At 48.8% G+C, this 57671-nt stretch carries 49 protein-coding genes and 1 pseudogene (1 of these 50 running past the window's edge); 28 read left to right on the top strand and 22 right to left on the bottom strand.

All coding sequences use genetic code 11. From position 1 onward, the window contains the following. Positions 1-128, top strand: the 3' portion of a protein-coding gene (locus NT073_RS22100; protein WP_297377779.1) for an amino acid permease. 1561 nt of this gene lie to the left of the window's left edge; only the last 128 of its 1689 coding nucleotides appear in the window; the start codon falls outside the window, past its left edge; it ends in the stop codon at positions 126-128. A gap of 44 nt (positions 129-172) precedes the next feature. On the opposite strand, the gene NT073_RS22095 is transcribed toward NT073_RS22100, so the two are convergent. Then, on the bottom strand, positions 173-904 hold the full coding sequence (locus NT073_RS22095; RefSeq protein ID WP_297377777.1) for a class I SAM-dependent methyltransferase: 732 nt from the start codon (positions 902-904) through the stop codon (positions 173-175). Positions 905-977: 73 nt separating this feature from the next. Here NT073_RS22095 and NT073_RS22090 point away from each other — a divergent pair, with 73 nt between their 5' ends. Further along, positions 978-1376, top strand: coding sequence for a phage holin family protein (locus tag NT073_RS22090; RefSeq protein WP_297377775.1), 399 nt, complete (start codon positions 978-980; stop codon positions 1374-1376). Positions 1377-1454: 78 nt separating this feature from the next. Here the strand turns inward: NT073_RS22090 and NT073_RS22085 are convergent, their stop codons facing one another. The 5 genes from NT073_RS22085 to moeB form a co-directional block, all read right to left on the bottom strand. Beyond that, positions 1455-2135, bottom strand: a complete 681-nt coding sequence (locus NT073_RS22085) for a zinc metallopeptidase (protein ID WP_297377774.1) — start codon at positions 2133-2135, stop codon at positions 1455-1457. Positions 2136-2310: 175 nt separating this feature from the next. Then, complete coding sequence (rfaE2, locus tag NT073_RS22080) at positions 2311-2790, bottom strand: D-glycero-beta-D-manno-heptose 1-phosphate adenylyltransferase (protein WP_297377772.1); 480 nt, start codon at positions 2788-2790, stop codon at positions 2311-2313. Positions 2791-2805: 15 nt separating this feature from the next. After that, positions 2806-3858 carry a lysylphosphatidylglycerol synthase transmembrane domain-containing protein gene (locus NT073_RS22075; RefSeq protein WP_297377770.1) on the bottom strand — a complete coding sequence of 351 codons (1053 nt, stop codon included), beginning with the start codon at positions 3856-3858 and terminating at the stop codon, positions 2806-2808. Positions 3859-3988: 130 nt separating this feature from the next. Beyond that, entirely contained in the window at positions 3989-4342 is a 354-nt protein-coding gene (gene panD / locus NT073_RS22070; protein ID WP_297377768.1) for an aspartate 1-decarboxylase, read from the bottom strand. Positions 4343-4535: 193 nt separating this feature from the next. Beyond that, positions 4536-5675, bottom strand: coding sequence for a molybdopterin-synthase adenylyltransferase MoeB (gene moeB, locus NT073_RS22065; protein ID WP_297377766.1), 1140 nt, complete (start codon positions 5673-5675; stop codon positions 4536-4538). Positions 5676-5840: 165 nt separating this feature from the next. On the opposite strand from moeB, the gene NT073_RS22060 reads away from it, so the two are divergent. Beyond that, complete coding sequence (locus tag NT073_RS22060) at positions 5841-6626, top strand: DUF1080 domain-containing protein (RefSeq protein ID WP_297377764.1); 786 nt, start codon at positions 5841-5843, stop codon at positions 6624-6626. A 77-nt stretch (positions 6627-6703) separates the two neighbouring features. Next, the gene (locus NT073_RS22055) at positions 6704-7585 is read left to right on the top strand and encodes a TIM barrel protein (RefSeq protein ID WP_297377762.1); all 882 of its coding nucleotides are present in this window, start codon (positions 6704-6706) and stop codon (positions 7583-7585) included. 107 nt (positions 7586-7692) lie between these two features. Here the strand turns inward: NT073_RS22055 and NT073_RS22050 are convergent, their stop codons facing one another. After that, complete coding sequence (locus NT073_RS22050; protein WP_297377760.1) at positions 7693-8469, bottom strand: Fic family protein; 777 nt, start codon at positions 8467-8469, stop codon at positions 7693-7695. Between the two features lie 86 nt (positions 8470-8555). Beyond that, entirely contained in the window at positions 8556-10193 is a 1638-nt protein-coding gene (locus NT073_RS22045) for a CotH kinase family protein (RefSeq protein WP_297377758.1), read from the bottom strand. A gap of 478 nt (positions 10194-10671) precedes the next feature. Between NT073_RS22045 and NT073_RS22040 the strand changes: the two genes are divergently transcribed. Then, positions 10672-11283 (top strand): TetR/AcrR family transcriptional regulator, encoded by a 612-nt coding sequence (locus NT073_RS22040; RefSeq protein ID WP_041617249.1) that lies wholly within the window; start codon positions 10672-10674, stop codon positions 11281-11283. A 45-nt stretch (positions 11284-11328) separates the two neighbouring features. Here NT073_RS22040 and NT073_RS22035 read toward each other — a convergent pair whose 3' ends face one another. Beyond that, positions 11329-12621, bottom strand: coding sequence for an aminopeptidase P family protein (locus tag NT073_RS22035; protein WP_297377755.1), 1293 nt, complete (start codon positions 12619-12621; stop codon positions 11329-11331). 138 nt (positions 12622-12759) lie between these two features. Between NT073_RS22035 and NT073_RS22030 the strand changes: the two genes are divergently transcribed. From NT073_RS22030 to NT073_RS22005, 6 genes are all read left to right on the top strand, one after another. Beyond that, positions 12760-14307, top strand: coding sequence for a S8 family serine peptidase (locus NT073_RS22030; protein WP_297377753.1), 1548 nt, complete (start codon positions 12760-12762; stop codon positions 14305-14307). A gap of 96 nt (positions 14308-14403) precedes the next feature. After that, positions 14404-15216: a hypothetical protein gene (locus NT073_RS22025; protein ID WP_297377752.1), complete on the top strand. Its 813-nt coding sequence runs from the start codon at positions 14404-14406 to the stop codon at positions 15214-15216. A gap of 91 nt (positions 15217-15307) precedes the next feature. Beyond that, the gene (locus tag NT073_RS22020; protein ID WP_297377750.1) at positions 15308-15979 is read left to right on the top strand and encodes a response regulator transcription factor; all 672 of its coding nucleotides are present in this window, start codon (positions 15308-15310) and stop codon (positions 15977-15979) included. Further along, positions 15976-17313, top strand: a complete 1338-nt coding sequence (locus tag NT073_RS22015) for a HAMP domain-containing sensor histidine kinase (RefSeq protein WP_297377748.1) — start codon at positions 15976-15978, stop codon at positions 17311-17313. The genes NT073_RS22020 and NT073_RS22015 overlap by 4 nt, the downstream gene beginning before the upstream one ends. Positions 17314-17327: 14 nt before the next feature. After that, entirely contained in the window at positions 17328-17699 is a 372-nt protein-coding gene (locus NT073_RS22010) for a DMT family protein (RefSeq protein ID WP_297377746.1), read from the top strand. Then, entirely contained in the window at positions 17693-18913 is a 1221-nt protein-coding gene (locus NT073_RS22005; protein ID WP_297377744.1) for an MFS transporter, read from the top strand. Before NT073_RS22010 ends, NT073_RS22005 begins: the two co-directional genes overlap by 7 nt. 72 nt (positions 18914-18985) lie before the next feature. Here NT073_RS22005 and rfaD read toward each other — a convergent pair whose 3' ends face one another. Beyond that, entirely contained in the window at positions 18986-19951 is a 966-nt protein-coding gene (gene rfaD, locus NT073_RS22000; RefSeq protein ID WP_297377742.1) for an ADP-glyceromanno-heptose 6-epimerase, read from the bottom strand. 268 nt (positions 19952-20219) lie between these two features. Between rfaD and NT073_RS21995 the strand changes: the two genes are divergently transcribed. Together NT073_RS21995 and lpxB are read left to right on the top strand one after the other, a co-directional pair. Further along, positions 20220-20636, top strand: coding sequence for a 6-carboxytetrahydropterin synthase (locus NT073_RS21995; protein ID WP_012927979.1), 417 nt, complete (start codon positions 20220-20222; stop codon positions 20634-20636). Positions 20637-20709: 73 nt separating this feature from the next. After that, on the top strand, positions 20710-21840 hold the full coding sequence (lpxB, locus tag NT073_RS21990; protein ID WP_297377739.1) for a lipid-A-disaccharide synthase: 1131 nt from the start codon (positions 20710-20712) through the stop codon (positions 21838-21840). Here the strand turns inward: lpxB and NT073_RS21985 are convergent, their stop codons facing one another. The 3 genes from NT073_RS21985 to hisB form a co-directional block, all read right to left on the bottom strand. After that, positions 21841-22806, bottom strand: a complete 966-nt coding sequence (locus NT073_RS21985; protein ID WP_297377737.1) for a nitrilase family protein — start codon at positions 22804-22806, stop codon at positions 21841-21843. It abuts the gene before it with no gap. Positions 22807-22839: 33 nt separating this feature from the next. Further along, complete coding sequence (locus tag NT073_RS21980; RefSeq protein WP_297377735.1) at positions 22840-23406, bottom strand: 1-acyl-sn-glycerol-3-phosphate acyltransferase; 567 nt, start codon at positions 23404-23406, stop codon at positions 22840-22842. Between the two features lie 286 nt (positions 23407-23692). Beyond that, the gene (hisB, locus tag NT073_RS21975; RefSeq protein WP_297377733.1) at positions 23693-24841 is read right to left on the bottom strand and encodes a bifunctional histidinol-phosphatase/imidazoleglycerol-phosphate dehydratase HisB; all 1149 of its coding nucleotides are present in this window, start codon (positions 24839-24841) and stop codon (positions 23693-23695) included. Positions 24842-25140: 299 nt separating this feature from the next. Between hisB and NT073_RS21970 the strand changes: the two genes are divergently transcribed. The 4 genes from NT073_RS21970 (at position 25141) to NT073_RS21955 (ending at position 31344) form a co-directional block, all read left to right on the top strand. Next, positions 25141-26157, top strand: a complete 1017-nt coding sequence (locus tag NT073_RS21970) for an NYN domain-containing protein (protein ID WP_012927974.1) — start codon at positions 25141-25143, stop codon at positions 26155-26157. Positions 26158-26162: 5 nt separating this feature from the next. Next, complete coding sequence (gene pabB / locus NT073_RS21965; RefSeq protein WP_297377730.1) at positions 26163-27470, top strand: aminodeoxychorismate synthase component I; 1308 nt, start codon at positions 26163-26165, stop codon at positions 27468-27470. Positions 27471-27716: 246 nt separating this feature from the next. Next, the gene (locus NT073_RS21960) at positions 27717-30572 is read left to right on the top strand and encodes an outer membrane beta-barrel protein (RefSeq protein ID WP_297377728.1); all 2856 of its coding nucleotides are present in this window, start codon (positions 27717-27719) and stop codon (positions 30570-30572) included. A gap of 19 nt (positions 30573-30591) precedes the next feature. Then, positions 30592-31344, top strand: a complete 753-nt coding sequence (locus tag NT073_RS21955; protein WP_297377726.1) for a GLPGLI family protein — start codon at positions 30592-30594, stop codon at positions 31342-31344. Between the two features lie 81 nt (positions 31345-31425). On the opposite strand, the gene NT073_RS21950 is transcribed toward NT073_RS21955, so the two are convergent. After that, a complete protein-coding gene (locus tag NT073_RS21950) occupies positions 31426-34857 on the bottom strand; it encodes a ThuA domain-containing protein (RefSeq protein WP_297377724.1) in 3432 nt (1143 codons plus the stop codon). 162 nt (positions 34858-35019) lie between these two features. Further along, on the bottom strand, positions 35020-35796 hold the full coding sequence (locus tag NT073_RS21945) for an META domain-containing protein (RefSeq protein WP_297377722.1): 777 nt from the start codon (positions 35794-35796) through the stop codon (positions 35020-35022). Between the two features lie 145 nt (positions 35797-35941). Between NT073_RS21945 and NT073_RS21940 the strand changes: the two genes are divergently transcribed. Then, positions 35942-36856: an LEA type 2 family protein gene (locus tag NT073_RS21940; protein WP_297377719.1), complete on the top strand. Its 915-nt coding sequence runs from the start codon at positions 35942-35944 to the stop codon at positions 36854-36856. 140 nt (positions 36857-36996) lie between these two features. Here the strand turns inward: NT073_RS21940 and NT073_RS21935 are convergent, their stop codons facing one another. Further along, positions 36997-38247: an MFS transporter gene (locus tag NT073_RS21935; RefSeq protein WP_297377717.1), complete on the bottom strand. Its 1251-nt coding sequence runs from the start codon at positions 38245-38247 to the stop codon at positions 36997-36999. A gap of 337 nt (positions 38248-38584) precedes the next feature. On the opposite strand from NT073_RS21935, the gene NT073_RS21930 reads away from it, so the two are divergent. The 6 genes from NT073_RS21930 (at position 38585) to NT073_RS21905 (ending at position 42989) form a co-directional block, all read left to right on the top strand. Then, positions 38585-39721, top strand: coding sequence for a Gfo/Idh/MocA family oxidoreductase (locus NT073_RS21930; RefSeq protein WP_297378367.1), 1137 nt, complete (start codon positions 38585-38587; stop codon positions 39719-39721). Between the two features lie 123 nt (positions 39722-39844). After that, a complete protein-coding gene (locus NT073_RS21925; protein ID WP_297377715.1) occupies positions 39845-40990 on the top strand; it encodes a Gfo/Idh/MocA family oxidoreductase in 1146 nt (381 codons plus the stop codon). Between the two features lie 44 nt (positions 40991-41034). Continuing rightward, complete coding sequence (locus NT073_RS21920; RefSeq protein ID WP_297377713.1) at positions 41035-41271, top strand: DUF433 domain-containing protein; 237 nt, start codon at positions 41035-41037, stop codon at positions 41269-41271. After that, entirely contained in the window at positions 41271-41639 is a 369-nt protein-coding gene (locus NT073_RS21915; RefSeq protein ID WP_297377711.1) for a DUF5615 family PIN-like protein, read from the top strand. Before NT073_RS21920 ends, NT073_RS21915 begins: the two co-directional genes overlap by 1 nt. Continuing rightward, positions 41636-42688, top strand: coding sequence for a sugar phosphate isomerase/epimerase (locus tag NT073_RS21910; RefSeq protein WP_297377709.1), 1053 nt, complete (start codon positions 41636-41638; stop codon positions 42686-42688). Before NT073_RS21915 ends, NT073_RS21910 begins: the two co-directional genes overlap by 4 nt. 97 nt (positions 42689-42785) lie before the next feature. Further along, positions 42786-42989 carry a hypothetical protein gene (locus NT073_RS21905; protein WP_297377707.1) on the top strand — a complete coding sequence of 68 codons (204 nt, stop codon included), beginning with the start codon at positions 42786-42788 and terminating at the stop codon, positions 42987-42989. A gap of 8 nt (positions 42990-42997) precedes the next feature. Here NT073_RS21905 and NT073_RS21900 read toward each other — a convergent pair whose 3' ends face one another. Both NT073_RS21900 and NT073_RS21895 read right to left on the bottom strand, forming a co-directional pair. Further along, positions 42998-44341, bottom strand: coding sequence for a M56 family metallopeptidase (locus tag NT073_RS21900; RefSeq protein WP_297377705.1), 1344 nt, complete (start codon positions 44339-44341; stop codon positions 42998-43000). Further along, the gene (locus NT073_RS21895; protein WP_297377703.1) at positions 44338-44709 is read right to left on the bottom strand and encodes a BlaI/MecI/CopY family transcriptional regulator; all 372 of its coding nucleotides are present in this window, start codon (positions 44707-44709) and stop codon (positions 44338-44340) included. Before NT073_RS21895 ends, NT073_RS21900 begins: the two co-directional genes overlap by 4 nt. Before the next feature lie 258 nt (positions 44710-44967). Between NT073_RS21895 and NT073_RS21890 the strand changes: the two genes are divergently transcribed. The 4 genes from NT073_RS21890 to NT073_RS21875 all read left to right on the top strand — a co-directional run bounded on the left by NT073_RS21890 (position 44968) and on the right by NT073_RS21875 (position 51168). Then, the gene (locus NT073_RS21890) at positions 44968-47049 is read left to right on the top strand and encodes a tetratricopeptide repeat protein (protein ID WP_297377700.1); all 2082 of its coding nucleotides are present in this window, start codon (positions 44968-44970) and stop codon (positions 47047-47049) included. Between the two features lie 313 nt (positions 47050-47362). Further along, positions 47363-48133, top strand: coding sequence for a response regulator (locus NT073_RS21885; protein WP_297377699.1), 771 nt, complete (start codon positions 47363-47365; stop codon positions 48131-48133). Positions 48134-48604: 471 nt separating this feature from the next. Continuing rightward, positions 48605-50095 (top strand): gliding motility-associated C-terminal domain-containing protein, encoded by a 1491-nt coding sequence (locus NT073_RS21880; RefSeq protein WP_297377698.1) that lies wholly within the window; start codon positions 48605-48607, stop codon positions 50093-50095. A gap of 752 nt (positions 50096-50847) precedes the next feature. Next, positions 50848-51168 carry a multidrug efflux SMR transporter gene (locus tag NT073_RS21875; protein WP_297377696.1) on the top strand — a complete coding sequence of 107 codons (321 nt, stop codon included), beginning with the start codon at positions 50848-50850 and terminating at the stop codon, positions 51166-51168. A gap of 12 nt (positions 51169-51180) precedes the next feature. On the opposite strand, the gene NT073_RS21870 is transcribed toward NT073_RS21875, so the two are convergent. The 4 genes and pseudogenes from NT073_RS21870 to NT073_RS21855 all read right to left on the bottom strand — a co-directional run. Beyond that, positions 51181-52389 (bottom strand): MFS transporter, encoded by a 1209-nt coding sequence (locus tag NT073_RS21870; protein WP_297377694.1) that lies wholly within the window; start codon positions 52387-52389, stop codon positions 51181-51183. An 86-nt stretch (positions 52390-52475) separates the two neighbouring features. Further along, positions 52476-53138, bottom strand: a complete 663-nt coding sequence (gene msrA, locus NT073_RS21865; protein ID WP_297377691.1) for a peptide-methionine (S)-S-oxide reductase MsrA — start codon at positions 53136-53138, stop codon at positions 52476-52478. A gap of 209 nt (positions 53139-53347) precedes the next feature. Then, a complete protein-coding gene (locus NT073_RS21860) occupies positions 53348-54913 on the bottom strand; it encodes a RagB/SusD family nutrient uptake outer membrane protein (RefSeq protein ID WP_297377690.1) in 1566 nt (521 codons plus the stop codon). A 36-nt stretch (positions 54914-54949) separates the two neighbouring features. Then, positions 54950-57671, bottom strand: a pseudogene (locus NT073_RS21855) (SusC/RagA family TonB-linked outer membrane protein); the annotation flags it as partial.

The following is a 57671-nucleotide window of genomic DNA, read 5'->3' as shown; positions in this document are numbered from 1 at the left end:
TGACCGAACTGGGCGCCAGTAACTGGCAGATCTTCGGTATCTGGTTGCTGATCGGGCTGGCTATCTATTTCTCGTACGGGTTCAGAAAGAGCAAGCTAGGACTTAAGGAGAAGGCGATTGAGGGTTAAAAGCGGGGCAAAATACCCGGCGATTTTGTAGACAGCAGGTTGGATCACTTGCCAAAGAACATAATATGCTGCTGGGGTAAGCGGTCGTCGTTTTTAATTAGTTTTAGCCCGGCTGCTTTCATTTCTTTAGTGGCCTGAGCTACGCTGAGTTTGTGAAGTTCTTTGATGGGCACATTTGGGTCTTCGGCCCGGTACTCAACGAGTACAATCCGCCCACCTGGCTTTAAGGCCGACGCAATATGGCCCATCATTTCGCGGGGGTAGGAGAATTCATGATAGGCGTCGATCAAAATGGCCAGATCAATACTGTTGGCCGGTAGCTTCGGGTCCGACTCGGTGCCGAGTAGAGGCTGAACGTTGGTTACCTTACGTTTGGCTTTTCCTTCGTTGAGGTACTCAATCATTTCGGGTTGAATATCAACCGCCAGAACGTTGCCTTTGGACACTTTAGGCGCCATCAGAAAGGTGAAGAACCCCGTTCCGGCACCAATATCAGCCACCACATCGGTTGGTCTTAGGGATAGGGCCTTGAGTAACAAATCGGTACGTTCTTCGCGTTCGCGCTCGGGGCGTTCGAGCCACGACGCGCCGAGGTGGCCCATGACTTGGGCTATTTCGCGCCCCTGATACAGTTTGCCAATGCCGTCGCGGCTGGCGTCCTTAAACTGATAAACAGCGGCTGAATCAGCAATGGAAGTACTGGCAGGCTGCTGCTGAGAAGCACCCCGACAGCAAGCTAGCAGAAACACAAAAAGTAAAACTGATACGTGGCGCATAAAAAACGAGTTCATAGTATCTAAACCATCCTATTCTAAAACAGTTGTTCAAAAAACAAATTACAATCTGATTATGAATCTAATCCTACATTTACTGCTCGATGCGGCCGTCATTTTCGGTCTGGCCTACCTGATGCCCCAGGTCGATGTGAAAAATTTTGGAACGGCCATTTTAATTGCCGTTCTGCTCGGACTCCTCAATTTTTTTCTGGGCTGGATCATCCGATTTCCGCTCAATTTAGTCACGTTTTTCCTGCTGACTGGTATCGTTCGAATTATTGTTACGGCTCTTATACTAAAGCTTATCGACAGCTTTATGGACAGTTTTACCATTGTCGGGTTTTGGCCTGCGCTGGTTATTGCACTGGCTGTAGCCGTAGCCGGAACATTAATCGACCGTTCGGCTCCAACTCAGGAAATGGTTGATTCTGGGTATGTGGTTAGTTTACTCTCCAGCTTACGAATTGGGTAAGCGAGCATATCAAGACTGACTAACTAAAAAAGCCGCTTCAGTACTGAAGCGGCTTTTTTAGTTAGTTTAAGCAGTTGGTTAGTTGCTCCGGCGTCCACCCATCAATAGGCTGGCGTAATAAAGCAATGTTGCCAATGATCCCAGAGCTGCAACGACGTAGGTCATGGCTGCCCACCAGAGTGCGTCTTTGGCAAAGCCATATTCACGCTGGTTGACAACCCCACGGGTTTGAATCCAGGCCAGTGCCCGACGACTGGCATCGAACTCTACCGGCAGGGTTACAAAGCTGAAAAGTGTTGTCAGCGCAAACAGGGCAACACCGATAGCCAGCGGAATGGGTGTGGTACGGAGCAGCAAAACACCACCCAGCAGTATCCACTGCATGTACTGCGAGGAAACTGTCAATACGGGCACCATGGCCGAACGGAACTTCAGAGGAGCATAAGCAACCTGATGCTGAACGGCGTGTCCGCATTCGTGAGCGGCAACGGCGGCTGCGGCCACGCTACGGCCATAATAAACGTCGGCACTCAGGTTAACCGTTTTGTCCTGTGGGTTGTAGTGGTCGGTGAGCATTCCTTCTACAGATACCACCCGAACGTCGTAAATGCCATTTTCACGTAGCATCTGCTGGGCGACTTCTGCCCCACTCAGGCCATTGCTCAAGCCAATTTGTGAGTACTCGTTAAACTTACTTCGTAACCGCCAGCTCACGAATGCGCTTGCGCCGAAGAGTACAATCATAATTAACCAGATCATCTCAGTTAGTCAGGTTTGTGGTTTCAATCAGACGGCCAATGTATAGGGCCGTCGATAGTAAAACAACGAATCAGCGAAAAAAGTATCCCGGCTTACTAACCATTTATCAAGTCAGGAAGCCATTTGACAAGGCGAAGGGGTCGTTTTTAGCCCTGTTTACAGGGCAGGAAAGGGCTTAATAACCTGCTTTTATTCGTTCGATGAGCTTCGTTGTCGAATAGCCGGGCACGAGGGCAACGGTTTCAACGCGTCCACCCCGAGCCAGCACAAAATCGGCTCCCACAATGGTGGCTACCGTATAGTCATCACCTTTTACCAGTACATCGGGCTGTACTGCTTCAATCAGCTCGAGCGGGGTTGGCTCACCGAAGAGTGTGACTGCGTCGACAAATTCGAGTGCGGCCATAAGCCGGGCACGCGCATATTCGTTTACGACGGGACGCAGTGGCCCTTTTATGCAGCTGACAGAGGCATCGGTGTTCAGGCCCAGAATCAAGCGGTCGCCGAGTTGTCGGGCTTTTTCGAGGTAGTCAATGTGGCCCAGGTGCACAATGTCGAAGCAGCCATTTGTGAAAACGATCTGTTTGCCTTCAGCCCGCCATGCATTGGCTTGCTGAATGGCTTGCTGGCGGGTAAGTATTTTGGATTCGGTCATAATAAAAATTGGGAACTAGGGCTCCAGCCTTAAGGCCTTCGGGTCGTCCAGAACATCGACCTCCTGGGTTGCCTTGTTTCGTCGGAGAAGCACAACTAAAAGGGCAAAAATGCCCAGAATGATAATCATAAGCGTCGAAACACCGTGAATAAACGTGGCTAATACCTGTCCATCCTGACTTGTCAGACCATAGAGTAGGGCCACCTGACCCACCAGCAGGTGAAAAGAACCGATCCCACCCGGTGTTGGAGCCGCCATGCCAAGCGTACCTACCATCAAGATAGTCAGGCCAGCCAGTGGTCCCAGATTTTCAGTGGCAGGCATGGCAAAGAAAAGAGTATAGGACATAAGGTAGTACATCGTCCAGATCAGCAAGGTATGAAAGACGAACGCTCCCGGTCGCCGTATTTTACGGACGCTCAACAGACCATCAAGCAGACCCTTGACAAACGCACTAACTTTTTGATACAGTGGATGACGGCCCAGTGCTTCCCGGTAACGGTTGAACAGAAACCAGGCTAGCAACGCCAGACCTGCAATAACTACTGCTGCCAACAGTAATAGTCCCGAACCACTTGACCCTTTAGGTAATTTGCCGCCGAGAAACTCAATGAAAAACTGACTGATTCGGTCAAATTCAAGGACAAACGTGGCAATCAGGAGCAGCACTAGCATCAATAAGTCGAAGAGACGTTCGGCCACTACGGCACCGAAACTAACGTTGACGGGTACGCTCGACAACCGATAGAGCGTGCCGCAGCGAACAAACTCACCTGCTCTGGGCAACGCCAGATTGGCCAGATACCCGGTAAGTACGCTGGCGGTTGTATCGAGTGAGGTAGGGCGCTGGGCAATTACCGGCTCCAGCAAAATGCGCCAGCGTTCGGCCCGGCTCCAGTGCGCTATAATGGTAAACACCGCTGATAGTAACACCCATCGGTAATCGGCCCCTTTTATTTTCTGCCACAAATCGGCGGCATCGAGGTGACTTTGCTGGAATGTGAACCAGAGTAACCCCCCGGCAATAGCCAGTGAGACCAGGTACTTGATGACATTTTTAATGTTCATGTGGCTGTATCGCGGCCGGAAAGCCGAGCTGAAATGGTAATAACCACGACTTTTTGATCGGGTTACAAAAAAACTCCGCTACAAAGTAACGGAGTTTCATTGAAACGGATATGAATGGTACGCAAAAGGGTTACCCAATTACCAGTCGATTGTTATCATTCGGGAAAACTACGGTTGGCTTAAAGTCTTTGGCTTCTTCTGCTGTCATCATGGCATAGGCAATGATGATAATAATGTCGCCAACCTGTGCTTTTCGGGCAGCTGCCCCATTGAGACAGATAATTCCCGAACCACGCTCACCTTTAATAACATAAGTGACGAGCCGTTCGCCGTTGTTATTGTTTACAATATGAACCTGTTCGTTTTCGAGTAAGTTGGCCGCATCCATAAGATCTTCATCAATGGTAATACTTCCAACGTAATTCAGTTCGGCCTGCGTGACTTTGACGCGGTGTAGTTTCGATTTTAAGACGGTAACAAACATGCGAATTGAGTAATGGGATACAGAAGCAGCCAATAGAGGACTACCTCGGACCGACCCCAAAACAGCCGCTTACCGGGGTTGGTTCCTGATTGGCGTGCCCCCAGAGTTTGGTTGTTGGTCAGTAGTTGATAGTTAATCGTTATTGGCTACTAGACGCTTGCTACTACTAACTCAATAACTAACTAAGCAAGAACTAATACACGGCCATCTCCGGTTCGATATCCCGCGCCCAGGCGTTGATACCGCCGTCGAGATTGTATAGGTTTGTTAGCCCACCTTGTGCGTAGAGGTATTGGACAACATTGGCCGACCGAATGCCATGATGACAATAAACAATAACGGGGCGGTCGGTTGGAATTCGTTTGCGGTTGTTGGGAATCATACCAACTGGAATCAGTACGGCACCTTCCAGATGACACAGTTCGTACTCCGGACGTTCGCGAACATCCAGCAGAAACAAATCCTCGCCAAGTGCAATGCGGTCCGACAGCTCCTGTACGGATATTTTTTGCGGTCCCGACGTGCCCGGAGCCGGTCGCGCTCCTGCTGATGCCAGTCCTTCCCGAGCCAGGTCTACGGCATTGGGTAGCCGTCTGGTTTTAATTTTCTGCTGGTTCATTGACAGCAGGTCGATCATGAGTAAATGTTCATTGAGCGACTGTCCGATGCCTGTTATAAGTTTGATTACCTCGTTGGCCTGGTACGTGCCAATGACGCCCGGCAGTACGCCCAATACCCCTGTAATGCTACAGTTCGGTATTTCGATTTCGCTCGGATAGTCCGGGAACAGACACCGGTACGTTGGCCCTCGCTTACCATCGCCCAGATCGGCATTGAGTACCGCCACCTGACCCTCAAACCGGTGAATGGCACCGTATACGAAGGGTTTGCCGAGTATCACACATATGTCGTTGACCAGATAGCGTACTTTGAAGTTGTCGGTGCAGTCGACAACAATATCGTACGCTTCAATGATCGCGCGGGCGTTATTGATGTCCAGCGCCATCGTGTAGGTATCGAATGTAATTTCCGGGTTAAGCCGATTAAGATGGCTTACTGCAACCTTGGCTTTGGGCTTTCCTACTTCGTCGGTTGTGTAGAGCACTTGTCGCTGCAAATTGCTCAGATCGATAACATCGGGGTCAATAACGCCCAGGGTGCCGACGCCCGCTGCCGTCAGGTACAGAAGAACGGGGCAGCCCAGCCCACCCGCGCCTAGTACCAGAACACGGGCATTTTTGAGCAGTAACTGACCTTTGGTACTGATTTCGGGTAAATTCAGGTGTTTTTGATAGCGTTGTTTTTCGGCCGGTACTAAGGTCGTTGCTTCCATAACTTTGAAATAATGTGCATCCTGGGTCCGTGGTGCACTAATCCAACAGATTTAGGCTCCTTAAAATTGCATAGAGACAAAGGCTGACGTAAATATTTTCTTAACGTTAGGGATGTGTGTTTTTTTAGTACTATTGCCCCGACAAAATCCAAATGTTTCTTACCTATGAACTATCTGCGTTTTTCTGCAAATGTTCCTGTCCTTCGGCCAACGTTAGCGATTGGCTTTCTGGCGCTTACACTGACGCTCAACGTCAACCAGGTTAGTGCTGCTTCCGTTCCTGCTCCTCATAAGCCAGCTGCGGTACAGCCCGAAAACCTTCTGAAAAAAGGGAAATGGGAAACCCTCTTCGATGGCAAGACCCTAAAGGGCTGGCATATTTATCTAAAGGAAGGCCAGCCCGTGTCGGATAAGTGGACCATTGATGATGGGGCTATCCATCTGGCTTCGGGTGGTGCCGGTGATCTGGTGACTGATAAAGAGTACGGTAATTTTGAACTCGAAGTTGAATGGAAGATTGCCGAAGGGGGCAACAGCGGCATTATTTTCCACGTTCACGAAGATCCTAAATTCAAAACTACTTACCAGACTGGACCGGAGATGCAGGTGCTTGACAACGAACGGCATCCGGACGCCAAACAAGGGCGTGACGGTAACCGCACGGCGGGTTCGCTCTATGATTTACAGAAGCCCGTTACGCCCGGTGCGGCCAAGCCTGCCGGCGAGTGGAACAAGGCTCGTCTGGTTATTAACAACGGAAAAGCAGAGCAGTACCTGAATGGCAAGAAAACCGCTGAATATCCTACCAGTGGCCCTGAGTGGGATAAAATGGTAGCTGAGAGTAAATTTAAGGGGTGGGAAGGCTTTGGTAAATATGCAACCGGCCATATTGCCCTACAGGATCATGGTAACAAGGTTTGGTATCGCAACATCCGGATACGCGAATTGTAATTTTGGATGAGTGAATGGTTGAATTGATTTGCCAATTCACTATTCAATCATTCACTCAATCACTCATTCAAAACTGTATGAAATCCTATACCCGCCGAACGGCTCTGAAAACCCTGACAGGTACTGCCCTGACATTACCAGTGCTGACCGAATCTTTAGCCAGCTCCATGACTACATCTGAACAAGCCGCTCCGCTGCTTAAGGGGCGCATAAATCACTCGGTTTGCCGGTGGTGTTATAGTAAAATATCGCTTGATGACCTTTGCAAGGCGGCCAAAGAAATGGGGATTACCTCCATCGACCTGACCGGCCCTGAGGAGTGGCCTGTGCTGAAAAAATACGGTCTGACCTGTGCTTTGCCACAAGGCGCTGGTAAGGGTATCAACGATGGTTTCAACGACCCTAAGTTTCATGATGAACTGGTGGCCAGTTACGAGGCTATCTTTCCAAAACTGAAAGCCGCAGGTCTGACTACGGTTATCTGTTTTTCTGGTAACCGGCGGGGCATGAGCGATGAAAAAGGCTTGGAAAACTGTGCTGTCGGGTTAAAACGACTGATGCCAAGTGCTGAAAAATACGGTATCACCATGATTATGGAGCTACTGAACAGCAAGGTAAACCACAAAGATTACATGTGCGATCATACCGCCTGGGGTGTAGATCTTTGCAAAAAAGTTGGCTCAGAAAACTTCAAACTGCTGTATGATATCTACCACATGCAAATCATGGAAGGGGACATCATCCGTACAATCCGGGAATCCAGCAAATACATTGGGCACTACCATACCGGTGGTAACCCCGGTCGGAACGAAATCGACGAAACGCAGGAGCTTTACTATCCGGCTATCATGAAAGCAATTGTCGATACCGGTTTTAAAGGCTATGTGGCGCAGGAGTTCATCCCCGTACGCGACCCACTCAAAAGCCTCAAAGAAGCCGTGTTGATTTGTGATGTATAGTTTTAAGTAATAGGAGTAAGGAGTTAGGAGCGAGGAGGCCTTTACGGCACTCACTTCCAACTAACTCCCTACTCCTTTTTTATTGACGCGTCAGTCCTCCTAACTATTCACTTCTCGCTCCTACTACTAGTTTCCTCCTGTAGAAAACGGCTGAGCTGGCTGTGCATAAAACTGATAATTGGTACGGGTGCTTTCTGTTGCCAGCTCGCATCCAGCGCCTTCAAGTAAGCGGTTCGGCTATCGGCGTAAACCAGGCTGAGCGGCAGTTGATGGTAATGCTGAATATAACTCATTAGTAACCGCGCCATAAGGCCATTGCCCGCTCCGAATGGATGCAGGGTTAGCAGGTCAAAGTGCGCTTTAAACGATAGATCATAGAGCTGACGCGGAGTTTTGAGTAAGGCAATTGCGGTATTGATTTCTCTGAGTAGGGCGTCCAGGGCGGCAGGTAGTTTATGAGCCTCCACCAATTGCCGTCTACCTGCCATAGCGCTATCGATGCGCAACTCACCTTTACTCGTGTCAAAACTGCTCAATAGCGAATGCTTCAGACCGCCCGTTTGGCGCATTAAAGTTGACGCTATTCGTTGGATGAAAAGCCGGTTCATAGGCTCCTGCTGGCTAGCCATCGCTAACACCTCCTCAAAAGCCTTATGGTGATCGATAATCAGAAACTGATCGGCAGCGGGTAGGTCAGGAAGTAACTTGCTATCAGTCAATAGCGCCTGCGTTTGTGGGAACGATACCTGGAAGCCTTCGAGGGCAATGGAATGATATGTATGCAGGCTATGGTTATTGAACGCATAGTTCGTTAGTATCTCCGTTATGGTCCGGTATCGATTGAGAAGTTGGGGCAGCGTTTCGGTCGTAATGTCTGTTTTCATAATGACCTGTTTCCTTAAAAATGTACAGTAATCATTTGATGGCTTTTACTGACATTGCAGTAGCGCTGGCTCACAAGTCTGCTAATTTAATGCCGGAGTATCTTTTTGCTCGTAGACTGTCCATCAACAGTGAGTTGTAGAAAATAAACTCCCCGCCCCGTTGGCAGTAATTGATCAGGTATTGTTTCGAGGTGTTCGCCGGGCGATTGACCCGGTCGGGTAATGCTGTAAATCGTCCGGCCAGTGGCGTCTGTTACCATCAGCCCTATATCGGCCCGTTGCCGTAACTGGTAGGTCAAAATCACATTGCCGCTCGACGGATTTGGGCCGACCGTGAAACCAAAACCAGTCGTTGGCTCCAGAGCCAATATGTCAGTACCGAAAGGCATAATTGCGTTATCCATCCAGTCAAGGCGATTTTTTACCCACGTTTTTAGGTAATCAATTTCCTGCTGGTACGTTTGCCCGACAAAGCCGTTTGGCCATACGTAAACGCCGATAACCGGCCAACGCTGAAAATTACGGGTTCGGGCTTCGGTGAGTTGAGTGGCGACTGAATCCACGTAAGCCTGAATACGTTCTGTCTGCAGTACTGTTTTACGTAAACGCTGGTATTTAAGGCGTACTTGACTGGCAAACGCTTTGTCGCTGAGTAGCCGGTCCCACCAGAAAGGAATTTGGTATGTATCGGTTCTACAAACAGAATTAAAACCATAAGCCCATCCCTCATAGGTGTTTCCCTCACAATAATTAGCGTTGCCATACGTCAGGTTATAGTCCCAAATGGGGCCCATTACCAGTTTGCCGCCTTTGCTTTCCCGATCTTTATAGAAAAAGCTGCTCAGTCTATACCCATCCACATTTTTGCAGACCTCAGTGAGCAATAAATAATCGACAAAGGAGTCGGTGTTAATGTATTTTCGATACCCGGTCGTTGAATCCTGATATTGAGTTGCTTTGAGGATATTTTCGAAATCTGTAATATATTTTTTTGCGTACTGAAACTGTTCTTCCGCTAAATCTTCCGGCTTGGGGCGGTCAATCTGGATTGGTATCAATTGCCCAGTCGACGCCCGATAAGGCGAATTCCAGCTTCGGGAAGGTGAGCCTTCTGTCTTGTCAATTTTGAAAATATAACCGCCCGTTACCGCATCACCCGATACATCAGTTGGTTTCAGACTGGTGATATTTACCCGGTTCTTATTCCGTTTTATTTTCTCGAATAAAAGGTAAATTCCTTCGTAACTACCGTTCAATACGACCTCGCAATACCGGTAGCGTGGCGTATAAAACGCGCTCATCTGCCGGTTTAAATCGTATGTTAATGCTTCCCGGATCAGTGTTTTGTCGTTGTAGGTAGCATTTAAAACCCAGTCAGATTCGGCTGGCATACCTAATATCGATGCATTGACTGAATTTGCTCCTGATGTGTCGCGCAGTTCAAAACCATAAGGTTTCTTGGGGAAAAGCGTTTGCGACGTTGCTCCACGTTTCTCAATGCCAATTTTACTCACATACGAAGGGTTATCGGAAAGATGATTTTGCTTGCCAATTCCATTATCGATGATGCTAAGCGTGGCAATAATTTTGGGCTCATCCGGAATTATCTGACCATTTGTATTTATGATAATGATCGGCAAGTTCGTCGATGTAAATGTTTGTGAGAAAGCTGGAAGCGAAAAAAGTGTAACAAATAGAGTCAAAAGCGTAAAAGAATCACGCATAGGATAAATTTTTTGTTTTTTATTTTATAAAAATAATACTTTTTTTTTGTACTAAGCTAGTGCCCGACAGGAAGAGTGAATTGATAAAGTTATGTAATGATCAGTCAGTGTAACCTCTTAATGTGTGTACTTCAATGGAAAGTATTGATAAATAATGTTATTAACATTGGCACTTTTGTATATTAACAAGCCGCTCTAGGGGCTTGATTAGCAATTATTAATAAGTTTTGGATAGAAAATAAGAGTATATAGTTAGTCAAGAATAGTGTTTATCAATAAGTAAATAGAAACCTCATTTTCTCAATATTTATTAGTTGGTAACTTGAAAACATCATCTGTAACAATCATATTTGCGCCAACAGTAAATTTGCAGACTTTTAAATAATGGTTACTATTTTGCACCCATAAAGTAGTAATTCATTCCTCCTCTTAACAAATCAATCAATTTATGAAAGTAGTCAAGCGAAGAAATCGCCAGATGACCATGGAGCGTATCTTACGGGCTATGGGTGAAGTAATGGCTGAACGTGGCACTGAAAAAGCCGGTATCAATGCCGTTGCTGACCGGGCTGGCGTAAATAAGGTTCTTATCTATCGGTATTTTGGCGGTTGGAACGGCTTGCTGGAAGCCTACGTGCATCGCGGTTTCTTCCTCTCCATGTTCAACGATAAATTTCTGGACTCTGTGCCCGACAACGTAGCGCCGGAAGCCCGAAGCAAAGCCTGGTCTGAGTACACGATTCAGTTCATGCGGGAATTCAGAACACGCAAGTCGTCTCAGGAGCTGATCCGCTGGGAAATGTCGAATGGCGAAACCGAATTGGCCCGTCGACTGGCCGACTTTCGGGACCAGTCGTATAAGAACATGGTCGCTAAACTGGCTCCATACTCTGATTTTGATCCCCTTGCTATTACCAGCCTGATGGTTGCGGCTGTTACCAATATTGTGCTCACCAGTACCCAGCGTGATCATATCGGCGATATCGATCTCCGCTCAGATGCCGGTTGGGAGCGCCTGGAGACGGCCATTCGTCGTATTTACTCAAGCTTGAATATTGCGCTCGAACGGGAGCAGGCTAAAACTAAGTAATTCAAAACTGGTCCGCACCCGGTTGCTGTGCGGACCAGCTACGAACTAGTTCATCATTGCTTCAATTTCGTCAGCTTCGAGGGGTATATTCGCCATCAGGTCAATGTTGCCTGATTCGGTGATGAGTACATTGTTCTCAAGGCGAATTCCCAGCTTTTCCTCTCGTATGTATATGCCCGGTTCAACAGTAAACACCATACCGGGTTCCATTTTCCGGTATTTGTTGCCTACATCGTGGACATCGAGGCCCAGGAAGTGGGAGGTGCCATGCATGAAATACTTTTTGTATAAAGGAGCATCAGGGTCCTGATTCGCTACCTCGGTGCGGTCCAGTAAGCCAAGACCGATCAATTCCGATTCCATTACTTTGCCTACTTCGCGGTGATATTCATCCCAAAGGTTGCCGGGGCGAAGCATTTGGGTAGCTTCCTTCATCACACGCAGAACCGCATTATAAACTGCCCGCTGGCGAGCCGTAAATCGGCCGTTAACAGGTACCGAACGGGTCATGTCGGCGTTGTAGTTGGCGTACTCAGCCCCAATGTCGAGCAGGATCACGTCGCCATCCTGACATTGTTGGCTGTTGTCGATATAATGAAGCACGCAGGCGTTGGCACCCGATGCAATGATAGGCGTGTAAGCCGCCCCCCGCGACCGGTTAAGCAGGAATTCGTGCATCATTTCGGCTTCGATTTCATACTCCCACACTCCCGGTTTTATAAAGCCCAGCAGCCGCCGGAACATCTTGTCCGTAATGTCGATAGCAGTTTGGATGAGGGGTAGTTCCTGCGGCTGTTTAATGGCCCGGAGATAGTGCATGAGCGGAGCCAGCCGCTCCAGATGATGCAGCGGGTATTTCTGCCGGAACGTATCGATGTACCGGGCATCACGCGTTTGAACTTCCACCCCGGCCCGGGTATGCTCATTGGTATTGAGGTAGATAAACTCCGCTTCGAAAACCATCTGACCAAAAATCTGCTCAAACTGGTGCGTCCAGTAAATCTGTTTCTGCGGTATACCCGTTACCTGCTCGGCTTCGGCTTTCGTTAGTTTATGTCCTTCCCAGATTTCGATGAGTTCGCTCGTTTCCCGAAGAAACAATACCTCGCGAAATTTAGGATCGGGATGCTCCGGAAAAAGAACCAGGCGCGTTTCTTCCTGATCGACACCGGTGAGGTAAAATAGATCGTTGTTTTGCCGGAAAACCATCGTGCCGTCGGCATTGGTTGGCATAATGTCGTTGGCGTTCACAACGACCATCGATTTAGATTTTAATAAGGGTGCAAGCCGATGACGATTTTGAACGAAAAGCTGGTTGTCAATTGGTAAATAACGCATAGCGTAGCTGTTGAGGGCCTGTTTGTGATTAAGTTTGCAAAGAAACTCAAAAGCGATAAGAGTTTCGGTGTGTTTTTCCGTTTAGCAATAACCGGGTTTTAGTTCATTGAATCGCTTACTTCTTCGCCTAGACTAATCATGACATTTCGACTTTCTGTGTTTTTATGCCTGACTGTGCTTTTTGTGCAGGGGCAAACGCGCCCCGCCGGGCCTGAGGTAGCCAAGTACTGGCTGCTGCTGACCGACAAAGAGCAGGATGCTTTACCCGCCTTGTCACCAACGGCAATTGTGCAGCGGAAAACACAGAACCTGCCGCTCGACGAAACCGATCAGCCCGTATCGGCCAGCTACCTGGCCCTGCTGAAACGGGCAGGAGTACAACCCATTTGTCAATCACGCTGGCTGAACGCCGTGTCTGTCCGGCTAACCCCTCAGCAATACGCACAGGTGGTGAAGCTTCCTTTCGTAAAAGAGGTTCAGGCTATTGATCCGGCAATTGTTATTGCGTCAACCAAACTACCGGCAAATCCGCAACTGGCACCAGTGATGTCGCAGATTCAGGCCCCTGATTTCACAAAAGCGGGCCTGACGGGGCGGTTCGTAAATATCGGTGTTATCGACGCTGGTTTTTTTGGTGCCGACTCCGCCAATGCGCTCAGGCATGTGTTCGCCCGTCAGGGAGTGAAACGGGTCCGGGACTATGTCAACGAAAAGAAAACGCATAATGAGTTGTTTCGCACGTTGGAATCCAATGCCGATTTCCATGGGACTGAAGTGCTGGCCGCTATAGCGGGCAGCGACCCGGTCGAAAATATTCAGTTCGGGCTGGCCACCGACGCAACCTTTTACCTGGCACGTACGGATCAGGGAAATCGGGAGTATCGGGGTGAGGAAGACAATTGGGTGGCCGCTATGGAATGGATGGACAGTCTCGGTGTTCGGCTCATAAATACATCGCTTGGTTATGCCAAAGGCATGAGTAACCCCAAAGACAATTACGAACCTGGCCAGATGGATGGGCATACCAGCCTTATTAGTAAAGCCGCTCAGATTGCCGCCGATAAAAAAGGAATGCTGATCATTGTATCGGCAGGTAACGAAGGAGAAGACCGAACTTGGCGTATCATCAGTACCCCGGCCGACGCACAGGGGGTGCTGGCCATTGGTGCCACGAACTCCCGTCTCTGGAACCGCATTGGGTACAGCAGTATCGGGCCTGAGAGTCTGGCGTATCTGAAACCTAATGTGGCCTGTTTCTCGCTGTATGGTACGTCGTTATCCGCACCGGTCATTACGGGTTTTGCCGCTTGCATCATGCAGGCAAACCCAAAACTCACTAACAAAGAGGTGATGTCAATTATCGAAAAATCGGCCCACCTATATCCTTACGGAAATAATTATGTTGGTTATGGCGTTCCGCAGGCATCGCGGGCGCTGGCGCTGCTTCGTAATCAGGAGCTGCCCGTTGTTGCACGGTCAGTTAAAGGGACCGGCAAAAGCATAACCCTGCCCATTGCCACCAGCGAACTGGCCGTTTCTGTTTTCCACAAGAAAGATGCTACCCATGTGTTGCAGCAGGAGGCCGCCAAAGTAAATGCGGGCAAACTTGTCGTGCGTCGGTCGGCAGATGAAAAACAGACAACCGTAGACCTCAAAACTGAAGTGATTGAAATCATCTGGGAGTAAAACCCGGTATGAAGAAAAATTAATTTCCAATTCAGATGGGGCTTAAATGGCATCGATAGTTTTGCTTCCGTAATCAACAGTAAACAACATTTACTCATGGAAACCCAAGCAAAATTCATCGCCCTTGCCTTATGTCTAACAATCGCAGCCTCTCCATTGGCTCATGCACAAAATCCCGACGGCCCACTTCCTGTACCGGGAGATCGAGATATGTCCATAAGGGGGCAGGATCGAGACCAGCGTCGGGCAGACGGCCCCGGCCGCAAGCACGGCAAACCAGGTGCTGGCCGTGATGGAAGAAATTTCGGGCAAGGCCCCGGCTGGAACCACAATCCTGGTGGCTTAACCTCACTAACTACAGTTTCAGGAACGGTTGGTCAATTGCTCGGAAATGACGATGCTATCCTGGATGGTTTCACGCTCAACACGGGTTCCGGGCAAGCCACAACCGTTAAATTTCCACCCCATTTGGGTGAGCAGGTGCAGAAAGCCGTCAAGGTGGGCAGCACAGTAAGCGTAAGTGGCTTCACGGATAAGACGCCCACCGGTGAATCACTCTTTCGGATGAATAGCCTGACGATTGGAAAAACAACCGTTATGGATGCGCCACCGGTTCATCCAGTTACACCGCCAACTCCACTGGAAGTAACAACCGTAACGGGTAAAATAGCCGATTATCGACTTGATCGGGGCGGACGTGTCAATGCATTAGTACTCGACAATAAAACGGTGGTTAGTATTCCGGCCCACGTTGCATACCAACTTACTGATCTGGCCAAGAAAGGGAATACCATTACCGTTCAGGGCTATCCAAAGCAGATTCACGCCGGGCAGGTTCAGCTGGAAAAAGTGAATGTGATACGCGCTTCGGTGCTGACAATCAACGGACAACAGTATTTGGTACGGTAATTAATTTTGAATGGCTGAATGATAAAATGAGCGAGTAGATGATAGGCACTATTCACTCATTTTATCATTCAAACACGCACTCATTATTCTTGTGAAAATACTGGTTATCGAAGATGAGCGTAAGCTGGCCCGGTTTATTAAGCAGGGGCTGGAGCAGCACGGGCATGTAGCCGACCTAACGTATTCGGGTTCCGAAGGTCTCGATCATATTGCCGGTGGGTTGTATGACCTGGTGCTGCTCGATCTGATGCTTCCCGGTCAAACGGGGTTTGAGGTACTGCAAAATCTGCGTGCGTTTGGCCTAACGGTGCCCGTTATGATTTTATCCGCACTGAGCGATCCCGAGAGAGTAGTGCAGGGGCTGGATCTGGGCGCCGTAGACTACCTGCGCAAACCGTTCGACTTCAATGAATTGCTGGCCCGTATCCGGGTTTTGCAGCGACGGGCCACAACGGGCAACGATGTTGTGCTTCGGGTAGCCGATCTGGAAATGCGGCTCGTTTCGCACGAGGTACATAAGAACGACGTACATCTGGATCTGACTAATCGGGAGTTTGCCTTGCTCGAACTGTTGATGCGCCGTGCCGGGCAACTCGTTACAAAAAATGAAATTGCCGAAAAGGTCTGGGCTATGGATTTTGACATGGGCAGTAACGTTATTGAGGTGCATATCTATCAATTGCGTAAAAAACTCGATACCAACGGTATGCCTGGACTGATCGAGACGCTTATTGGCCGGGGCTATCGGCTCAAAACGACATGAGCCTCCGCAGCCGCATCGTGCTGGCTGTTACGGCCGTATTTGCGGTTGTAAGCCTGTTTACCGGCTGGCTAATGCTAGATCATGCCGAAAAAAGCCTGCGCATAGCGTTTGACCGTACCACCCAGACGCGGGCCGACTGGTTACTCTCGCAAATCAGTACGGACCCGGTCGTGCTGCCCCTGCCTACCGATCGGGAGCGGATGCAGGTGTTGTACCAGGCGTACGGACAAACCCGCGAACTCTTCAAAAGTCCCGGTTTTCCGAACAAACCCGTTTCCACTCATCGGCGTCGTCACGTTGGGGAGCGTCCGTATTCCTACCGGGCCATAACCAGTCAGGTTAGTACTGAACAGGCGCCCGACGGACGTATTGTTCTCACGCTGGCAGTGCCGGACATCAATTTACAGCAGGACATAACCCGTCTTCGGCTAGTGTTTGGCATTGGCTGGCTGCTAAGTCTGGGATTGGCTTTTATTGGTGGTTATGGCGTGGCGGGCTGGCTGCTACGCCCCATTCAGTCGATCGTTGATCAGGCCAATACCATCAGTAATGCCACGGATAGCAGTCGAATTGCTCTGCCGAAAACCAAAGACGAGCTATATCAACTGACTGATACGCTGAATCGTATGCTGAGTAGGATTCGGGAAAACATTGACTTGCAGCGTAACTTTTTTGGGGCGGCTGCCCATGAACTGCGCACACCCCTTACAATCATGAAAACGGGGCTTGAGGTCACGCTGGACAATGAACGGGTCGACGAATCGCTGAAGCCCTTTCTAGCAGGTCAACTGGACGAAGTAAGCCGGTTGTCGCGGTTGCTGGATGAGTTTTTAACCCTGAGTCGGCCGGAAGATACCGCGCAGACACTCAGATTAAGTGAAGTGAACATTCCGCAACTGGTTAAAAAGTGCTTAAATCAACTGGTGATTTTAGCGGCTGAATACGACGTAGACATAACGGTTGAGTTCGGTGAGCCCACAGCCGAAACCTACCTGACGGATGCGGTGAAGCTCGAACATGTGCTGCTGAACTTGATAGAGAATGCGATAAAGTACGCAGTATCTGGTACTTACATCCACGTTAGCGTAGCATATGATTATGACTGGATAATTCGCATTCAGAATCAGACGGTTCGTGCGGATGGACCTACCCTCGGTTTGGTGCAACCTTATTTTCAGGCTGATCCGCTTAAAGAGGGCCACGGTTTGGGGTTATGGATAAGCCACCGCTTAACAATGTTGCTGGGTGGTAAGTTACGTCTTGAGTGGCAGTCCTTTACATTTACCAGTGAACTTAGCCTGCCCATTACTATAAACCAGCATTCATTCTCATAAGTACAAATCATTCCATGAAAGGACTTTATTGCGTATTGTTATTGGCTTTATCAAACATCTTTATGACGCTGGCCTGGTATGGCCATTTGCAACTGAAACAATACCCGATGCTGGCGAAACTATCGCTCTTCGGCATTATTATGCTGAGTTGGGGGTTGGCATTTTTTGAGTACATTTTTCAGGTGCCCGCCAACCGTATTGGGTCCGATGAAACGGGTGGACCTTTCACGCTTTTTCAATTAAAAACCATTCAGGAGGCCGTTTCGCTCACTGTGTTTACGCTGATTACCGTCTATGTTTTCAAGACCGACAAACTGGCCTGGAATCACCTCGTCGGCTTTGTCTTTATCGTCATTGCCGTATTCTTCATCTTTAAGAAGTGGTAGCGTCAACCGAAACGCGTCGGCCAGGCCGGTCCAGCCTGAAAGCGCTCGACTGGGCCAATTTCTTCCTAGCGGATGTTCGAGACGGACTTGGTCCTTATCTGGCCATTTATCTATTGACAAGCCGCCATTGGGAAGCGCAGAACATTGGGCTGGCTATGTCTGTGATGGGCGTTGCCACTGTTTTTGCTCAGACGCCCGCCGGTATTCTCGTTGATCGAACCCGAAAGAAGCGCCTGTTTTCCATTGTGGCTTCGCTCTTGATAGCAACAGCGGCTTTACTGACAGTAACGGTACCAACTTTCGATGTTGTTATTGTAGGACAGGTAATGATGGGCGTAGCTGCTGCATGGTTCACGCCCGCTGTTGCTGCTATTACACTCGGACTGGTAGGGCATAAGCCGCTCGATAAACGTATTGGTCGAAATGAAACTTTTAACCATGCCGGTAATGTATTCGCAGCTATTATGGCCGGGGTGATCGGCTACTATGTTAGTAGCGAAGGTATTTTTCTGCTACTGGCAGTTATGTCGCTCATCAGTAGTGTGGCAGTCTGGCAAATTCGTGAACAGGATATTGATCATGATCTGGCCCGGGGAGATGGTCAGACAGAAATAGGGCGCGAAACAAAGTCAGGCTGGAAGGCCATACTGGGCAATCGTCCTGTTCTGTTTTTTGCCCTGGCCTGTGTATTGTTTCATTTCGCCAATGCGGCCATGCTACCCTTGCTGGGGCAGCGTCTGGCAAAGGGAATCAATGCCGGAGCATCGTCGGCTTATATGTCGGCGTGCATCATCGTTGCGCAGGTTGTTATGATTCCGGTTAGTTACATAACCGGCCGACTGGCTCCCCAAGGACGCAAACGCTTACTGCTGCTTGGCTTTGCAGTGTTACCCATTCGGGGGCTTTTGTACACCATGACCGATGCCCCCACACTGCTGGTAGCTATTCAGATTCTGGATGGGGTAGGGGCCGGAATTTTTGGGGTTCTCTCTATTTTGATCGTCTCCGACCTGACAAAAGGGAGTGGTTTATTCAATACCACGCAGGGCGCAATAGCTACGGCAGTTGGATTAGGTGCATCAATGAGCAATGCTTTTGCAGGAGCTATTGTGCAGCATACAGACTATAAAACGGCCTTTCTGACGTTGGCTAGCATTGCTATTGGGGCGCTTGCAGTCTTATGGTTCTTAGTGCCGGAAACAAAACCTGTATAAGTATTTAAGTTAGCTAGGCGAGCCGTCGCTCAACGTCATAACAACAGACCCGGCCGCAGATGACAGCACTACTTACATATATTCGCCTTTGCTCAGGTAATTTTTTACATAGTCGGAGATGCCGTCTTCGAGCGATGAGAAAGGACGGTCGTACCCAATGGAGCGAAGCTTGGCCATGTTGGCCTGCGTGAAGTACTGGTACTTGTCGCGAATGTCGGCGGGGGTATCAACAAAACTGATGTTGGGCTCCAGATCGAGCGCCTGGAATGTATTTTTGGCTAAATCGAGGAAGGTACGGGCCTTGCCGCTGCCGAGGTTGTAGATACCTGAATTGCGTCGGTGGTGCATCAAAAATGAGCATACCTCCACCACGTCTTTTACGTACACAAAGTCACGCATTTGTTCGCCATCCGCAAAGTCGGGGTTATGCGAGCGGAACAGCTTCATGCTGCCAGACGCTTCGATTTGCTTAAAGGTGTGAAAAATCACGGAAGCCATCCGGCCTTTATGGTATTCGTTGGGGCCGTATACATTGAAAAATTTCAGTCCAGCCCAGAAAAATGGTTTGCGTTCCTGTTCCAGAGCCCAGATGTCGAACTCATTTTTGGAGTCTCCATACGGATTTAACGGCTTCAACTGAGGAATTAGGGATTCGTTGTCGTCGTAGCCTAATTCGCCCAGGCCATAAGTAGCGGCCGAAGAAGCGTAAACGAGTGGTATCTGATACTGAATACAGCGATTCCAGATTTGCTTGGAGTATTCGACATTTAAATGCTCAAATATTTGGCGATCAAACTCCGTTGTATCGGTTCGGGCGCCGATGTGGAACAGGAACTCTACTTCGTGGTAATTCTGATCGAGCCAGTCAAAAAAATCTTCCCGATCCACTCGTTCCTGAATCCGCTTCCCCGCTAAGTTGGCTTCTTTATCAGGATATGAGAAATCATCAACAGCAATGATGAAATTGAAATTTTCCTGATTAAGCTTGCTGATCAAACAGCTTCCAATAAAACCGGCGGCTCCCGTAACAATAATCATAAAGTGGTAGTCGTAAACGTGTTCGTGGTGATAATAGGGTAGGTATCAGCGTAAATGAAGCCAAAGTGGCTGTAAAGATACGCGTTTTTAGATGGACAAATGAATAGCGAATTTCCTGATTAAATTGTATTTTTCTTATTTGAGAAAAACTGCCGGACAACTTGACCGTTGACAGGTATGGGCTTTTATCAAGCCAGAACTGTTTGTACCTTTGTGGCCTGTTTTTCAAATTGGCGTTTCTGGCAACCGCCCCATCTAAACCAGAAAAATGGTATACATTAACAGAATTGAGCATTTTAACGCGGCTCACCGGCTCTATAATCCAGCCTGGTCAGAAGAGCGTAACAAGGAAGTATTTGGACCCTGTGCAAACATCAACTGGCATGGGCACAATTTTGAATTAATCGTTACGGTAAAAGGGGAACCTGATCCTAATACCGGGTTTGTCATTGATTTGAAAGTGCTGGGTGATATTATCCGCCGGGAAGTGATCGAAAAAGTAGATCATAAAAACCTGAATCTTGACGTGGATTTCATGCAGGGCAAAATGGCCAGCTGCGAAATCTTCATTATGGAGATATGGAAAATTCTCGAACGAGCGCTCGAACCCGTCACCGATGCGCATCTGCACCAGCTTCGGCTCTACGAAACCCCGAAAAATTTTGTGGATTATTTTGGGGAATGAGATTTTATGTTTGATATAGGATGTATAGGCTTACTTCAGACATACATCTTATATCAAACAGCATATAGCATACATGAATTATTACCTCATTGCCGGTGAACGCTCGGGCGATTTGCACGGCGCCAATCTCATAAAAGCTATTCGTCGGTACGATAGCGGCTCCCCCGGTGATGAACCCGTTTTTCGGGCGTATGGTGGTGAGCAGATGGAAGCCGCCGGTGCGGTTCTGGTGCGTCATTACCGCGAAATGGCCTTTATGGGGTTTCTGGAGGTTGTAAAAAACCTGGGTACCATTCGCCGGATTATGCGCGAGTGTCAGGCTGATCTGCTGGCTAATCGTCCTGATGTCCTGATTTTGATCGATTATGCCGGGTTTAATCTACGTATGGCTCGGTTTGCCAAAAAGCACGGTATCCGGGTATTTTATTATATATCACCAAAAGTGTGGGCTTGGAATCAGCGACGGGCCCTCAAAATAAAGGCGACGGTCGACAAGCTGTTTACGATTCTACCGTTCGAAACGGAATTTTTCGCCAAATACGATTATGAAGTTGAGTATGTAGGCAACCCACTTCTCGACGCCCTCGCCGACTTTCACCCTAATCCGGCATTTCGTGTAGAAAACGGGATACAGGATCAGCCTATTATTGCGTTACTGCCCGGAAGTCGGCATCAGGAAATTACCTCAATTCTGCCAGCCATGCTGGAAACAACCCGGCAGTTTCCGGGCTATCAGTTTGTGCTGGGCACAGTAAGTAACTTGCCGGATAGTCTGTACAGGAGTATGCTGGCCGATTTTCCACACGTAATTTGTGTGAGCGACGCTGCTTATGATCTACTGCATATAGCGACAGCCGCGCTTGTTACCTCTGGCACCGCTACCCTCGAAACGGCCCTGTTGAACATACCCCAAGTGGTGTGCTACAAAACAACGGGGATAAGCTACGCCATCGCCAAAAATTTGATTGCCGTTCCGTTTATTTCGCTCGTAAACCTGATTGCCAATCGGGAAGTCGTTAAAGAGTTGATTCAAAACGATCTGACGCCCGTACGCATCACGGCTGAACTTCAGCGTATTTTACCCGGAGAAGTCGGGCGAGATACGCAGTTGGCAGACTATGCCGAGGTGCAGCAAAAAATGGGCGGTCCCGGTGCATCCCAGCGGGCAGGGCAGCTCATGGTAGCCGAGTTGACTATTAACTAGCTAGGTTGGCGATTGGTCGTCGGTGTGTAGCCACACAACTTTTTGCTCGGGCCTGTGCTCCTGACTAATAATATCCCGATATAGATCCGGTCGCCGGGCTTTTCGGTATCTGTAGCCGCCCGCTTTCTCCAGCTTTTCGGGCGTAAAGGTCGCCATGGCTATGTCATCACCTAACTCCCGGCATTCGGCCAGTATATCGCCAAAGGGGTCGAGAATCATGGAGCAGCCGTTCTTAAGTTGATCGTCGTCCATGCCAATGGGGTTGGCAAAAACTGCATAAATACCATTATCATAAGCTCGTGCTGGAAGCCACTTCATAAGCCAGGCCCGCCCTTTCAAACCATCAAATTCGAGTCGTACCGATGTTGGGTCGTTGTGCCGGTTGTACCATAATGCAGGATCGGCGAAACCTGCGCCTGGTCGGGTAGAAGGGGTTAACATGGTAACGTGCGGCATGAAAATAATGTCGGCCCCGAGCAAAGCCGTTGCCCGTACATTTTCGATGACGTTGTTATCGTAGCAAATCAATATGCCGCATTTCCATCCGTAAAGATCAAAGACGACATATTCGTTGCCAGGCAGCAGATGAGGGTTGATAAACGGGTGCAGCTTTCGGTATTTAGCGATCAACCCGTTTTTATTGACGCATACATACGCTTTGAAAAGATTATCCTGCTCATCTTTTTCAAAAAGCCCCGCCAGGATGACGATGTCATTTTTACGGGCTATCTGAATAAGTTGCTGAATGCTGTGGCCGTTGGGTATGCGCTCGGCAACTTCCAGCAATTGCTCTCTGGATAAGTGCCGCGCAAAGGTATAGCCGGTAATGGAGCATTCGTGAAAAGCAATGACCTGAGCGCCCTGCTGAGCTGCTCTGGCCGAGAGCGTATCGATAATACCAAGATTATAGGATTTATCGCCACTGGCATTCTCAAACTGGGCGGTTGCTACTTTAAGGTTTTGCATAACGCAGGCTATCAAGTAATGGGTAACGAAAACTTACGCAATTACGCCCGTTCTCTCCCAGCGCGTCAGCCAGTCTTTCTTTACGCCATGAACCTGGGAGAAAAATTCGTAGAAGGGAAGCATGTCTTTTTCGTAATCGCCCGTGATGTAGAGAGGCTCACTCAAAATCGCCAGTCGGCGGGGCCAATCGAAGCCAACCAGAATAAGGGGAACATTCGCACTGAGGGCGATATAATAAAAACCGGTTTTCAGCTTGTCGACATTACTACGTGTGCCTTCCGGTGCAATGCAGATATGAAGACGCTCATTTTGATTGAAAACATTCACGGTTGCATCGACCAAGTTGCGTGACTTGTCGCGATAGACGGGCTTACCACCCAAGACGCGGAATAACCAGCCTGAGTACCAGGTAAATAACGAACTTTTGGCGAGGTATTGAATCCAGATATGGATGGTGGGGCGAATGCCCAGGCCAACCAGGAAGTCCCAGTTGGTGCTATGTGGGGCTACTACCCAAATGGCTTTTGGTACAGTTGGGATAGGTCCTGTTACCCGCCAACCCCATACTTTAAATAACCAACGGGTCAGGGCACTGAGCATGTTTAGTGTAGTTAGTGGTTAGTGCTTAGTCGTTAGCGACTGGTGCTGTACGTGTACAGGTCACTAGCCACTAACTACTAAGTACTAACTACTGAATTAATACTTCCGGTCGTTGCGCTCTAGCCAGCGACCCGTTATGAACGCAGAGATTAAGAGTACTGCGTAAAACAGAAGTGTCAAAGGTGTTGATAAATCCATATCGATGTTCAGTTGAATTCCGGTGCAAAAATAACAGAGGCTTTTGATTTTAAACCTATACGATTCCAAAGACCTTGCAGGTTTTTGATTATAAAACGCCCTTCGTACTGGGAAGGTTGTCTAATTCGTTGATGTTGCGCCGAACGGCCATTTTTATGGCTTTGGCAAATGCTTTGAAAATGGCCTCTATTTTATGGTGTTCATTATCGCCTTCCACTTTAATGTTTAGGTTGCAAAGCGCCGTATCGGAAAACGATTTAAAGAAATGGTAAAACATCTCGGTTGGCATGTCGCCGATCTTCTCCCGCTTGAATTCGGCATCCCAAACCAGCCACGGACGGCCTGAAAAATCAATACCCACCTGCGCTAGGGCTTCATCCATTGGCAACAGGAACCCATAACGGCTGATGCCCCGTTTATCGCCAAGGGCACGTCGATAAGCTTCGCCGAGCGCCAAAGCCGTGTCTTCTATCGTGTGGTGTTCATCAATGTGTAAATCGCCATTGACATGGATCGCCAGGTCGGCACCCGAATGTTTGGCTACCTGATCGAGCATGTGGTCGAAAAAACCAAGTCCGGTATGAATGTCGGCCCGGCCGCGTCCATCGAGATTCAACTCTACGCGAATTTGCGTCTCTTTCGTATTCCGTTCCACAACGGTAGTGCGGGCGGGTAAACGCAAAAATTCGTAAATCTCGTCCCAGTCGCCGGTCTGGAGTACAATGGCCTGTTTCATGGCTTCGGTCAAGCCACTGACATCAGCGGATTGTACGGCCGCTAATCCGTTTGGAGGCATGAATAAGATAGCCTTAGCACCCAGGTTTACAGCTAGTTGAACATCGGTTAGCCGGTCGCCAATAACGAAACTGTTGGCCAGGTCATACGAAGCCTCGAAATACTGCGTTAACATACCAACGCCGGGTTTCCGGGTAGACGAATTATCGTGCGGGAAATGACGGTCGATATGCACAGCCGCAAAGTTGACGTTTTCGCCGGCAAACGTGGACATCATTTTATTATGAGCTGGCCAGAACGTATCTTCGGGAAAGGAGCCAGTGCCCAGTCCGTCCTGATTAGTGACCATAACGAGTTCATACGTAGTATCTTCGGCAATTTTCCGCATGGCCGAAATAGCTTTTGGAATGAAATCCAGTTTGGCGAGTGAGTCAACCTGTTGATCGGGTTGTGGCTCGGCAATAAGCGTCCCGTCGCGGTCAATAAATACTATTTTTTGCATAATACGGATAAGAGAAATCCGACAAAGATACAGTCAGGGCGTATTACAAACGAAAATATACTACTTTTGCATTAGAGTTCTTGTATAACTGTTTCTACCGTTTCTATCAATATCCATATCATAAATTTAATGTAATCTTTTTGATTATATTTTTGATTGTTCTGTTAACTAAGTACCCATAAAGTTTAGCTGATTACGGAAACATAGTTCATATAGACACATAAGCACAGTAGAAAAAACAGTCCTCTCTTCAAGAAGTTCTTATAAAACATTACACGTACCAAATCTTAGTTAATAACATGCCAACAGCATCCAGATTAACCCGCATCGGGGTATTTTATGACGGAAATTATTTTCTACATGTAAGCAACTATTATAACTATTCTCATGAACGTCGCAGTCGTATAAGTATATCAGGTTTGCACGCCTTTATTCGCCGGCAGGTAGCTGAAGAGGAAGGTGTAAATGAACGTTTATGCCAGATTGTAGACGCCCACTACTTCCGGGGGCGGCTTAATGCCCACGAAGCTAACCAGCGTGGAAATCAGCTGTTTTACGATCGGTTGTTTGATGATATCCTGATGTCGGAGGGGGTAGTTACTCACTATTTACCCGTAAAAACGTATCAGGGTTACCGGCAGGAAAAAGGCATTGATGTATGGCTGGCACTCGAAGCTTTTGAGTTGGCCCAGTACAAGAAATTTGATGTTGTCGTATTGATTACCTCTGATGGAGACTATGTGCCACTCATTCGTAAACTCAATACGCTTGGCTCCCGAATTATGGTACTTAGCTGGGATTTTGAATTCCTCAATGAGCAGGGTGAAAAGCAGGTGACGCGTACCTCCCAGGATTTATTGGAAGAAGTTTCGTATCCGGTTGGTATGCACGGGTTGATTGACGACCGGAGCCGCCGGAACGATATGGTTATTCAAAACCTGTTCGTGAAGCAGCAAACCCGCCCAACGTTTACCACCGTTCCTGCCAATGGCAGTAGTTATAGTAACGGTAATAGCTTCGGCGGACTCAATGCGGCCGATGCCTACGATGAAGCTTACCTGCCCGCCGATGAGCCAAATTATAATTTGGCGGATGGACTTGATGATTCTGAAGGTCGTAAAATCAGCACGATCCGCAGTCTGAAAACGGGCTACGGCTTCGTAAACTACCCGCCAAACAACCTGTTCTTTCATTATACAAGTTTGATTGACACTGATTTTAACGAATTACAGGTAGACGACGAGGTGGAATTTACGGTAGGGCGAAACGCTGAAGGAAAAGATATCGCCATCGACGTTCGTCTGTTGCATCCTTAGTGTCAATGGCTGTCTGTGTGCCGATTGAAAACCCGCTGATATGGCGTTGGCAGGCCCTGGCCTGGGCTATCAGCCGGGAAGCACATTCGAATGGCTTTGTTGCCTTCCTGAACAACAACGAGACCACTTACCCTAATGGCCCGTTTCCCAACCGACTGTTTGTTGGTTCGAAACGGGTTGTTTCTTTTTCAAATGTGGCTGGTATAGACGCCTTTCGGACGCTGGAGAAGGCGCACCGTGATGAGCCGTCATTTATGGTCGGCTACTTCGGCTATGATCTAAAAAACCAACTAGAGGTATTGAGTAGCCGTAACTCTACCCGACTTGAGTTGCCCGATGTTTATTTTGTGGAGCCGGAATGGGTTATTGACTTTACGACAGACAATACCGTCGTTGTCCGCGGAGCGGGCAACATCGATCAACTGCTCAAAGGAATAGCGGCTCATGACAGCGCTCAGGCATTGAGCACCCCCAAAAAAACGCCCGTTTCCGTTCAGTGCCGCGTTACGCCAACGGAGTACCAAGCTGCCGTTCGCCAAATCAAAGAGCACATTGTAGCAGGTGATGTGTATGAATTAAATTACTGCATAGAGTTTTTTGCCGATCAGGCTCAACTCAATCCGCTGGCAACGTATCAGGCGCTGAATGAGCGGTCGCCAATGCCCTTTTCGAACTTTATCAAGCTGGGTGATAAGTACATTATAGGAGCCTCGCCCGAGCGGTTTTTAAAAAAAGAGGCCAGTCGTCTTGTGACCCAGCCCATCAAGGGCACCATCCGGCGTGGACAAACGCCCGATGAAGACGCTCTTCTGCGCAATCAGCTTATTAATTCAGAAAAGGAGCGGGCCGAAAATCTGATGATTGTCGATCTGGTCAGGAACGACCTGGCCCGAAGTGCCGTAACGGGTAGTGTCCGCGTGGATGAACTGTTTGGTATTTATGGATTTCGGCAAGTGTATCAGATGATTTCTACCGTTTCGGCCACGCTGCGGGATAGCGTTTCATGGGCCGATGCACTGCGTCAGGCATTTCCGATGGGCAGCATGACGGGAGCCCCCAAGATTCGGGCCATGCAACTTATTGACGAACTGGAAGTGAGCAGGCGGGGAGTTTACTCAGGCGCGATAGGTTTTGTGACACCAGAAGGTGATTTTGATTTTAATGTGGTGATCCGGACATTACTGTACGACGCCCGGCAACAGTATGCTTCGTTTTCGGTTGGGAGTGCTATAACGTACGATGCCGATCCGGCGCAGGAATGGGAGGAATGCTTACTGAAAGCAAGCGCTATCCGGCAGGTTCTGGAGTCATAAGCTAGAGTGGGTAGTGCCTTTCCCTAAATTGTTTGCCTCCGCGTGTGGAATTTCCCCTCTTTTTTTCTCATATGAGCTAGTGAGTGCAACGCTTTGACCGGAAAATGACTCATTATGAGCGTAGTTAGCCGTTTGCTAAATTAACTACTATAAATTTAGTTAAAAATCGTTAACTGCATGATCATTTGATTGTATTGCGCTTAGCTTTGCCTCTATCACTCCTGTTCAACCTTTACCTTTTCCCGTATGAAAAACCTTTTCCTGCTGGCCGTATTGTGTCTGCTGTCGGCTATGCTTTATGCGCAGAGTCCAACTGCGCCCACACGCTTTACGTTACAGGGCCGAGCCGTCGATACGACGTCAGCACCACTAGCTTCTTCTACCGTTATGCTGCTGAATGCCAAAGATTCTTCTTTGGTAAACTTTACCCGCACCGGCGACAACGGTGCTTTTTCGTTTAAAAACCTGAAAGCAGCAAACTATGTCCTGAAAATTTCATTTGTTGGCTTCATTCCTTACAACCAGGTGATAAAACCAACCGGTGACGCACTGATTGACCTTGGTGCATTGAAATTAAAGCCTATTACACGGGAGCTGATGGAGGTTGTAGTCAGAACTGCCAAAGCACCGCTAACGATTAAAGGCGATACGATCGAGTATAACGCCAGTTCGTTTAAAGTACCACCCGGCTCAACGGTTGAGGACCTACTCCGAAAGCTGCCCGGTGTGCAGATCGACCAGGACGGCAATATCCGGGCGCAGGGACAGGAAGTGAAAAAAGTGACCGTAGATGGCAAGAGCTTTTTTGGGAATGATCCCAAGGCAGCTACCAAAAACCTACAGGCCGAAGCCATTACCAAAGTGCAGGTCTTTGACGATAAAACAGAACAGGCCAAATTGACGGGTATAAACGATGGCAAAAAAGAAAAAACGGTTAATCTGGAGCTGAAAGAAGAATTCAAGAAGGGCGGCTTTGGGAAAGTGACGGCTGGTGGCGGCCCGGCATCCAACAATGTTTCGGCCCGGTTCGATGGGAAAGGAATGTACAATAAGTTCGATAGCAAGCAGCAGTTCTCGGCTATATTGCTGGGCAATAATACGAACCAGCAAGGCTTGTCGTTCAATGACTATCAGGATTTCAGGGGTAGTAATGCATTCAGTTTCAACGACAATGCCGATTTCGGCTTCAGTGGTGCAAACCGGTATATTTATTTTGGCGACGATAATGAAAGCCTGACAGTGCCCGTAGGCGGGGGCGAAGGACGGGGTTTCTCCAAAAATTCAGCCGGTGGTATCAACTACAACTACGATACCAAGAAAACCAAACTGAGTACCAGCTACTATTATAACCAGACGCGTATCGACCTGGATGCCCTTCGCGAAAATAAACGCTATCTGCCTGGAACTTCGTCACTCCGCACTACGGATACCAGTAATCAGTCGAACCTGAATACAAACCATCGGATCAGTTTTCGTTTTGAGAAACAACTCGACTCCATGCAAACGCTGGTGGTAATCAGTAACGGGCGGTTCGGTAATGGTACTAGCAATCTGCGAAGCTTACAGCGGGTATTCCTCAACTCAGGAACGGGCAGCGAGGTGCCAACCACCAACAGCCAGACACTGAACAACACCTCGGCCAATCAATTTGCTATGGCTAACACCTTTCTGTATCGGTTAAAGCTGAAGAAGAAAGGGCGTAGTTTAGCCGCTAGCGGTACCTTTCAGACCAATTCAAATGATGGCGACCTGATACTGAAAGCCCAGAATCAATTTTTTCAGGCCACCAGTGTCAACGATATGCTGCGCGTCCTGAATCAGGATCAGGGTACCACCTCGCGAAGTAATCAATACAAAGCCAACCTGCTCTATGTGGAGCCCTTTGCCAAAAAGTACACTTGGGAAACGTTTTACAACTTTAGCCTGCGAAACGATGAAGTAGACCGGGATGTTACCAACCTAAATGACAGTCGTCGGCGAGTAGACTCGCTGAGCCTATACTATAAAAACAATTACCTGTTCAACCGGCTTGGTAGCAGCCTGCGGTATTCGTTCAAGGGATTTAATATTTCAGCGGGGGTAGCCGGTCAGCAATTCCGGCTCGACGGGAAGTATGCCCGGAACGAGGATCAGCCACTCCAGCCTATCCAGCGGACGTATACAACCGTGATTCCGAATGTGTCGCTCAATTACTCAATGAAAAACAACCGCTCCCTCTATGCGGGCTACGATGTAGGTGTCCAGATACCGTCGTCGAGGGATTTGCAGCCGGTTACTAGTAACAGCAACCCCTTGTTCGTAACCCGCGGAAACCCCAATCTGCTGCCTCAGTTGAACCATAACATCAGCGGCTACTTCAACTATTTCAATCCGGGAAGCTTTACCAATTTTTGGGCTAATGTCTACACAACCTATTATGTAAATCAGATCGTGTACAGCCAAACGGTTGACCCACAAACCAACATTGTAACAACCATGCCCGAAAACCTGACGGGAGGTCGTAATCTGGGTTCGTACCTTGGATTTGGCTTTCCGCTGAAGAAGACAAAAGCCACGCTAAATCTGAATACGCAATTGAGCTTCGGACATAATCTGACGCGTATCAACACGGTGCTGAATGAGACAAATAACCAGAACTACTCGTTTGGAGGCCAGCTGGCACTGACGCCGAAGGAATGGATTGCCTTTTATGCCAATGCTAACTTCAACGTTACAGATACACGGTATTCGATCAATACGGCGCAGAATCAGATTATCTATAACAACTCGTTCCGGGGCGATCTGAATTTGCAGCTACCGGGTAGTATTTTCTTCAACACCTCTCTTAACTACCGAACGTATAAAAACGAACGGCTGAATTTCAACCAGCAGATCCCAATTCTGAACACGTCGATCTATCACATTCTGGGAAAAGCTAAAAAGGCTGAAATTCGGCTGTCGGCCTATGACCTGCTTAACCGCAACGTTGTTATATCGCAGTATGCCGGACAGAACTACACCAGTACCGAGCGGATACAGTCGCTGGCGCGTTATTTCATGTTGAGCATTACCTACAACATGCGCGGTGTTCAGGGTAAGGTGCGCCGGGATGGCTTTTATTGATCTTAATTAACTCTCTATCATGAAAAATATATTGATACTCTTGTGCCTGTTGACCAGCTCGGTAACAATGGCCCAGAAATCGGAAGGTGTGGTTACCTATGTCCGGAAAGAACACTGGCTTAAAATCACCAATCGGCTTACGTTTTTGAGTCAGGAGCAAAAAGACCGCGAAACCCAAACCTGGAAAAACTGGGAGGAGGACAACAAGGGCATTAAGATGAAACTGGCCTTTAGCCCGAACGAAAGCCTTTATACCTACAATAGTGATGAACCCGAAGAGGGCGGGTATTCGTGGCGCAAATCGGAGTTTTATCTATATCGTAATTTCGATAAAGATAAAAAAACGGATATTATCGAGATGCTTGGCAAGACCTACATCGTTGACGATTCGCTACACGCCCCCGTCTGGAAAATCGGCAATCAGATCAAAGAAGTGGCAGGCTACATCTGCATGAAAGCCGAAACCGAAGATCCGATCAAAAAACAAAAAATTACGGCTTGGTTTGCGCAGGATATCCCCGTTTCGGCGGGTCCTGAGCGGATGAACGGCCTCCCCGGGCTTATTCTGGAACTGGACGTTAATGATGGTGACGTAACGATCGAAGCTGTTAATGTCGCATTTCGTGCACTTACACCAGAAGATATGAAACTGCCGAAGCAGAAAGGCAAGAAGTTGACCGATGCGGCTTATGATGCGCTGATTAAGCAACATATCAGTGATCGGATAGGCGCCCGGCAAACGCCATACGGCTGGGCTGGAATACGGTACTGAGGAGGCAGATCTATTGACGGCATTTACAAAAAAACGCCCCGACTACGAGAGCCGGGGCGTTTTTTTGTAAATGCCGCAGTGTTACATCCCCTGCGTCGAGAACTGAACCTGATCTACTGCAAACAGTGGTTTCTGTTTCGCTTCGGGATTGACAAAAACCAGGTAAAGTTTGTGAATACCAGAAACCGGCTGGCGGAAAGGCAGATTAACGGCTCCTTGTGTGCCTTGCTTAACCTCGGCTTCACCCAGCAGCGTACCGGTTGGCGAATCGAGTCGGGCTTCGAGTTTACCACCCGCTACCTGATCGTTTGATGCAAATACAGATGGCGAAATGCTTTGAATACCCGTTAGGTCAATGTCATTAAACACCAGATAGCTACCCGATTTTGTGCCGATAGCGGCTGGGCCTAATTTGGGGATATCATATTGAAAAATATCCTGTTTGCCATCGGCCGAAACTGCTTTAACCAGAGGAGAGCGTAAGGCCATTGATGTTGAACCTGTCAGGGGACCAATTACGCCATTGCCCCGGTCGGTGTAACTGGCCGTAAGAATGTATGAGCCCTCTTTCTTTTGCTGTGCCGGTAGGTAATCACCAGCCAGTGGCTGACGGTTAACTTTCTTTTCATCGGCCAGCGAAAGAATATAACGCACCATGTCGGTCGCTTCGCTCTCTTTTAGTTGCGGATGCGCGCTCATGGCCTGTTCGCCCCAAACACCACCACCACCATTGATAACCTTGCGGGCCAGTTTACCTTCAATCTGGAAAGCACCTTTGTATTTCTTGGCCACGTCGATATAGGCAGGTCCAATCGACTTTTTGTCAATAGCATGGCAGGCCTTACAATCGCTCAGCTCAATTAGACGTTTGCCGGTCGAGAAACCAAGGTTAGCCTGGTGGCCTTGTGCCAGCATCGTTTTGTCGAAACCTTCGAGGTAGTCGATGGTCATCGTTACGTCGTCGGGGCTGATACCTTTCTTCAACGTTCCATCTTCCTTATCGACAACATTTACGGCATACTTAACCGGCTTGTTTGGGAAATAGAAAGTTTTGTTTCCGGTTACCGCTACGTCTACTTTAGGCTCTTCATTACCAACTTTAATTTCCATCGCTTTGGTAGCGACATTACCGGCTGCGTCCGTCACGGTCAGCGTAGCCGGATAGGTGCCTGGCTTGCTGAAAGTAACTGTTGGGTTAGCCGTTGTCTGTTTAGGCATTCCATTACCGAACGACCACGAATACTTCAACGCGTCGCCGTCATAATCCATCGATCCTTTGCTGTCAAACTTCACCGTTAAGGGTGCCGAACCAACGGTTTTACTGGCGTTTACCATCGCAATCGGCTTCCGATTGCCAGCGTTGTAGGTAATGCGTGACAAACGCGCATCGGCATTAGCGGCAAACCATTGCTGACCGTATTCCAGGGTATACAGCGAACCATCATTGGCAAATTGCATGTCGATCACGTGCGAAAATTTCGTGCTGGGCATGAACGTCTCCATTTTCACGAAATCGCCGTTCTCTTTCATCGTAACCGGGTGAATCCAGTCGCGCATCCAGTCATAAGCAAAGAACTTACCATCGTAATGACGGGGGAATTTAACGGACGATTCAGCATAATCGTCGTAATAATAAACCGGGCCACCCATGGCATTCCGGCCACCCTTACCCACAATAGGACCAAATTCCGGTGAGTCGGCATAAGGGTAGTAGATAAAGGCTTTCTGCGCCGGGGGGAGCTCAGTCAGACCTGTGTTGTGCGGGGAGTTATTGATTGGCTTTTGCGGATCAAATAAAGCGCCGGTAGTGCTATCAGCGAACGTACGAGCATTGTACGGGCGGTTATCCGCTACGAACAGCGGCCAACCGAAATAGCCTGCCTTCCGGGCCTGATTCATTTCGTCATGACCACGAGGGCCGTATTTGGGGCTGTTCTCGCCTGCATCTGGTCCTACTTCGCCCCAGTACAGGAAACCGGTGCGTTGATCGACCGAGATCCGGTATGGATTCCGGTTACCCATCACATAAATTTCAGGGCGGGTTTTAGCCGTGCCTTTTGGAAACAGATTTCCCTCTGGAATAGTATACGTTCCATCGGCTTCGGGATGAATACGCATGATCTTGCCGCGCAGGTCGTTGGTGTTGCTCGATGTTAAACGGGCATCCCAGCCACTGCGGCCTGGCCGCTCATCAATGGGGGCAAATCCTTGAGAGTTGAACGGGTTTGTATCGTCACCCGCCGAGAGATACAGATTTCCTTTGCGATCCCAGGCAATGGAGCCGCCCGTGTGGCAGCAACCGTCGCGCTTAACGGGAATCGTCAGCAGAACCTTTTCGGTGTTCATCAACAAGGTATCCCGAACATCATCATACACGAAGCGAGATAGGTGCTGAGCCGTATCGGCTACCGTCTTGCCCGTTATAGGCGAATAATAGGCATATACCCATTTGTTCTCTTTGAAATTTGGATCGATGTTCAGGCCCATCAAACCGTATTCAAATTTGGTGAATACCGGGAAGTTGGCTACTACCTTCACCGACTTTTTCTTGGGATCGTAGAGTTTCAGGGCACCTTTCCGTTCGGCAAATAGAACCTTTCCGTTGTCAAGAACAACTAATTCTGTTGGTTCATCCAGATTAGCGGTTAATACCTCCCGGTCGAATCGATTCTCTTCAGGGAAGGGCTGTGTTTTCACCTGACCGAATTTCAGGCTAGTTGCCATAACCGATTTGATGCCGCCCAGAATGTGCTGTAAAAACAAAGGATCAACGTACGATTCATCTGTATGACCACCACCGGTGTAAAACGCTTTACCACCGTCGAAGTCATGGTGCCAGATAAACGGGTGATTATCGCCGTTTTTGCCACCTTCATACGTTTTTTCGTCGAGCTTACCCAAGACTTTAAGGTCAGGCTGGATGCTCTTGTAGCTGTACCACTCATCCCAGCGCTTCCAGCGATCGGGCAGCATTTTGGTAGATGGGTGGTTTTTGTCGACAATTTCGATTTCTGCGTTCTGCTGTTTGGGGTGCTGCAAAAAGTAAGCACCAGCCAATTGGTTATACCACGGCCAGTCATACTCCGTGTCGGCCGCTGCGTGGATACCTACATAACCGCCACCCGCCTGAATGTAGCGTTCAAAAGCCGCCTGCTGGGCATCGTCTAGAACATCGCCGGTGGTACTGAGCCAGATGACAGCACTGTACTGTTTAAGGTTCGATTCCGTAAACTTGCTGGCATCTTCGGTTGTATCGACCGCAAATCCGTTTTCCTTACCCAGCTTCATGATGGCCAGTTTACCAGCGGGGATAGAGCCGTGGCGATAGCCTTTTGTCCTTGAGAAGACCAGCACTCGGTTTAAGGCTACAGCACTTTCTGACGCTTTCGTAGCGGGTTTGGCAACTGCGGTACGTTTGGCAGCCGTTTGAGCCTCGGCCGTTATGCTCGGTACAGCCGCTGCCAGCAAACCCGCCAGCAGCAAGGCGCGGGAGGGAAGCCGTGAGTTTTTCATAGAGTTTTTGATTTATGCAGATTGCTTAGGGAAATCAATAAAAGTTCAACAAAAGAGGTTAACTTATTTAATGATTCGATTGACTTTTATTGGGAAACAAAAGTAAAGAAAAAGCGAACGCCTTAGTGTATTCGTTCGCTCAAATTATGCGTTAAAAGCCAATTAATCTACCTTCTTGAAGGTCATCACCGGCTTATTATTTCGAAGGAGCGTCAATTGTCGCTCACCTATCCTGTAGGTTAGTGGATAACTTAACTCATTCAGAAGTTTACTTTCCAATTTGTTTGCATCTTCCTGACAAGCCATTTTTGTGGTCACTAACGGGCCAACCAAAAGTTGCCGGGTGTCGGCCTTTATTGAGCCACTGAGCCGGTTGCAACCGGTTGTTCCTGTTACCCGATTTTCGGCCAGCGAAATCTCAAGGCGGGGGGCTTCGTTACGTGGCCCATTGGCATTTATTGCCGTTCCCCGAAAATCGGTGAGCACCCAAATGTCGTTTAGCAAAGCAAGTTGCTGCAAGGACGCCCCACAGCCGACATAACTTTTTCCCCGAAAGTTAACTTCTACTCTGTAATCCAATCGCTGGCCCGATAATTTATTGACACAGCTATCGGGTCTGAATAAACTAGTTATACGGTCCAGTCCTACACCGGTATTATACCGGAAAACGCCGTCCGAGTCCATCTGGCGTTCGGGAATAGTGGTCGTTAGGCTATCACCGTCGAGGGCTTTAAAACGAAGCGTGTTTTTCGATGGGTTCAGTGTCAATGACCATGCCGGGTCATTGCCCATGGCAATAGCCTCGTCGCCCGCTTTCAGGTGTTGGCTGTAATCTGTAACAGACACCTGATTGGCAGGGGTAAGCATGGCAGCAAATTGGGTCGATGGACGGCGGCAGGCAGCGGTCAGCAATAACAGACCAAGCAAAGTAGTACGCATGGTATTCTAATAGGTGAGTTCTGTTGATAAGACCTGTTGTGTGTCGAAAAGTTTAAGCCGGGTACGGGAATGGAACAATCCGGGCAGAATCTAAACAGTCCACTTCCAGCCTTAGTTACCCCTTTTTAACAAACAACGGTACGTTATGAAAAAGGGATGGTTGATTGCACTCGGGCTATTACTGATTGGCTGTATTGGTGCCTATGTCTGGTATCGTAATGTAAAAGATGAACGTACGGCGGAAGGAAAGCCCTATGACGATACCCTGAAACCCCGACTGGAAATGACTCGTATGGCTATAACCGATATTAGCGAAGACGTTATTTCCATGAATCTGTACATGCTGATCGATAACCCGCTGCCCGTTGGTTTCAAATCACCCAGCCTGGATTACACGTTTTACATCGCCAACACGCCGGTCATGGCCGACGCGTATAAGAAGCCAATCGAGGTGAAGTCCGGCGATAGTACGCTGGTTGTGCTGCCCGCTAAGCTGGCCTACAAAAAGCTGACAAACGTACTGAAGACTCTCGACCAGAAGGACATCGACAGCACGAACTATAAGATGCGGGCCAAATTTGCGCTCGACATTCCGATCCTTGGTCAGAAAACATTTGAAACGACTATCGACAAACGGATGCCTACCTTCTATCTGCCAGAGGTTAAGATTGATGACATTGATTTTGGCAAACTAGGGCTAAAACGAACCGATGTAGCCGCAAAAGTGAGTATTACTAACAAGAATAAGATGCCGTTCAGCATAACCGACGCGCACTATACGGTTTTCATTGACGGAAAAGAGATTGCCGATGGTGAACAAACTGAGCCAATCCGCATTAAAGCACAGGCAACGACGCCCGTTGTATTTCCGGTAACGGCCCGGCCCGGTAAAACGCTTAGTGTATTGCCGAAGATGCTGTTCGACAAAAAAGACACGCCCTATCGGGTTAACTTCCGGTGTAAACTCATCGACAAGGAAAATAACTCGTCGTTTGCCAACAGCAAATTTGTATCGACGATCACCGGGACGCTGGACGATTTTAAGAAGCTGAAGAAGTGAAGTATTTAGTTTAGGTCACTGAGATTCGCATTGTGACACAGAGATGCACAAAGGACTTCCTGGTGTTCTCCGCATAGCGGGCGTATAAAAAAGGCCGCGAATCCCTTGATTCGCGGCCTTTTTACAAAGATGCTAATAGATTATAACTGGGGTTGTTCCAGCACAACGCTTTCGTCTACAGGGCCTGCTTTGCGATTGCGCATCCAGAACCACAGCAGCGTGAAGGCAACAATCAGGATGATCGGGAATGTCATCATAGTAGACAGCGTAGCTTGTCCGGTTGCCAATTCCAAGGCTGGTCCAGTGAGGCCGGCCGCTGCTTTTTCGGCGTGATTTGAATCGATCCAACCTCCAATAATAGGCTGGAAGATAGATGTCGACAGCATACCGACACCACCAATAATTGACATGCCCAGTGCGCCACTTACTGGAACGCGCTGAGCCACAAAGCCAATCATGGTTGGCCAGTTAAAACATACGCCAAGACCAAAGATAACAGCGGCCAAATAAGCTATTGGGCCAGTAACCGTACTAAACATATAAATACCGATGGTGGCTAAAATGGCACCGCCCAGTAAAACACCCGTCTGACCAAATTGTGCGACAACCGGGCCGGTGAAAAGTCTGCCAACCGTCATTACGCCAAATGTTAAGGCTAAGACCAGCATGGCATCGGCTCCGCTGCTGCTCAGAACAACGGCTACCCACTGATTAGGACCAAATTCGGTAATAGCTGTCAGCGCCATGCAGCAGAATAAAGCAATGTACAGAGGGCTTAGCATGGCTTGGAAATTTTTCGCCAGAGATGTAACCCCTTCCACTTTTGGCCTTGGAAAAGCCTGACCGAAAAACAGGAACGCATAAACTATGGTTGGGAGCATAAGAACCCAGATTTGAGCTTGCCAGGTAAAACCTGCGTCAGTCATAAATTTGGATATCAAGCTGCCAATCACGATTCCACCGGGGAACCACATGTGAAAACGGCCCAGCATTTTGTTCAACTTGTTGCTGTTATACATATCGGCAATCATTGGGTTACAGGCCGCTTCCGTGCAACCATTACCAAAGCCGATGAAGAAGGTAGAGAACAAAAGACCCGTGTACCCTCCGGCATAGATAGTTAGCAGAATACCTAGTGTGTGAGCAACAACGGCAACCTGCATAATTATTTTTGGCCCTACCGTGTGATACACCAGCCCACCGATGACCATCGAGATAGGAAAGCCAAAAAAGAACATCGAGTTAATAAAGCCCAATTGCTCGGCAGTAAGTCCAAAATCTTTGGCTAACTGAGGCAGGATACCCGCCCGGATGCTAAAGGAAAAAGCCGTGGTAATAATGGCAAGGCAGCTGGCAAGAAAGAGCCGCGAAGGATTAACGGTTTGGTTCATTTTCGATAAAGGGGGATTTAGTGGTTAACTGGTTTCATTAAAAATTAAAAGGCATCGGGTAGAACAAACTCCCCGCTAACGAGCCGTTTTTATTCAAATTTTCCGAAAAATAAGAGAAAACAGCTAATTTTCGGCCGTAAAAAAAAGGATTAAGGTTTAATGTGTCCATTTTACGCTTTCGGAATTAAGGGGTAGCTGCCAATTGAGTTTCCAGAATCGGCAATCCTAAAATCGAAAATTACAATCGACAAAATGTGTACAGTAAACCAACCCTCGTAGTTTACTTTTCCTAACCTGTTTACACTCAACTCGAATACCAATGCATAGAAAATTGCGAATGGGTATGGTTGGCGGAGGCCTCGATGCCTTCATTGGTGCCGTACATCGCCGGGCTGCCGGTTTCGATGGCGAAATCGAATTAGTTTGTGGCTGCTTTAGTTCATCGCCTGATAAATCAAAAGCAACCGGCCACGCCCTGTATTTGCCCGAAGATCGGGTTTACGCTTCGTTTCAGGAGATGATTGAACGGGAAAAGACATTGCCCGAAGGCGAACGCATGGACTTTTTGTCTATCGTAACACCCAACCACATGCACTTCCCGCCCGCCAAGATGGCGCTCGAAAATGGGTTCCATGTGATGTGCGACAAGCCCATGACACTGAATCTGGCTGAAGCCAAAGAACTGGCGGCCATTGTTGAAAAATCAGGGCTGGTGTTTGGCCTGACGCACAACTACACGGGCTACCCGATGGTGAAAGAAGCCCGGGATATGGTTCGTAATGGCAAACTGGGCAAGATCCGTAAAGTTGTCGTCGAATACCCACAAGGCTGGCTTTCTAAAGATGAAGAGCATAATGACTACAAGCAGGCCATCTGGCGTACCGACCCGGCCCGGTCTGGAGCAGCCGGTTGCATGGGCGACATTGGCACCCATGCCGAAAACTTAGCCGAGTATGTCACAGGGCTGCAAATTAGCGAACTCTGCGCCGACCTGACTGCCTTTGTTCCCGGTCGTCAACTGGACGACGATGGTAATGTGCTCTTGCGATTCGACAACGGAGCCAAAGGTGTTCTGCACGCTAGTCAGGTGGCTAATGGCGAGGAAAACTCGCTCAAAATTTACGTTTGGGGTGAGCTTGGTGGCCTGGAGTGGCACCAGATGGAACCCAATACCCTGAAATACAAAACGCAGGAAGGACAACGGATCATTCGTCCCAATGTGGGTACCTTGTCTGCCTCGGCCTCGGCGCATTGGCGATTACCGGCGGGTCATCCCGAAGGGTTCTTCGAAGCGTTTGCCAATCTATATCGCAACTTCGCCTATGCCGTGAAAGCGCATATGGAAGGGCGCGAAGCTGATCCTCTTTATGATTTTCCCAAAGCATCGGACGGTGTTCGCGGATTAGCCTTTATCGACACGGTCATTTCGTCGAGTCAGGATGATTCCACAAAGTGGACTAAGTTTGTACAGTAATGAAATTGGGCCACAGAGATGCACGCAGACACACAGAGATACACAAAGAATAAATTATAAAAACTCCGTGCAGCTCCGTGTGCCTTTGTGAATCTCTGTGGCATACCCTTTAACCCTACATCAATGCAAAAAATCAACATCGGTGTTGTTGGCACCGGATTCATCGGACCCGCGCACATCGAAGCCCTGCGTCGCCTTCCAAACACAAACGTCCTCGCCCTGTGTGAGGTGACTCCTGAACTGGCTCGTCAGAAAGCCGATCAGCTCGGTATTGAGCGATCCTGCACGTTCGAGGAGCTTCTGGCTATGGACGATATAAAGGTTGTACACATCTGTACGCCGAACTTCCTGCATTACTCGCAGTCAAAAGCTGCTTTGCTGGCTGGCAAGCACGTTGTTTGTGAGAAGCCGCTGGCCAAAGATTTACACGAAGCCAAAGAACTCGTTGAACTGGCTGAGCAAACCGGCCTGGTCAATGCCGTGCATTTCAACCTACGCTATTACCCGCTCGTTCGCCAGATGAAGGTGATGCGTGAGCAGGACGCCCTGGGTGATGTGTACTCGGTTATCGGCTCCTATTTGCAGGATTGGCTTTTCTACGACACTGATTACAACTGGCGTCTGGAACCCGACAAGTCGGGCGATTCGCGTGCCATTGCCGATATCGGTTCTCACTTGATGGACAGCCTCGAATACATTACGGGCCTGAAAACGGTGGCCGTTATGGCCGATTTCAACACGGTGCATAAAGTGCGAAAAAAGCCACTGAAGCCGGTTGAGACCTATTCGGGCAAAATGCTGCAACCCGAAGATTACGCTGACGTCCCCATCAATACCGAAGATCACGCCAACGTATTGCTTCGTTTCGATAATGGGAATCGGGGTGTTATTACGGTGTCGCAGGTATCGGCGGGTCGCAAGAACCAGATGAAGCTGGAGATTGCCGGTTCGAAGAAAACGTTTGCCTGGAACTCCGAAGCGCCCAACGAAATGTGGATTGGTAACCGCGACGGTGCCAATGAGGCATTGATGCGCGATCCATCACTGGCTCACCCCGAAGCTCGCTCGGTGATCAGTTTCCCCGGTGGCCACAACGAAGGTTTTCCCGATACGTCGAAGCAGTTGTTCAAAGAAGTATACGACGCGATTGCCGCCGGAAAACAACCCGAAAATCCAACCTACCCGACCTTCGCCGATGGCTACCGCGAGTTGCTCATCTGCGAAAAAATCCTGGAATCGAACCGGAAGCAGGCCTGGGTGGAAATTTAATGGTGAAAGCGTAATTTAGTGATTCAGATATAAGCACTAAGGTCATGCAGTATCAAGGGAAGTACACAAACATTATTACGATTGAACCTGGCAAACGGGGTGGTAAACCCTGTATACGAGGAATGCGAATTACGGTCGGTGATATTTTAGGGTGGTTAGGTGCAGGAAAGACCGTTGAGGAAATAATTGATGACTTTCCTGAGTTAACCCGCGAAGATATCCAGGCGGCTTTACTTTTCGCTGCTGACCGCGATAATGGTACACTGTTGATGGCTGCCTGATGCAACTATTGTTCGATCAAAATATTTCCTTTCGAGTAGTAAAGCAATTGAAGACTACATTCCCGGAGGTGATAGGCGTTCGGGAATGTGGTTTAGTTAATGTTGATGATTATAAAATATGGGAATATGCGCGGCAAAACAACTACACTGTTGTCACGTTCGATAAGGATATTCCCGACATAGGTTCTGTAAAAGGATTTCCGCCAAAAATTATTTGGCTACGAACAGGAAATATGAGTAATCAAGCTATCCTTACCCTGTTTCTGGACTATTCCGAGCAGTTTGCTGCATTTATTGCTAATGAAAAAAAAGGGTGCCTAATGATTTATCCAAATTCAGCCCTTAATAACCAAATCACAGAAGAATGAAAACGATGAAAGGTCCGGGCATTTTTCTTGCCCAATTTCTGGGTGATACGGCCCCATTTAATTCGCTCGATACGATTGCCAAATACATGGCCGATCTAGGCTACAAAGGTATCCAGATCCCAACCTGGGACCCACGTCTGATCGACCTGAAGCAGGCTTCGGAAAGCCTTACCTACTGCGATGAGCTAAAAGGGAAGCTGAAGGATATCGGCGTTGAGATCACTGAACTCGCCACCCACCTGCAAGGGCAACTGGTAGCTGTGCATCCAGCCTATGGTCCCATGTTCGATGGCTTCGGTCCGGCCGAATTGGCAGGCAAACCCAAAGAACAGCAGGCATGGGCGGTGGATCAGCTACTAATGACCGCCAAAGCCAGCAAGAATCTGGGTCTGGTGGCCAGTCCTACTTTTTCGGGCGCGCTGCTGTGGCCATTTGTGTACCCCTGGCCACAGCGTCCGGCGGGTCTGGTCGAAACGGGTTTCAAAGAACTTGCCGACCGCTGGTTGCCCATCCTGAATGCGTATGACGAAGCTGGTGTTGATCTGGCCTATGAACTGCACCCTGGCGAAGACCTGCACGATGGCATCACGTTCGAGATGTTCCTGGAAAAAGTGGGCAACCACCCCCGCGCCGGTATCAACTACGACCCAAGCCACTTTGTGCTGCAACAACTGGATTATCTACACTTCATTGACTTCTACCACGATCGTATTTATGCGTACCATGTGAAAGATGCTGAGTTTAACCCAACGGGTAAGCAGGGCGTGTATGGCGGGTATCAGGGATGGGTAGAGCGAGCCGGACGGTTCCGTTCACTGGGCGATGGTCAGGTTGATTTTGCGGGTATCTTCTCGAAACTGGCCCAGTACGACTACGACCGCTGGGCGGTATTGGAGTGGGAGTGCGCCATCAAACACCCTGAACAAGGGGCTGCCGAAGGTGCTCCATTCATTTCGGATCACATCATCCGTGTGACCGAACGCGCTTTTGACGACTTCGCCGGCACCGGTGCCGATGATGCCTTCAATAAGAAAGTGTTGGGGCTATAAACGTTTCGTATTTGTATGTTTTTGTGGTGTCGGGTCCTCAGACCCGACACTTTTTTTGTTTTCAGACTGACTATATTTACCGCAAACGACGAATACCATGGCAGGTCAGGGTTCGGGTGGCAATGTGCTTGCTGCTCTTTGTAGCTTCTTCATTCCGGGGTTAGGGCAACTTCTACAAGGTCGTCTGTTGATGGCTATTCTGCAATTTGTGCTGGCCGGTGGACTCTGGTTTATCCTGATGGGGTGGATCATTCATCTGTGGTCCATTATCGATGCTGCCCGGTATAATCCGTCTAATTAGTTATTGGCCTATTTCCGTTTGGAAAATCGCTGCTCTACCACTAAAAACGGATTCTCTTTTTGCTCTTTCAGGTAGCGTTCGTAGGCCGCATGGGTCATTAAGTCCAGTTGGTACAAATAGCCTTCGGGCTGACGGGCGTTCTTATGGACAAAGCTGCCCGAAAACGACGCAATATCAATAGGCTTATATTTATCAAGTACTTCATTTTTTACCCGCTTATCGTCGATCCAGATGCCAAATAACTTGGGGTTCTTCCAGTCCGAAAACTGAGCGTCGGTGGGTGTTTTTGGAGGTATAGGCGCAATTAAAATAACATTCTTCTTCTCTTCTTCAGACAGATTTGCAAACTTCTGTCGACCTCTAAATGCAGTCACAACCAGCTTGTCTTTGTACTGCTCTTGGTATTTATTTGACTCCACCGGAAGAGGCTTCCGGACTGTTTCGGGTTGCGATTTTTGTGGGATTGCTGCGGGCACTTGAGCAACCAATTTGGTGCTAAAAATAGCTCCAACTAGCATAATTAAGCTTAATGCCAGCGTACTGACAATTAAAACCCGGGTTCTGGATGTGTGTTTGGTCATCATAAAAAATCGTTGTTTGGTTGCGTGAAACGTTAGTTGACTGGCTAAATAAACGGGTGTGGTAAGGGTTAACTTGCTCAGTAGTAAACGCTGGTATTCAATGACGTGCTTGTGTTGATTAAGGACTGCCGAATCGGCCAGAAATTCGTGATTGAGCCGGATGGCGCGTTTGATCAGCAAAAGCAAGGGATTAAACCAATAGAAGCAGGAAAGCAGCTCAATAAAAAGAATATCGTAGGTGTGCCTCTGCCGGATGTGTGCCAGTTCGTGCGTGAACAATTCCGGCTCAATGGCCTGTGACTCGAAGGCGGATTTGCCAACAAAAAGGTAATGTAGAAACGTATGAGGCAGGCCATCTTCAGGCAGAAGGACAAGGGTAGCATCCTGGTACCGAACTTTCCGGTGCTGTCTGATGCGCTGAATCAGGGAGAAAATATTTCGGCCAAATCGAATGAGCAGGATCGATGCCACAAGGCCGTAAAGTAGCTCGGCAATGGCCAAAAAGTCGTATACTGGTTGAGCCGATCTATAGTTTTGTTCAGCCAGATTTGTCAGATAGCGCTCGGCCTGGTAGTTGGGCTGAGGTTCTAAAATAGGAACCAGTTCAGGTTGAACATTGATCGTCAGCAGGGGGATGACCAACGAAAAGATGAGGCTGAACAATAAGTAGAACCGATTGAACCAGTGGAGTTTTTCGCCTTCCAGCAATAGTTTATAAAAGCCGAACAAGATCAACAGGCATAGGATGGATTTAAGAACATAAGCTATCATGATTTCCGTTTTTGAATTTCCTGATCAATAATGTCTTTAAGCGCTTCGAGTTCAGACGCTGATAAGTGTGTTTCGGTAGTAAAAAACGAAGCAAACTGGGCCGCCGAATTATTGAAGAAATTCTTGATGAGCCCATTCACATGAGTAGAGAAATAATCGTTCCGGGCAATTAGCGGATAATACTCTCTTGAATTTCCAAATTCCCGATAGCTGACAAACCCTTTATCAATAACCCGCTTGAGTAACGTGGCCACTGTTGTGACGGCTGGTTTGGGATCGTCGTAAGCATCAAGAAGATCCTTCATGAATGCTCTTTCCCGTTTCCACAGGTGTTGCATCAGGATTTCTTCGGCAGCAGATAGCTTCATTTCTATGGTTATAGAGATTATTCTACAAATGTAGAATAAGAAAAGATAAAGTCAAATTATTGATTGATTTATTGATTGCCGGGAAAAATCGTTGGTGCCCTGTCGTTTCTTTAGTCGATGCCGGGGGCAATTAAACAGCTTCTGAACATGTAAGAGCCATCCGGTTTACATTGAACTTGAATTTTATTGTATCTTTCCTTTAGTTATTGCAATTGTCACAGCTACTTCCCTTTATCCAAAATGGTACGCTCAATACGCATGAAAAGTCATTTCTGGGCTTTGTTTGGCTTTCTTGTGATCGAGATAATCACCTCAAATGATGCACAGGCACAGCGTCAATTAATCGATAGTCTGAAAGCAACGCTGCATAACAGGCAGCCCGACACTACCCGGGCAAACACTTACTACGATATTGCGAATAATTTTTACAAACAAAGTCAGCTCGATTCGGCCAATCAGTACCTGAAGCCAATGCTGGCACTCTCCAGGCGCACAAACAACGTCGCTGCGTTAGGCGAATATCATTTATTGACGGCTACCATTCGGCTGCATCAGGGCCTGTTCGACGAATCTTTATTGAATGCTCAGTCGGCCATAAACTGTTTCACCCGCAGCCGCAAGCCCGGTTCTGTTGCCCGGGTGTACCATACGATGGGACTACTGTATAAAACCATGGGTGAAAATCAGCGGGTGCGCAATCACCTTGAAAAAGGAATATACTATATGCAGCAGGCCATTGCTATCAACCAAAACATCAAGGCTAGCCGTAATCTGGCCGATAATTATGTGAATCTTGGAATTATCTATGAAGACCTGAATGAGTTCGAACGTGGTCGAGAATGTTTTCTCAGGGCGATAGCCATCAACGATGCCATTCATTCTAAGCCGGAAGCTTACCGGGTCATTTATAACAACCTGGGTAAGAATTCGAATGTACAGGGCCGGTACGAAGAAGCTATCGGGTATCTTAACAAGGCGCTGGCTATTAATCTGGAAGTGAACAGAACTACCAGTCTGGTACACAATTATCGAAATTTATCCACTGCCTATCAGGCGTTAAAGAAAAATGAAGAGGCTGAGTATTATGGTGAAAAAGCTATAAAGCTGGTTGAACAAAGTAAAGATGCTCCGTTAAGCCGGTCGGTATACAAGATGATGTCGCAGATGTATGCCAGTACGGGGAAATATGATAAAGCCTATTACTATGCCGTGCAGAACAAGCGAATAGAAGATTCGTTAATGACGCTCGAAAAGACCCGAACGGTAGCAAGTCTGGAAGAGCAGTTTGCGGTTAAGAAAGCTAATGATCTGGCTACAATCCAAGCTAACCTGGTCCTGGCCAAAGCGCGGGAGATTGCCCGGATAGAATCGGTAAAGGCGAAAGAAATAGCGGCTATTCAGGCAGAGAAAGACCGTAGAATTGCACAGATTCAGGCGGCTGCTGAGGTCGAAAAAACGCGGGCCGTTGCCGAAGTTCAGGCAAAATACGAGACCCAAAGGCGGATAAATCAAATTACGGCACTCGATCAGCAAAATCATCAGACTACCCGTCAAATGCAGTACATGGCGGGCGGGCTGGGTTTACTTTTTCTCTTGCTTAGTATGCTGGTAGGTCAGTATTGGGCAATTCGCCGGGCGAATGTGCGCTTATCTGCCCAGAACGAAATCATTACCAGCAACAGTCAGCAACTCATCAGCCAGTCGGATCAGCTTCGTACGTTGATGAAGGAATTACACCACCGGGTAAAAAACAACCTAGCCATTGTATCGAGCCTACTCACTTTGCAGGCCAATGGTCTGACCGATGAAAAAGCAATTCAGGCGCTACGAAAAGGCCAGCAGCGGGTGCAGGCAATGTCGTTGATACATCAGCGGTTATACCAGTCGGACCGGGTGACCATCGTTAACATACGGGAGTATCTGACCGATCTGGCTGAAAGTCTGATGCAGGCGTATGGGTATGAGTCGTCCAACTTCGACCTACAGGTAGATGTTGTTCTACAGGAGTTGGATGTCGATGTTGCGATGCCATTGGGATTGATTGTCAACGAACTTATCACAAACTCCTTTAAATATGCTTTTATCCACCAGGAACGGCCTTTGCTGCGGATCAAGCTGGATTATACGGATGGCTCTCTACAACCCGGTATTACGCTGGAAGTACAAGATAATGGCCCTGGCATAAAAGCGGATGACTGGCAGAAATCGGGTAGCCGAAAATCATTTGGCCGACGTTTGGTCACCTCGCTTGCCGAACAACTGGAAGGCAACTTTGAACTGGTATCCCAAAACGGAACCTTGTTCCGATTACACATTCCACAAACCCGGCTGGCAGCCTAATGGATTATACCAAATCTGGACAGAAGCTCGTCAAATGCTGTTTAGGGCTTCCTTTCTGTTCGAAAAATCCTGTTTGACTTCTTTTTAACAACAAATGAATATATGGGTTATAATTATAGTACTCTGTTTTCAGGATAGCTAACTGTTTGTTATAGCCATTGAGTTAACTTAAATGCTGTATAAAGCCCAAATAGGTATATATCTTTGCTCTATAACAGGTAAATCGACGTGGATGTAGAGAATTGTTTTTATTTTCAGGGATGAATGCTTACATCTACGCCTAGTCATAGAAATTCGTAAAACGCCACCTTTAATGATTAGTGACGAGCGCATACATATTCTACTGGTTGAAGATGAAGGTATTTTAGCTATGGAGTTGAGCGACAGTCTGGAAGCAGACGGCTATTTCATAGTGGGTATTGCGAATAATGGCCGCAAAGCACTTGACTTATTCCAGCGGCAGCGAGTTGATCTACTCCTCTGCGATATTACCATAAAAGGCGATTGGGACGGTATTGAAACAGTTCGACGGTTAACCGCCGAACGGCCCATTCCTGTTATCTACCTGACCGCTCTTACAGACCGAGAAACCCTGGAAAGGGCTAAGCAGACCTATCCGGCCGCGTATGTCAACAAGCCTTATCAACTGGCCAGTCTTCGAACCGCCATTGAATTGGCTATTCATAATTTCAACCAGCGGAGTAAGCCTGTTTCGGCGGTGGCGGCCCCACTTGAAAAAGGTACGCGTGATCGGGAGACAATCCTGCACATCAACGATCATCTGTTTGTAAAACAAAATTATCAGTTTGTTAAAATTAACGTCGATGACCTACTGTATCTGGAGGCCGACAATGTGTACACGACTTTAATTACAGGTAATCGGAAATACGTAATTAGGTTGACATTAAGCGGGATATTAGAACGGATGAATTTGCCGTCTCTTGTGCGAATTCATCGATCCTATGCGGTCAATATTCACAAAGTCGATTCGTTCAACGATACAGAATTGAGCATTGGTACGCAGTTATTGCCTCTAAGCAGAAGTTATAAAGAGGAATTTTTACAGCGATTTAATCATTATTGACAAACAGAGTACCCCCTGTCGACCCTACTTGTCCGATCAGATCTTGATCAGAGACAGGCAAAACGCGTATTTACATCCCAAATCTGGTTACTCACTTACAATTTTTAGATACTTACAACCATTCTATATTACTTCATTAGGAATTGGGTATCTTTATCATATCATTAGTTCTACCTTCCTCTCGCCGAACCGGGTTTTTAGAAATGGAAACCCGGTTCGGCACCAATTAGAAAAGCCTGTTGCAGGTGCTCATTAGTCAACTCATTGCCCTCGACTCTTCTACAGTAGAATGATCGAGGGTTTTTTAGTATGGCTACTAAATAAGTAGTCCGCAACTAAACGATATCAGGCGAGTAAAATAGTGTATATTAGAGGCTATCTATTTTGTAGTTCTAGTAATCGGATTTACTCAATGTAACGCTTGAAAAGGCTGTGTGTAAAGTATATTGTTGGCTGTTGGCTTGGCTTGCCATGATCCTGTCTGAACGGGTAGCGGGGCAAAATCTTGTTCCTAACGGCAGCTTTGAAACTTACAGTAATTGCCCTCGGCAGGATAACCTGCTCATTGAAGCTATACCCTGGTATAACCCCAACCGTGCCACACCCGACTTCTATAACACCTGTTATCAGACCGGGCAAATGTCTTTGCCACCTCATTCGGGCCAGGGGGTAGGGCGTTTATTCTTTGATCAGGGGTGGGCAGAGTACCTGGGCGTACGTCTTACAAAGCCACTCGATGCCAACGAGTGTTATTACTTCGAGATGTACGTAGCTACGGATACGCCTACTAAATATCAGACCGAAACACTTGGAGCTTATTTTTCGACCGACCTGGTCAAGAATCCAGCATCAACAGATCGATTCACCCTTCAGCCGCAAATTCTGGACAATAGTCCCCAAGCTAGTATCGCTCGTCTGCAATGGCATCGTATAGCTGGGTTTCTGACCGCCAAAGGGGGAGAGCAATATGTTACCATTGGGAGCTTTACAAAAACGCCCCCTTTCCTGGGGTTTTATTACCTATTCGTCGACGATGTTTCGTTAGTTCCCACCAAACTTGAGTTGGGGAAGGACTCTACGCTCTGTGGTCGCAAAAGTACCCTGCTGCTGGATGCCACCACGCCGGGTGCATCCTATTATCGTTGGAATGACGGTAGTACAGCCCCCACATTGCTAGTTACCCGGCCCGGTAAGTACTCTGTAACCGCCGTAACGAACTGTAAGACCCTACGGGATAGTATTACGATTGATTACGCACTGGACTTTGACCTGGGGGCTGATACCACGCTCTGTAATGGCAAGACGCTTACCCTGAAGGTCCCGGCAGCAGCCGGATCAACCTATCGCTGGCAGGATGGTTCCCGGCAAAGTACGCTGACCGTTCAAAAAGAGGGTCAGTACCTCATTCAGGTCACACAGGCCAGTTGTGTGGCTTCCGATAGTATTTATGTACGGTACGTTCGGCCCCCCGAGCTGGATTTGGGGCCGGACCAGTCCTTATGTGGAGCGCAGCTTTTTACCATACAACCAACCCTGTCCGAAGGTAATTTTTCCTGGCTGGACCAGGTAACGGGTATCGAACGAACGGTAAGCAGTTCGGGCGTGTACAGGGCCAGTGTTCAAAATGATTGTGCAACAGTACTGGACTCGGTCCTGATTGATTACGAAGCCTGCGAGTGTATTCTGTATGCGCCATCCAGCTTTACACCAAATGGGGATGGCCTGAATGATCTGTTTCTGGCCTACGGTTGTGGCGATATCACGATTACATCCCTGGCGGTGTTCGACCGGTGGGGTGAAATAATTTTCCAGACGTCAAACGCACCGTTTCAGTGGGATGGACAGTATCGTGGTGAACTTTGTGAGGTGGGGGTGTATGCCTGGAGTATTCAGTATCAGCTGAATCAACGGGGGAAATCAACATCCGGCCAGAAGCAGGGGGCACTTACTCTCCTTCGCTAGGCGTACGTTCGATTATCCAGTAGTGGGATATAAGTAGTTAGACGCTCTAAAACTCAATCCCTTCTTTGGTTAGTAAATCAGCCAGATTCAGCACTATATCGTCCAGAACGGGTACGGTCGCGTCCCGGTTCTGGGTTAGTCAGGGGGCGGTGCGGGTTGCCACGAATATTTTTTTGGTTGGGTAGTAACCCAGATTACCTGCTCAACGCCAAAAGCAAGCAGCCGCTCGGTTTTCACATACATATAGCCGACTCCTTCCCTTCGAATTGGCCTGGTTCAATACGAACGTCTACTTCAATCGCGATTTTCGGGGGAATGTCGAAATACTTATCCGTTAGTGTCAAACCAACCGACTTATCGTAGATGGCGATGTCGTTGGAAAGGTTATTGTCTTTATCGAAATGAACACCCGATCCGTTGGTGACGACCAGATATCTCTTTCAGCTAATAACCCGTCCTAAAAACATGACCAACGTAGCCTGTAATGAACTGCTCCCCATAATTTCGGCGGGTGTTTTTTTTCGGTCGTTACATCCCGGTAACCACGGTAATAGAGCGCACAACCGTTGAGCGTTTCATAGATCATATAGGCGGGAACCCCTGATTTTTTGCGCGTTCTTGGGATGGAGGCAACGGCTAAGTCATGAGTTGAGTTGATTGCGGTTTCGTTAACAGTACTACGCATTTTGCCGGATAGAAAGACAATGTGCCGACAATGGGGTTATAACTGAAACACTTTTCTCTATTCTGAAATGGCGTGGCTTATTCTTATTCTGGCGGGCTTGTTTGAAGTTGGTTTTACAACTTGTCTCAAGCTGTCAGACAATTTTCGAAACGTAGGCTGGGCGGCAGGCTTTCTTGTCTGTGCCGCACTTAGTTTTTACTGCCTTAACAAAGCCGCGCAGGACATTCCACTGGGCACGGCTTATGCCGTCTGGACGGGAATTGGAGCCGCCGGAACAGTTGTAACGGGTATGATTTTCTTTCGGGAACCGAGCGATTTCTGGCGGCTTTTCTTCATTGTACTCCTGGTTGGCTCAGTGATTGGCCTGAAAGCCGTGTCGGCCCATTAAACCAGTCAATGGTCAAAACAGCTTTACCAATTTGGCCAAACCGGCCGAAATCAACAGCATGATGGCCACGAAGCCTAATCCGTACACCAGTCCAAAAGCTTCGGCAACAAATCCGATGATGGGCGGACCCGCCAGAAATCCAATAAAACTAAACGTCGCAAACGTGGCCAGACCGGCCGCCGGTGGAATACCCTCTACGCGCATAGAGGCCGCATACAGCACCGGTGCACCCAACGAGCAACCTGCTCCCAGCACGCCAAAGCCGATCAGTGCCGTTGCCGGGTAGGGGAGAGCCATGGCGAATAACAAGCCGCCTGCACCCACCACACCGCCAATCTGTAACCAGCGTTTGGCACCTATTTTGGGAATGATCGCGTCGCCCAGGAAACGGAAACCGGTCATTGTAAGCGAGAACGCGCCAAAGCCCAGCGCAGCAATCTGGCTGCTGGCCCCAAGTGTCTCACGCAAATACACGGCACTCCAGTCGAAAGCGGCCCCTTCGCCCATGGCCAGCGACAAGCCGATCAAAATCATTAATAACAAGTCCAGATTAGGCCGAACGAATGACGACCCGGCTTTCTCGCCCGTTTCTGTTCGGCTGCTCGAAGGGACTTTTGCCAGAATCGGTTGCAAAATAAAGGTCATGAGCAGAATTAAGCCCGCCATGATCATGATATGGATGGGGGGCGATACATGCAACGCAATAACAGCCCCTGCAATACCAGAGCCAAACAGTCCGCCCAGACTCCACATGCCATGGCACGAGGACATGATGACAATACCCTGTGCCCGTTCCAGATTTGTAGCGGTGGTGTTCATGGCCACGTTGAGGAGGGCCGCATTCAATCCCATCAGGAATAAACCAAGGCAAAGAATTATCGGATTTGGCGCGTTGAGCGGGATGCAAACGGCTAATGTCAACCCTACCGCCGACCAGAAACAGGCGCGGGCTTCACCAAGTCGGGAAATAATCCAGCCGGTTAGTGGATTCATGACCAGTAAACCAATGGGCATGGCAAACAGCGTTAATCCCAGTTCGGCATCTGAAAGATGGAGTTTGGCTTTGACAAATGGAATGTGGGCCACCCAGCTGCCGAACAGAACACTATCGGAAGCAAAGACCAGCCCAACGGCCAGCGCCTGCTGGTTCAGGAAGAATGTCAGCAGGTTTTGAATGAATAGATTTCGATTTGGTTTATTCAGAGAGGCTGTTGTATTCATACTACAAAAATAGCCGGTTTAAACCGGCTATTTTAAATAATCTATTTTCTGTTACCGATACCTGGCTAAGGGTATCGAACCGCTTACTAGTTATTCATCGTTAACGACGTATTGTTTTTCAGGTGACCCGCCATTGCTTTCCGGAGTTTTTCAACTTTGGGTAAAGACACCCGCTGGATGTAAGGCTGGTCGGGGTGAAGCGAAAAGTAATTCTGGTGATAATTTTCGGCCGGATAGAACGCCGTGAGGGGCGTCACCTCCGTAACGACAGGGTTTGCGTAATGCTTCGAGTCATTAGTCCGTTTGATAGCGGCTAAGATCTCCGCTTTTTCATCCGGTGTCCGGTAAAAAGCTACAGATCGGTAATCACGACCAACATCAGGCCCCTGTCGGTTCAGCGTCGTGGGGTCGTGTCCAGCAAAAAAAGCGTCGAGTAACTGCGAGTAGCTGATCACCTTCGGGTCGTAATAAACCTGAACAGATTCAGCATGGCCCGTTTCGTCGGTACCTACCTGCTCATACGTTGGATTCTTAACATTGCCGCCAGCATAACCCGAGATTACTTCCCGAACTCCTTTCAACTGGTTCATCCCTTCTTCAAGCGCCCAGAAGCATCCTCCTGCGAAGGTTGCCACCGCTTCGCCCGGTTTCAGGGCAGGAAGTTTAGCAGGTGCGTAGTCTTTCGATTGGCCCTGTGCACACCCTGCCAGCAATAGCAGACTTAATGCCAATAAATGAATTCCTTTCATGTTGTTTAGTGAAGTATTGTGTTGCTGTATAAACGTTTGAAAATGAGTTCCGGTTTCGTTGGCAAAATCGTTACATAGAGATTCGCAGAGATACATTGAGTTTTTGTAATTCCTTATTAGTGTATCTCTGTGTAACAATACGTTTACAATAAGAAAGCCGATAAGGTCATGACGACCCTATCGGCTTCTACTTATAAATCAGTTAGCCCTTAAACGCCTGGATACCCTGGGTTCTGGGTCTTCAGGTTGGGGTTGTTCAACAGCTCCTGCTTCGGAATGGGCAACAGCAGATGCTTCTCCTGCAAAGCCTGATTCGAACTTTTATTCACGTGGCCCACAAAGTTGTCGAAGCCATTGGTGGTCTCGTTGTAGACTTTCCGTAACCGAACCATGTCGAACCAGGTGATCTGTTCGTAACACAGTTCATGCCAGCGTTCGCGCCAAACCGCTTCCCGGAAAGAAGCCTGGGTGTAGGTGCCCAGAGCCGGGGTGGTTAGGGTGGCCCGGTCCCGAATCCGCTTGAAGGCATCATAAGCCGCCTGGGTAGGCCCGCCTACTTCGTTCTGGGCTTCGGCGTAGATCAACAGCGTTTCGGCAAAGCGGATCTGAGGCACGTTGAGGTTGTTCTGACGCGAGCCAGCCACCCCTGCCGTCCCGTTGGCGGTGCGGTTGAAGTGCTTGAAGACGTAAGGTGCGCCCAGTGAGAAGGGCGCTCCGTTGCCGTTGGTGTAGTAGGTGGTGTAGAAGTACCCCGCCTGATCTTTTGCCCGCAAGTCACCTGGCTCGTAAGAGTTGTAGAAAGCGGTTGTCGGTACCGAGCTACCAGTTCCTCCGGGCCCGTTGTAGGTAACGGGTTTGAAGTTGGGGTAGAAGTTGTCCATCGGGTTACCCGCTACCAGCGTATTGTACTGAAGCATGAAGAGGTGCTCGACGCGGTTCTTGGTGCTTTCCCGGTGAACGTCCTCGTAGGTGGTGAAGAGGTTGATCACCGAGGGGTTTGCGTTGGCGTAGGTGATGACCTCCAGGGCCTTGTCGGCGGCCAGTTTGTAGTGGGAGGCTCCTTTGCTGAGGGGGAAGCCGGCCATGGTGAGGTACACCTTGGCGAGCTGGGTTTTCACCGCTGCCAGGTTAACCCGACCACTCGCATCCATCCAGGCCAGTCCCGAAGCTTCAGCGGCTAACAGGTCATCGACAATCAGTTTGTAGACATCTTCTTTAGAGGCCCGTGCGGGAAGGAAATCCGTCGATGCTGCCGTCTGGGGCGTCGTAATCAGCGGGATATCACCCCACAATTGAACAGCCGTAAAGTAAGCCGAAGCCCGCAGGAACCGGGTTTCACCCAGAATCTTGGTTTTCTGCGCAGCATCCATCGGTGTGATGGCGGGAACCCGATCCAGTACCTGATTGGCATTGGCGATAACCCGGTAAAGACCGTTCCAGTAGTTGACCACATGTGCCGTGTTACCGTCATGCACCAGACTATACAGGTTATTGAGGTCGGAGTTCTGAGCGGTCTCGGTGGTGGAGGTTCCCGTCAGGGCTTCGAGCAACTGCCAGTTGCTGGAGAAGATACCAGCACCATCGCCCATAAAGCGCAGACTGGCGTAGACCGATGCCAAACCGGCTTCGGCATGGTCAGGAATAGTATAGAAGTTGCTTGTTGTCAAATTTGAAGGCGCTTGTTCCTTCAGGAATTCAGTACAACCGGCCGGACCCATCAGGGCTGCACCGCACAGCAAAACTCTACTTATATTTTTTACTAGGGTATGTCTCATACAAGAAAATGTCAGTTAATTAAATGCATTTGCGAACTACAAGCCAATTTGCAGGCCTAAGAGATATGTAGTTGGCTTAGGATAGTTGTGCCAGATCATGCCCTGCGAAAAAGCGCTGTTACCCGTGCCCTGGTTGGTAGGTGTAACTTCCGGATCACCAACGATCGGATCTTTCAGCAACAGGAAGAAGTTCTGAGCGGAAACGTATACCCGTAACCGGTTCATCTTCAATTTAGACGTTACGTTAGCTGGCAGCGTATAGCCAAACAGGAGGTTGCGGCCCCGCAGGAACGAGCCATCCTTGATCCAGTGGCTATCTACGTTGGTCACGTAGCCGGCCCGTGTGTCCCGAACTTCGGCAATCTGGCTACCCTGATTGGTTGGCGTCCAGGCGTTGAGCACCGACGAATAGCTGTTGGCCAGCGCCTGACGGTCTTCACTGGCGTGAAGGTTCATCATCATCACTTGGTTGCCAAACATGTACTGCAATTCCAGCGTGGCATCGAAGTTGCCAAAGCGAATGTTGTTGGTCATAGCTCCCCAGCCTTTTGGGCTACCGTTGCCAATGATGCTGCGGTCCGCATCGGTGATGGCTTTGTCACCGTTCACGTCCAGGTACTTGATGTCGCCGGGCAGAATGGTCAACCCGTTACGGTAGCTGGTGAACTTGGCGGCTTCTTCCCGCTCGGCTTCACTCCACACGCCTACCCGGGTCAGTCCCCAGAAAGAGCCTACTGGTTCGCCCACCCGAATGACGTTGGTGGGGTTGGTGAAGTTAGGACCACCTACGTTGAAGATATCAGACGGGGTAGCCAGGGAGAGTACTTTGTTTTTGTTGAGCGAGATGTTGAAGGAGGTGTTCCAACTGAAGGTACCCCGGTTGATGTTCACCGTGTTGATGCCAAACTCAAAACCTTTGTTCTCCATCGACCCTACGTTGCGCCGGATTGTCGCGTAGCCGCTCGACTGGGGTACGGGGGCATCCAGCAGCATGTCGGTCGTCAGGCGGTAGTAGTAATCAGCTTCCAGGGTGATACGCCCTTTGAGGAAACCAACTTCCAAACCTACATCGGTCTGAGCCGTTTTCTCCCAGCGAAGGTCAGGGTTAGCCAGACGGTTGATACCTGTTCCACTTACTCTGGTATCGTTGTAGATGGTCGAATAGTTCGAGCTGAGTAATGACAGCGAAGAGTAAGGGGGGATTTCAGAGTTACCGGTCAGGCCGTAGCTGGTACGGATCTTCATATTCGAGATAACAGAGTTGCCTTTGAGGAAGTCTTCTTCCGATACCCGCCAGGCCAGAGCCGCCGAGGGGAAGAAGGCAAACTTGTGGTTTTCTCCGAACTTGGAGGAGCCGTCGGCCCGGCCCGTAGCCGTGAAGAGGTACTTATTCTTGTAGCCGTAGTTGATCCGACCAAAGTACGAGTTAAAGGCAAAGCGCGAAGCGCCCGAACTGACCCCTGGGTTAATTGCACCAGCTCCTAAATTGTTAAAACCGAAATAGTCAGTAGCGAAACCGCTCACGCTGGCGCCAATGCCAAAGGTGTTGGTTTCCTGCCACGACAGACCCAACAGACCGGTGAAAGAGTGATCCTGACCAAACTGCTTGTTATAGGTCAGATAGTTCTCCAACGACCAGAAATTCTGCCGGTTATTGTTGGCTGATGCGTTACCGTTGTTGCCGATGTTGAGCGTACGGGTCTGCGACTGGTTGATCTCCTGAGTCTGAATGTTGGTCCCCAATACCGTACGCATCTCCAGGCCTTTACCAAAGGTGATGTTGGTGAACAGGCTGCCCAAAATGGTCTGGGTGTTCTGGATGTACTTGCGGTCCAGCAGCCGGTGAACCGAACTCATGGTACCTTCCGCATAGGGGTAATCCCGGTTCTCGGCAAAGACACCCGTATCAGGGTAGCGTACGGGCAGGAAGGGAAAGTCCTCCACGATCTGACGGGCTACCGCATCGTTGATATCTACCAGGTTTTCTGTCTGGTAGTTGTAACTCATCGTACCGCCGATCTTGAGCCAGCTCTTGACCTGGTCATCGATGGAGAAACGACCCGAGTAGCGCTTCATGTAGGAGGTCTTGATCAAGCCCTGATCATCGCGGTAGTTGAGCGAGAGCGAGTACTGGGTGCGCTCGTTACCGCCACTGAAGCCTAACTGGTGGTTCTGAGAAAGTTTGTTCTGAGCCGACTCTTTGAACCAGTCGGTGTCATACAAAGGATTCAGGTTGGCATCGAACACACCGGGGTGAGCCGCACTGAAAGCCGCCCGGCGCACTTTGGGGTCGAGGTAGGACCACTTGCCAGCCGACGGGGTCATACTTGGCCATGTTGGCGTAGGCCAGGTCTTCGGTGGCCAGATACTCTTTGGCATTGAGGACCTTGGGTTTGTTGGGCCCGATGGTGTTGACGCTGAACTGACCGTCGTAGGTGACCCGGCTCTCGCCAGCTTTTCCTTTACGGGTTTGTACCAAGATAACGCCGTTGGCACCGCGAGCTCCGTAGATGGCGGTGGAGGAGGCATCCTTGAGGACCTCCACGTTAACGATGTCGTTGGGGTTGATGTAATCGATGGGGTTGCTGAACTGGTCGCCGGTTCCTTGTGGGAGCATGACGCCATCAACGACGTAGAGGGGGTTGTTGGAGGAGTTGATGGAGCTGAATCCCCGGATGCGGACGGTGGTGCGTCCGCCGGGTCGTCCCGAGTTGGTGTTGACCTGCACCCCGGGCATACGACCCGACAGTGCCTGGTT

This window comes from Spirosoma sp., assembly GCF_026391055.1.
GTDB lineage: Bacteria > Bacteroidota > Bacteroidia > Cytophagales > Spirosomataceae > Spirosoma.
Note: the sequence above shows the minus strand (reverse complement) of the source record. Positions and strands in the feature narration are given on the sequence as shown.

Coding starts and splice junctions, on each gene's coding strand:
- NT073_RS21920 (WP_297377713.1), top strand. CDS start 41,035: ATGCAGTATCAAGGGAAGTACACAAACATTATTACGATTGAACCTGGC.
- NT073_RS22010 (WP_297377746.1), top strand. CDS start 17,328: ATGAAAGGACTTTATTGCGTATTGTTATTGGCTTTATCAAACATCTTT.
- NT073_RS21870 (WP_297377694.1), bottom strand. CDS start 52,389: ATGAATACAACAGCCTCTCTGAATAAACCAAATCGAAATCTATTCATT.
- NT073_RS21915 (WP_297377711.1), top strand. CDS start 41,271: ATGCAACTATTGTTCGATCAAAATATTTCCTTTCGAGTAGTAAAGCAA.
- NT073_RS21960 (WP_297377728.1), top strand. CDS start 27,717: ATGAAAAACCTTTTCCTGCTGGCCGTATTGTGTCTGCTGTCGGCTATG.
- NT073_RS22040 (WP_041617249.1), top strand. CDS start 10,672: ATGACCATGGAGCGTATCTTACGGGCTATGGGTGAAGTAATGGCTGAA.
- msrA (WP_297377691.1), bottom strand. CDS start 53,138: ATGAAAGGAATTCATTTATTGGCATTAAGTCTGCTATTGCTGGCAGGG.
- NT073_RS22060 (WP_297377764.1), top strand. CDS start 5,841: ATGAACTATCTGCGTTTTTCTGCAAATGTTCCTGTCCTTCGGCCAACG.
- NT073_RS22030 (WP_297377753.1), top strand. CDS start 12,760: ATGACATTTCGACTTTCTGTGTTTTTATGCCTGACTGTGCTTTTTGTG.
- NT073_RS22055 (WP_297377762.1), top strand. CDS start 6,704: ATGAAATCCTATACCCGCCGAACGGCTCTGAAAACCCTGACAGGTACT.
- NT073_RS22095 (WP_297377777.1), bottom strand. CDS start 904: ATGCGCCACGTATCAGTTTTACTTTTTGTGTTTCTGCTAGCTTGCTGT.
- panD (WP_297377768.1), bottom strand. CDS start 4,342: ATGTTTGTTACCGTCTTAAAATCGAAACTACACCGCGTCAAAGTCACG.
- NT073_RS21860 (WP_297377690.1), bottom strand. CDS start 54,913: ATGAGACATACCCTAGTAAAAAATATAAGTAGAGTTTTGCTGTGCGGT.
- NT073_RS21930 (WP_297378367.1), top strand. CDS start 38,585: ATGGGTATGGTTGGCGGAGGCCTCGATGCCTTCATTGGTGCCGTACAT.
- NT073_RS21895 (WP_297377703.1), bottom strand. CDS start 44,709: ATGAAGCTATCTGCTGCCGAAGAAATCCTGATGCAACACCTGTGGAAA.
- NT073_RS21880 (WP_297377698.1), top strand. CDS start 48,605: ATGATCCTGTCTGAACGGGTAGCGGGGCAAAATCTTGTTCCTAACGGC.
- NT073_RS21955 (WP_297377726.1), top strand. CDS start 30,592: ATGAAAAATATATTGATACTCTTGTGCCTGTTGACCAGCTCGGTAACA.
- NT073_RS22075 (WP_297377770.1), bottom strand. CDS start 3,858: ATGAACATTAAAAATGTCATCAAGTACCTGGTCTCACTGGCTATTGCC.
- NT073_RS22015 (WP_297377748.1), top strand. CDS start 15,976: ATGAGCCTCCGCAGCCGCATCGTGCTGGCTGTTACGGCCGTATTTGCG.
- NT073_RS21910 (WP_297377709.1), top strand. CDS start 41,636: ATGAAAACGATGAAAGGTCCGGGCATTTTTCTTGCCCAATTTCTGGGT.
- NT073_RS21945 (WP_297377722.1), bottom strand. CDS start 35,796: ATGCGTACTACTTTGCTTGGTCTGTTATTGCTGACCGCTGCCTGCCGC.
- moeB (WP_297377766.1), bottom strand. CDS start 5,675: ATGGAAGCAACGACCTTAGTACCGGCCGAAAAACAACGCTATCAAAAA.
- NT073_RS21905 (WP_297377707.1), top strand. CDS start 42,786: ATGGCAGGTCAGGGTTCGGGTGGCAATGTGCTTGCTGCTCTTTGTAGC.
- NT073_RS21980 (WP_297377735.1), bottom strand. CDS start 23,406: ATGCTCAGTGCCCTGACCCGTTGGTTATTTAAAGTATGGGGTTGGCGG.
- NT073_RS22025 (WP_297377752.1), top strand. CDS start 14,404: ATGGAAACCCAAGCAAAATTCATCGCCCTTGCCTTATGTCTAACAATC.
- pabB (WP_297377730.1), top strand. CDS start 26,163: ATGGCTGTCTGTGTGCCGATTGAAAACCCGCTGATATGGCGTTGGCAG.
- NT073_RS22035 (WP_297377755.1), bottom strand. CDS start 12,621: ATGCGTTATTTACCAATTGACAACCAGCTTTTCGTTCAAAATCGTCAT.
- NT073_RS22050 (WP_297377760.1), bottom strand. CDS start 8,469: ATGAAAACAGACATTACGACCGAAACGCTGCCCCAACTTCTCAATCGA.
- NT073_RS21925 (WP_297377715.1), top strand. CDS start 39,845: ATGCAAAAAATCAACATCGGTGTTGTTGGCACCGGATTCATCGGACCC.
- NT073_RS22085 (WP_297377774.1), bottom strand. CDS start 2,135: ATGATCTGGTTAATTATGATTGTACTCTTCGGCGCAAGCGCATTCGTG.
- rfaD (WP_297377742.1), bottom strand. CDS start 19,951: ATGATTATTGTTACGGGAGCCGCCGGTTTTATTGGAAGCTGTTTGATC.
- NT073_RS22045 (WP_297377758.1), bottom strand. CDS start 10,193: ATGCGTGATTCTTTTACGCTTTTGACTCTATTTGTTACACTTTTTTCG.
- hisB (WP_297377733.1), bottom strand. CDS start 24,841: ATGCAAAAAATAGTATTTATTGACCGCGACGGGACGCTTATTGCCGAG.
- NT073_RS21940 (WP_297377719.1), top strand. CDS start 35,942: ATGAAAAAGGGATGGTTGATTGCACTCGGGCTATTACTGATTGGCTGT.
- NT073_RS21935 (WP_297377717.1), bottom strand. CDS start 38,247: ATGAACCAAACCGTTAATCCTTCGCGGCTCTTTCTTGCCAGCTGCCTT.
- lpxB (WP_297377739.1), top strand. CDS start 20,710: ATGAATTATTACCTCATTGCCGGTGAACGCTCGGGCGATTTGCACGGC.
- NT073_RS21995 (WP_012927979.1), top strand. CDS start 20,220: ATGGTATACATTAACAGAATTGAGCATTTTAACGCGGCTCACCGGCTC.
- NT073_RS22090 (WP_297377775.1), top strand. CDS start 978: ATGAATCTAATCCTACATTTACTGCTCGATGCGGCCGTCATTTTCGGT.
- rfaE2 (WP_297377772.1), bottom strand. CDS start 2,790: ATGACCGAATCCAAAATACTTACCCGCCAGCAAGCCATTCAGCAAGCC.
- NT073_RS21970 (WP_012927974.1), top strand. CDS start 25,141: ATGCCAACAGCATCCAGATTAACCCGCATCGGGGTATTTTATGACGGA.
- NT073_RS21985 (WP_297377737.1), bottom strand. CDS start 22,806: ATGCAAAACCTTAAAGTAGCAACCGCCCAGTTTGAGAATGCCAGTGGC.
- NT073_RS21950 (WP_297377724.1), bottom strand. CDS start 34,857: ATGAAAAACTCACGGCTTCCCTCCCGCGCCTTGCTGCTGGCGGGTTTG.
- NT073_RS21900 (WP_297377705.1), bottom strand. CDS start 44,341: ATGATAGCTTATGTTCTTAAATCCATCCTATGCCTGTTGATCTTGTTC.
- NT073_RS21885 (WP_297377699.1), top strand. CDS start 47,363: ATGATTAGTGACGAGCGCATACATATTCTACTGGTTGAAGATGAAGGT.
- NT073_RS21875 (WP_297377696.1), top strand. CDS start 50,848: ATGGCGTGGCTTATTCTTATTCTGGCGGGCTTGTTTGAAGTTGGTTTT.
- NT073_RS21890 (WP_297377700.1), top strand. CDS start 44,968: ATGAAAAGTCATTTCTGGGCTTTGTTTGGCTTTCTTGTGATCGAGATA.